The following is a 56,054-nucleotide window of genomic DNA, read 5'->3' on the forward strand; positions in this document are numbered from 1 at the left end:
GCGTTCCGGCGCACGCCCCCAACCAATGGGGGGTGAGGTCTGACCCGGATCCGCGAAGTGTGGATCTGTGCAAGGGCCAGTAATAGGGGAGTTAGGCATGGCTCAGGGCACCGTCAAGTGGTTCAACGCGGAGAAGGGGTACGGCTTCATCGCGGTCGACGGTGGTGCGGATGTTTTCGTCCACTACAGCGCGATCCAGATGGACGGGTACCGCACCCTGGAAGAGGGTCAGCGAGTCGATTTCGAGATCTCGCAGGGCCAGAAGGGGCCGCAGGCGGACATGGTCCGCTTGGCGACCGGCTGAAGCACGCGCCGACTGACAGCGACGTTCTTCTGTACTTCTTCGAAGGGCTCGTGCCTCCCGGGGCACGAGCCCTTCGGCATGCCCGGGGGCGGCCCCCGACGGGCCGTGGGCCGCGCCCTGGACGGGCCTGACTCCCGGTGGCCGATCCCCGGGAGGCGCTTGCACTCGGCATGGGCGAGTGCTAATCATTGGCGTTAGCACTCTGAAGGTGAGAGTGACAAAGAAGGACCGGGTCGGTGAGGCCCGCAGGCCGGGTGGGGCAAGGAACCCACGGGTCGGCGAGCCGTCCGTCGCGGGCGCGGGCGCGGTCCTCGAAGACTCACCCCCAGTCCTGGAGGGACCACTTCACATGGCCAAGATCATCGCGTTCGACGAGGAGGCGCGGCGCGGCCTCGAGCGCGGCATGAACCAGCTCGCGGACGCCGTCAAGGTGACGCTCGGCCCCAAGGGCCGCAACGTCGTCCTCGAGAAGAAGTGGGGCGCCCCCACGATCACCAACGATGGTGTCTCCATCGCCAAGGAGATCGAGCTCGAGGACCCGTACGAGAAGATCGGCGCCGAGCTGGTCAAGGAAGTCGCCAAGAAGACGGACGACGTCGCCGGTGACGGTACGACCACCGCGACCGTGCTCGCCCAGGCCCTGGTCAAGGAAGGCCTGCGCAACGTAGCCGCCGGCGCCAACCCGATGGCCCTCAAGCGCGGTATCGAGAAGGCCGTCGAGGCCGTCTCCGGTGCCCTGCTCGAGCAGGCCAAGGATGTCGAGACCAAGGAGCAGATCGCCTCCACGGCCTCCATCTCCGCCGCCGACACCCAGATCGGCGAGCTCATCGCCGAGGCCATGGACAAGGTCGGCAAGGAAGGCGTCATCACCGTCGAGGAGTCCCAGACCTTCGGTCTGGAGCTGGAGCTCACCGAGGGTATGCGCTTCGACAAGGGCTACATCTCGGCGTACTTCGCCACCGACATGGAGCGTATGGAGGCGTCCCTCGACGACCCGTACATCCTGATCGCCAACTCGAAGATCGGCTCCGTCAAGGACCTGCTCCCGCTCCTTGAGAAGGTCATGCAGTCGGGCAAGCCGCTGCTGATCATCGCCGAGGACGTCGAGGGCGAGGCCCTGTCGACCCTGGTCGTCAACAAGATCCGCGGCACCTTCAAGTCCGTCGCCGTCAAGGCCCCGGGCTTCGGCGACCGCCGCAAGGCGATGCTGAACGACATCGCCATCCTCACCGGCGGCGAGGTCATCTCCGAGGAGGTCGGTCTCAAGCTCGAGAACACGACCCTCGACCTGCTGGGCCGCGCCCGCAAGGTCGTCATCACCAAGGACGAGACCACCATCGTCGACGGTGCCGGCTCCACCGAGCAGGTCCAGGGCCGGGTCAACCAGATCCGCGCCGAGATCGAGCAGTCCGACTCGGACTACGACCGCGAGAAGCTCCAGGAGCGCCTGGCCAAGCTCGCCGGTGGCGTCGCCGTCATCAAGGCCGGTGCCGCGACCGAGGTCGAGCTCAAGGAGCGCAAGCACCGCATCGAGGACGCCGTGCGCAACGCCAAGGCGGCCGTCGAGGAGGGCATCGTCGCCGGTGGTGGCGTGGCCCTGCTCCAGGCCTCCCAGGTCTTCGAGAAGCTGGAGCTGGAGGGTGACGAGGCGACCGGCGCGCAGGCCGTGAAGCTCGCGCTCGAGGCCCCGCTGAAGCAGATCGCCGTCAACGCCGGCCTCGAGGGCGGTGTCGTGGTGGAGAAGGTCCGCAACCTCACCCCGGGTCACGGCCTGAACGCCGCGACCGGCGAGTACGTCGACCTGGTCGCCGAGGGCATCATCGACCCGGCGAAGGTGACGCGTTCCGCCCTGCAGAACGCCGCCTCCATCGCCGCGCTGTTCCTCACCACCGAGGCCGTCATCGCCGACAAGCCGGAGAAGGCCGCCGCGGCCGCTCCGGGCGGCATGCCGGGCGGTGACATGGACTTCTGAGCCTGACGGCTCGGCGGTTCCCCAGCGGTACCGAGGGCGGCACTCCCTGTTCGACAGGGAGTGCCGCCCTTCGCCGTACCCGGGCGCGGTGCTCTCAGCGGGCCAGGAACGGCTCCAGTGCCGTGACGAGTTCGGTGGGGGCGTCCAGGGCTATGAGGTGCGCGGCGGCGGGGAACTCGACCAGGGTGGCGCCCGGGATCCCGGTGGCGTACCGGCGGGCGATGTCCTGGAAGTCGGCGACGTCGAGCCTGCCGACCCCCACCAGGGTGGGGACGGAGACGGCGGCGATGTCACCGGACGCGGGGCCCTGGGAGTGCCCGCCCACCACGTCCTGGTTCACCAGCGAGGTCCGCAACGGGCCGCGGAGTCCGTCGGCCAGTCCGGCGGCGACGTCGAGCCAGGCGCGGGCCGGTCCGCGCAGCCACATGTCCAGGTTCACCTGTACGGCGGTGTCCAGGTCACCGGCGGCCAGGGCCGCCGTCTCGGCCTCGTCGTAGGCGATCATCTCCGCGGACCAGTCGTATCCCGGCCAGGGCGGGGCGAACAGCGCCAGGGAGTGCACCCGGTCCGGGTGGGAGAGGGTGAAGTCCACGGCCACCCGGCCGCCCCAGGACGCGCCCACCAGCCGGACCCGCCCGAGATCGAGGTGGTCCAGGAGGCGGCGCAGGTCGTCGGTCTCGCTGAACGGCCCGCTCGGGGGTGCGGACTCGCCGAAGCCGCGCAGGTCGTACCGGACGACCGTGTGCCGTGCCGCGAGGGCCGGCGCGACCGCGTCCCACATGCGGTGGTCCGCCACGCCGGCGTGCACGAGCACGACGGGCGGCCCGTCACCGGTGACGTCGTAGGAGAGATGGCCGAGATCATCGGCGAGTGTCAGCATCCGCAGATGCTCGCAGGGCGGCGGCGCGACGGCCACCCGATAAGGGCGGCTGCCGCGCTCGGGCGGCGCTCCGTGGCGGGGGTCACACGGCTCGGACGCGGGAGCGGGAATGTGCGCGTCCGGGCAGACCGTTGTGCACAGACGTGCACTCGATGCGTGTGCACATACCGTCCGGTCTATGGACTCGGGTGCCACCCCCGGTGCCCGACCTACTCACGAGGAGCCCCCCACGTGACCGTCACCACGCCTCCCGCCTCCCGCGCGGCCGAGATCCTCTCCCGTCCCATCGCCCTGAACGGGCTGACGGTCCCCAACCGGATCGTGATGGCGCCGATGACCCGCCAGTTCAGCCCTGGCGGCGTCCCCGGCGAGGACGTGGTCTCGTACTACTCCCGCCGGGCCGCCGCCGGTGTCGGTCTGATCGTCACCGAGGGGACGTACGTCGGCCACGACTCGGCCGGAAACAGCAGCCGTGTCCCGCGGTTCCACGGCGAGGAGCAGCTGGCGGGCTGGGCGAAGGTCGCCGAGGGTGTGCACGCGGCCGGCGGCACGATCGTCCCGCAGCTGTGGCACATCGGCATGGTCCGCAAGCAGGGCCAGTCGCCGATCGCGGACGCCCCCGCCGTCGGTCCCTCCGGCATCCGCCTGGACGGCACCGAGGGCGAGGGCAAGGAGATGACCCGGCAGGACCTGGACGACGTGATCGCCGCGTTCGCCGCGGCCGCGGCCGACGCCGAGCGCATCGGCTTCGACGGGGTCGAGCTGCACGGCGCCCACGGCTACCTGCTCGACCAGTTCCTGTGGGCGGGCACCAACCGCCGTTCCGACGCGTACGGCGGCGACCCGGTCGCCCGTACGAAGTTCGCCGCCGAGATCGTCGCCGCGGTCCGCGCGTCGGTCTCCGCCGAGTTCCCGGTCATCTTCCGCTTCTCGCAGTGGAAGTCCGACAACTACGACGCCCGCCTCGCCGAGACCCCCGAGGAGCTGGAGGCGATCCTCACGCCGCTGGCCGCCGCCGGCGTCGACGCCTTCCACGCCTCCACCCGCCGCTACTGGCTCCCCGAGTTCGACGGTTCCGACCTGAACCTGGCCGGCTGGACCAAGAAGCTCACCGGAAAGCCCACCATCACCGTCGGCTCGGTCGGCCTCGACGGCGACTTCATCAAGGGCTTCCAGGGCGAGGGTTCCCCGGTCAAGGGCATCGACGACCTCCTCGACAGCCTGGAGCGCGAGGAGTACGACATGGTCGCCGTCGGCCGCGCCCTCCTCCAGGACCCCGAGTGGGCGTCGAAGGTGCTGGCCGGCGACACGGCCGCCCTGAAGCCGTACGACGCGGCCGCGCTCAAGACCCTGAGCTGAGCAACTGCCCTCACACGAACGGCCGGGACGTCCTGCGTCCCGGCCGTCAGGTCTGCCGGCCGACGCCCGCCGCGGTCAGGCGACCGCCAGGAAAACCAGGGACACCACCGCTTGGAGCGGCAAGGACACGATCCCGAAGAGCAGGGCCCGGTTCCATGCGATGGACGGCTCCGGCCGGCGTGTTCTCGCCCGGGCCCATGACGCGAGCGCGGTGAGCGCCGGAATCAGGGCGAGCAGAGCGCACGCCAGCCGGAACGGCGTCCGGGAGGCGTCATCGACCGCCCTCGTCCACAGCGGCCAGGCGTAGAGCGCGTCGATCGCGAGCATGATCAGCAGCCCGGCCCCCGCCCGGCGTACTTCCCTCCCTTCCGGCCGTCCGACGTGCGCGGCGGTGTAGATCACGGTTTGCACCACGGCCACGAAGGCGCACAGGACGGCCGTCACCCCGGCCCAGTCCCGCAGGGCGATCAGGAGGGCGCCCGATCCCTGGCTGTCCAGGAGGGCCTGGACCAGGCCGAAGGCCGTCACTCCGAGGGTGATCAGAAGCGAGACGCGCAACTGCCCGGTCAGCCCACGACGCCGGTCGACGGCCGCCCGGCCTTCGGGCGCTTCCATCGGTGCCAGGGCCCTTCGCCGCACGACGAGGTGCACGGCGCCGTAGATCGCGGAGTGCACCACGACCGCCAGGACGCAGAGGACGACCGAGGTCAGGACCCAGTCGCCCAGGGTCGCCCGGAGGTTCCGCGCGGGCAGGTTCTCGACGATGCTCAACGCGATTCCGATGACCCTGGTTCCGAGTACGAGCAGGATCGTGATGCGCAGCTGCTTGATCAGGCGGTTCATCGTGACGACGGCGTCGTTCTGCGAGCCCGGCGCGGGGTGGGGCGCCTGGCCGGTCCGGTCGGCACGGTCCGCGTTGCAGTGGTCGTAGGAGTTCGCACCCCCGCTGTCTACCTGGTCAACCTGAGGGAAGAGCGGCCGGTGGCGGCGCTGTGCGGCGGGTGCGAGCGGGAGCGTCCCGAGCCCTCGTCGTTACCGTCTGGCCGACCGCCCCAACAGGCTTCTAGTCTCTCGGAGATGAGGATCCTGCATCTCTCCGACACCCACCTGGACCGCACCGACGCCCCCAACAAGCGCGGCGTCAACGCCACCGCGTCCCTGCGTCTGATGCTCGACGAACTCCGCCACCTCCAGGGCCTCGACGCGGTCGTCGTCACCGGCGACCTCGCGGACGACGGCGCGGTGGAGGCGTACACGACCCTGCGCACGCTGATCGGCGCGTATGCGCAGGCCCGTGGCATCCCCGCCATCTACACCACCGGCAACCACGACGAGCGTGAGGCCTTCGCCAAGGTGCTGGGCAGCGGGCATCTGGACGCCGACGGCACCGACCGCGCCGAGCTGGTGTTCGGGCCGGAGGAGCGGGCCGCCGTCAGTACTGTCGGCGGCCGGCGCTTCGTCACCCTGGACTCGCTGGTGCCCGGTAAGGTCTACGGCCGTCTGGGCGCGCGCCAGTTGGAGTGGTTGCGCGAGGTGTTGCGTACCCCGGCCGAGCACGGCACGGTCCTCGCCTTCCACCACCCGCCGTTCGCCCTCGGCCTCTCGGCGACCCAGCCGGTCTTCGGACTCCGGGACCCCGGTGACCTGGCGGCCGTGATCCGGGGGAGCGACGTACGGGTGATCCTCACCGGGCACTACCACCTGCAGCTCTTCGGCCTGCTGGAGTCGGTGCCGGTGTGGGTGACACCGGGGGCGGTCAACCGGATCGACCTGACCGTGGCGCCCGGCGGCGAGCGGGCGGTGCGCGGGGCCTCGGCGTCGCTGGTGGAGCTGGACGGCCCGGCGAGCCCGATGTTCCACACCTTCCACGCGCGGGACCCACGGGCGCACGAGACGGTCTACGAGATCGACGAGGAGCAGGCGAGGGCGTTCGTCGCGGAGCACGGCTGACCGGGTTTCACTCCAAGGGGTGAGGGATGTTCGGCACTTGTGCGAAGTGCCGGGCGTTCCATGAGTGACCACCAGTCGGCGATGCGAAGGTGAGTGACCATGACCACGAGCGAGCCCTCCCAGTCGGTCTCCGGAGCCGAAGGCCCCGTCGTGCGTACGGCCGCCGGTGCCGTGCGCGGACTCCGGGAGGACGGCCTGGCGGTCTTCCGGGGCATCCCGTTCGCCGAGCCCCCGGTGGGCGAGGCCAGGTTCGCGGCGCCCCGGCCGGCCCGCTCGTGGGACGGGACCCGGGAAGCGTACGCCTTCGGCCCGCCGCCCCCGCAGGACCTGGGCATCCAGGGACGCACCGGCGTACTGGACGCCCCCGAGGGTGACGACTGGCTGACGGTGAACGTGTGGACGCCCGCCCCGGACCCGGCCGCCCGGCGCCCCGTGATGGTGTGGATCTACGGCGGCGCCTACAAGCTGGGCCACTCCGGCAGCCCCGGCTACGACGCGCGGCGCATCGCCCGTGAGGGGGACGTCGTCGTGGTCACCCTCAACTACCGCGTCGGCATGGAGGGTTTCGCCCACGTCGAGGGCGCGCCCGCGAACCGCGGCCTGCTGGACCAGGTGGCGGCGCTGGAGTGGGTGCGGGAGAACATCACGGCGTTCGGCGGCGACCCCGGCCAGGTCACGGTCTTCGGCGAGTCCGCGGGCGCCGGGTCGGTGGCCTCCCTCCTCGCGATGCCGAGGGCACGCGGCCTGTTCCGGCGGGCGATCGCGCAGAGCGTCCCGGGCACCTTCTTCTCCGCCGAACTGGCCGAGGACATCGGCCGGGCGCTGGCGGCCGAGGCCGGGCTGCGCCCCACGGTGGCCGACCTGGCGACGACCGATCCGCGGCGGCTGACCGAGGCCGGGCAGACGCTGGGCGCCAAGATGGCCCAGTACGTGGACCGTTGGGGCCGGATCGCGCCGACCGTCACCCCGTTCTCCCCGGTGGTCGACGGTGACGTGCTGCCCGCCACTCCCTGGCAGGCCCTCGCCTCCGGCGCCGCCCGGGACGTGGACCTCCTCGTCGGCCACAACCGCGACGAGTTCCGCCTCTTCCTGGTCATGGGTGGCATGTACGGCAAGATCACGGACGAGCAGGCGACGGGCGCGCTGCGGCTGTTCGCGCCCGGCGGCGAGGCGGGCGAGCGGGCCTACCGCGCGGCCCACCCCGAGGCGTCACCGACCGCTCTGTACGAACAGGTCCAGACGGACTGGCTGTTCGCCATGCCCTCGCTGCGCCTGGCGGAGGCCCAGACCGCGGGCGGCGGCCGCGCCCACCTCTACGAACTGACCTGGGCCGCCCCCGGCAGCGGCGGCCTGCTCGGCGCCTGCCACGGCCTGGACATCCCGCTGCTCTTCGGCACGTTCGAGGCGGACCTCGCCAACCTCCTCTGGGCCGGGGCCGGCGTCACCCCCGAGGCCGAGACCCTCTCCACCCGTTTCCGCACCGCGTGGACGGCGTTCGCGAGGACGGGAGACCCGGGCTGGCCGGCGTACGACCCCGAGCACCGCAGCACCCAGGTCCTGGACACGAACCCGACGGTCACGCCGTACCCGGAGGAGACGACGAGGCGGCTGTGGGAGGGGTACGACTTCACCCCGTCGCCGCTGCTCGGCTGACCCGGCCTCACCCGGCCTGACCCGGCCTGACCCGGCCGACGGCCGCCCTAGGCTGCTCGGGGCTGCTCAGGGCAGGATCGCGTCGACGTATCCGCCGTCCACGCGCAGGGCGCCCCCGGTGGTGGCCGAGGCCTGGTCGGAGCTGAGATAGACGACCATGTGGGCGATCTCCTCCGGTTCGATCAGGCGCTGGAGCAGCGACTGCGGGCGGTGCTCGCGCATGAAGGCCCGCTGGGCCTCGTCCCAGGGCAGGTCGCGGTCGACGAGTTCGTAGACGAAGTCCTCGACGCCGCCGGTGTGGGTGGGACCGGCGATCACGGAGTTCACCGTGACGCCGGTACCCGCGGCCTGCTTGGCGAAGCCGCGGCCGACCGCGAGCAGCGCGGTCTTCGACATGCCGTAGTGGATCATCTCGGCGGGGATGACGACCGCCGAGTCACTGGCGATGTACTGGACGCGCCCCCACCCGCGTTCGGTCATCCCCGGCAGGTACATCCGGGTCAGCCGGACGGCGGCCAGGACGTTCACCTCGAAGTAGCGCCGCCACTCGTCGTCGCTGATCTTCAGGGGGTCCTCGGAGCCGAAGATCCCCAGGTTGTTGACGAGGATGTCGACGTCCGGCAGGAGCTCGGCCGCCCGCCGGGCCCCCTCCTCGCCGCTCACGTCCGCCGCGACCGGGACGAGATCGGCGCCGGGCGCCTGCTCCGCCAGCCGGGCGACGCTGTCCCGGACGCGTTTCTCGTCCCGGCCGTTGACGCCCACCCGGGCCCCGGCGCGGGCCAGCCCGACGGCGATCGCCGCGCCGATGCCCTGTGTGGAGCCGGTGACCAGTGCCGTGCGGCCCGTCAGATCGATCCTCATTGCGCCGAACCCCTTCCGCGTACGTGTCTCCGCTCAGGTACCCGGGACGGCGCCGTGACACATGGGGTCCGGGCGTTCACTGCCTGGATGGCGGCACCGGTTCCGCCGGCGGTGCCGGGGTGATCCGCTTCTCGAACCAGTGGTGGGCGTAGGGCTCGTCGTTGAAGGCGGGGACCTCCCGGAAGCCGAAGGAGTGGTAGAGGCTGATCGCGGCGTCGAGCGTCTTGTTGGTGTCGAGGCGCAGGGTGTCGTAGCCGTGCCCGGCCGCCCGCGCCTCCAGTTCGGTGAGGAACCGGCGGGCGAGGCCGAGCCGGCGGGCCCGCGGGGCCACCCACATGCGCTTGATCTCCGCCGGGGCCCCGGCCGGCAGCTTCACCCCGGCGCAGCCGACGGCCTCGCCGTGCAGCCGGGCGACGAGGAACAGGCCGCGCGGGGGCCGCAGTTCACCGGCGTCCGGCAGCAGGCTGCGCGCGGGATCGAAGCCGGTGTCGAAGCGCTCCTGCAACTCGGCGAAGTAGGAGCGCAGGCAGTGCCGGGCGTCGGGGTGGTCGGGGTCGACGACGTCCAGGGTGACCGTCCCGGCGGTCAGCAGCCGGTCGACCTCGGCCATGGCCGCGACCAGCCGGGCGCGCTGCTCGGTGTTCAGCGGCCCGAGCAGGGAACCGGCCAGTTCGTCGCTGCGGTCGTCGAGCAGGGCGCGCTCCGCCCGCCCCTTCTCCGTCAGCCGCACGGTACGCACCCGCCTGTCCTCGGGCTGCGGCTCCACCGTCACCAGGCCGCCGGTCTCCAGGGACCGCAGCAGCCGGCTGACGTACCCGGAGTCGAGGCCGAGGCGTTCCCGCAGGACGCGCACGTCCTGGCCCCGCTCGCCGATCTCCCAGAGCAGCCGTGCCTCGCCGATCGGCCGGTCGCGGCCGAGGTAGCGGTCGTGGAGCACGCCCACGCGTTCGGTGACGGTCCGGTTGAACCGCCGTACCTGGTCGATCTGCGTCGCATCCATTCTCTGACCTTAGTCAGAGAACGAGCGGCGTGCCACTGGCCGCCGCTACAGATTGCCGAGCGGCTCGATGTCGACGTGCACGGGAGTGCCCCACACCCGGAGCACCTCGTAGTCGGTGAACTCGTGCACCAGCCGGTAGGCCATCGCGGGCCGGGACCCGCGCCGCTGGGCGGCCAGGTACAGCTCGGCCTCCCGCCGGTCACGCCGCGGGGTGCCGCACAGCTCCCACTCCCGCCCGTTCCACGCCTCCGGCAGCCACCGCTGCTGCGCCTGCGGCCGGTCGGCGCGCACCCCGTACCGGGACATGGAGGGCCCCGCGGCCTCGCCCTGCGCGGGTGGCCGGGGCCCGCCCCCGAACTCCGACCGCCGCGCCGCCCGCCGCCGTGTCTCGCACAGCAGGCACAGGTCGGGTGCGCTCTCGTCCACGGGGCCCTGCGGGTGCTCGGCGCACCGGGTGGTGGGCGCGGCGGCGCTGACGCTCTCCTCCAGCAGGTCGAGAGCGCGCCGCAGATCGTCCTTGACCTCGTGCAACTTCGCGTCGGGCGTGTCCCCGGTCAGCGCCTCCCCATGCTCCCCGAGCAGACGAAGCGCCCGTCCGAGGGCGGTGAGCTGGGCATGATTCATACAAACCAGCCTGGCACACCCCACCGACAGCACCCCCTGGACCGCGGTCGGCCCCACCGACAGCACCCCACCGGACCGCGGTCGGCTCGGCAGCCGGGTGCGTAACTCGTTGGCTCTGTGGGGTGGGTGGTGGGCAGACTGCTGGGGTGGGGCTTCATGAGGGGGAGATCGCGGTCGGTGAGGGGCTGGTGCGGGGGCTGCTGGCGGCTCAGTGCCCGGAGTGGGCGGGGCTGCCGCTGGCGCGGGTCGGGGCCGGGACGGAGAACACCATGTACCGGCTCGGCGAGGACCTGCTGGTGCGTCTTCCCCGGACCGTGGAGAAGGGGCTGGCGCTGCGCAAGGAGCAGGAGTGGCTGCCGCGTCTGGCGCCCGCCCTCTCGTGCCCGGTGCCCGAGCCCGTGCACGCCGGGACGCCCACCGGTGCCTACCCGGCCCGCTGGTCGGTCTACCGCTGGATCGAGGGCGCCGAGGCCGGTCCGGACAGCGTCCGGGACTGGGCCGCCTTCGGCGCCGACCTGGCCTCGGTCGTAAGGGAGTTGCACGGCATCGACCTCATGGGGGCGGTGCGCGCGGGTGACCTGAGCTGGTACCGCGGAGGCGGCCTGCGGGAGTGCGACGGCTGGGTCGGCGAGTACTTCGACGAGTGCCGCGCGGTCGCGGGCGCGGAACTCGACGTCGACACCCTGGAGCGGCTGTGGCGGGCGGCCCTCGCGCTGCCCGGCCCCCGGGGGCCGCACGTGTGGCTGCACGGCGACCTCAAGCCCACCAACCTCCTGGTCCGGGAGGGCCGCCTGCACGCGGTCATCGACTTCGGGTCCCTCTCGGTCGGTCACCCGGACGCCGAGCACTCCGTGCTCTGGGATCTGCCGGCGGCCGCCCGGCACGCCTACCGGGACGCGTTGGGCCTGGACGACGAGACCTGGGCCCGGGCCCGGGGCTGGGCGATCGCCGTCGGTGTCAGCGGGGTCGCCTACTACTGGCGGACCTTCCCCGCCTTCGTCGCCGAGTGCCTGGCGCGGCTCCGGGCGATCCTCGCGGACGCCACCGGACGTGGCTGAGAACAGCCTGAGTTTCCAGCGATATTGCTGACAATTTTGTGAACCAGTGCTGCACTGGGCCCCGTTGTCACGAGCCGCCTACTCAGGAGACGGAAGTGAAGCGAGTGAAGCGCAGAACTGTGGTCATGGGGCTCACCGCGGCCGCCGCGGTCCCCGCCGCCGGGCCCGCGACGGCCGCGCAGGCCGCGAACCCGGTGCGGAAGGACCAGGCGGAGACGGCCCTGGTGTTCGACCCGGGCGCGTACACGGAGCTGACCACCGGCATCACCGACACCGCCGGCGTCACCCACGACGTGACGTACCGCTTCTACAAGGTCGCCGGCTACGTGGCGAACCCCGTGGACACCACGTACCAGGGACTCAACGTCAGCGTCCCGGTGTCCGTCGACGGGACCGCCGTCGACGCCACCCACGCGCCCATCCTCCTGGCCAACAACGTCGGCGGCTACATGCCGTCGTCCGTGGCGGGCGCCACCGGGATCGGCGGCGGGGGCGCCGGCGGGCCCGGCGGTCCGGGTGGCCCCGGCGGCGGGAGCGGCGGCCCGAACCGGACGCTGCTCGCGTTGCTCGCCGGGTACGTCGTCGTCGAGCCCGGGGCCCGCGGCCGTACCCTCGTGGACTCGGCCGGCGTGTACTACGGGTGTGCGCCCGCCGCCATCGTGGACCTCAAGGCGGCCGTGCGGTACGTGAAGTCCAACCGGGGGCGCGTCCCGGGGAACGTGGACCGGATCGTCACCGCCGGGACCAGCGCCGGGGGCGCGCTCTCCGCACTGCTCGGCACCTCCGGCGACAGCCCCCTGTACGCGGCGGAACTGGCGGCGCTGGGCGCGGCCGACGCCAGCGACGCGGTGTTCGCCAGCGGCGACTGGTGCCCGATCACCGACCTCGAACACTCCGACATGTCCTACGAGTGGTGCTGGGGCGGCAACCCCCTGCCCGACGGTACGACGGTCGACGCGACCGTGTCCGGTGAGCTGAAGGCCCAGTTCACCGAGTACCTGGCCCAACTCCGGCTCACGGCACCCGGGATCGGGCGGCTCACCGACCGCAACCTCGACGAGTACCTGCTCAGGACTCATCTGGAGCCCTCCGCGACCGCCTACCTGGCCGCCCTCTCCGACACCGACCGAGCCGCCTACCTCGCCGCGAACCCCTTCATCGGCTGGGACGGCACGAACGCCACCTTCACCTGGGCGGACTTCCTCACCCACGTCGGCGCCCGGAAGAAGAACGCCCCCGCCTTCGACGCCTTCGACCTGTCCACCCCGGAGTGCAACGAGTTCGGCACCGGCACCACCGCCGTCCGCCACTTCACCCTCTACAGCCTGCGCCACGCGGAGGGCGACAGCGCCCGCCTCGACAGCGACCTGCCCAGGAAGCTCGACCAGATGAACGCCATGTACCACGTGGCCGAGCGGGTCAACCCGAACCGGGCCAGGCACTGGTGGATCCGGCTCGGCACGAAGGACAGCGACACCTCGCTCACCGTCGCCGCCAACCTCGCCGCGAGGCTGCGGAACCTCGGCGACGACGTGAACATCAAGTACTACTGGGACGCCGGTCACGGCGCCGACCAGGACCCGGGGGACTTCGTCAGCTGGATCGCGGAGGTGACGGGTCACCCGGCGCACTCGACGCACTCCGCGCGGCGCCCCTGAACCCGACGTACGTGGCCAGGAAGCCGACCGCGTAACCGGTCAGCAGACCGCCCGCGTAGACCGCCGCCGCCACGGCCGGGCCCCTGTTCCCCGTGACCAGCGGGAACAGGGCCCAGCCCGACGGGCCGATCGCGGTCGCGCCCACCCGGTCGCCGAGCATCGCGAAGAACCCGACGAACGCCCCGCCGGCCGCCCCGCCCGCACAGGCGGTCAGGAACGGACGGCCGAGGGGGAGCGAGACGCCGTAGATCAGGGGTTCACCGACGCCCAGCAGACCCGCCGGGAGGGCCGACCTGATCGTCGTACGCAGCGAGGTGTCGTGGCGGAGCCGGACGTAGACGGCGAGGGCCGCGCCCACCTGGCCGGCGCCCGCCATGGCGAGCAGGGGGAGCAGCACGGTGTAGCCCTGCTGCTGGATCAGGGTGGTGTGGATGGGGATCAGGGCCTGGTGCAGGCCGAGCATGACGAGGGGGAGGAAGAGGCCGCCGAGGACCAGTCCGGCGAGCGGACCGGTGGTGGCGAGGAGCCAGTTCGCGGCGGTGCCGATGGCGGTGGAGACGAGTCCGGCGACGTACATGAGGCCGTAGAGCGTGGCCAGTCCGGCGACGAGCACGGTGACGGTCGGGGTGAGGAGCACGTCGAGGGCGTCCGGGACCCGGCCCCGGCACCACCTCTCGACGTACGTCGCGAGCAGCGCGGCGGCCAGGGCTCCGAGGACCCCGCCCTGACCGGGGGAGAGGGCGACCCCGAACGCGGTCACCTTCGCCACGCCCGGACAGACCACGATCGCCGCGACCGCACCACCGAGCACCGGCGTCCCGCCGAACACCTTCGCCGTGTTGTAGCCGACGAAGACGCTGATCAGGGCCATGAAGCCGGAGGCGATCGCGGCGAGGGCGGGGGTCAGCCCGGTCAGCAGGCCGGCGTTCACGAGCAGCCCGTCGAGGCCGGCGAGCACCCCGCAGCCGATCAGAGCGGGGATGAGCGGCACGAAGACGTCGGCGACGCGACGCAGGGCGCGCTTGAAGGGGGTCGCGTTCCGCCGGTCCCGTTCCGCCTTCAGTCCGGCCCCCCGCGCGGCAAGCTCCCCGGCGGCCCCGGGACCACCCGGCCGGGGAGCACCCGGAGCCGAGGCGTCCGCACGGCCGCCGCACGGCTCGTGACCGGTCAGGCCGGCGCTCGGCTGGTGTCCGGTCAGATTGCCGCTCGGCTGGTGGCCGGTCAGGCCCGCCTTTGCGGTGAGCAGTGCTTCGAAGGCCGTGGTCACCGGTACCACCGCGCCCGGGCCGATCACCACCTGGAGGGTGGCCCCGTCGGCCACCACGCCCAGCACCCCGGGTACCGCCCGTACCGCCTCCCCGTCGACCCGCTCCGGGTCGGCGAGGCCCAGCCGCAGCCGGGTCAAGCAGTGGGCGACGGAGGTGACGTTCGCGGGGCCGCCCACGAGGGGGAGCAGCGCGGTGGCGGTGTCGTACGGCGATCTCTGCACCCTCCGAGCGTGCGGGTCAGCCGGCCGCCGCGGTGAGCGCCGCGCGCAGGTGGCCGTCGGACTCCTCCAGAAGGCGGGCGGCGGCCGGCCCGTCCACGCCGGCCAGGATCACCAGCACGGCGTTCTTCACCTCCCCGCCGGTCGCGGTGAGGGCGTCCTCGATCTCGGCGTCCGACGCGCCCGTGGCGAGGGCGACGATCCGCCGGGACCGGGCGCGCAGCTTGTCGTTCGAGGCGCGGACGTCGACCATCAGGTTCCCGTAGGTCTTGCCGAGCCGGATCATCGTGATCGTCGACAGCATGTTGAGGACGAGCTTCTGGGCGGTGCCCGCCTTGAGCCGGGTGGACCCGGTCAGCAGCTCGGGGCCGACGACCACCTCGATGCCGTGCTCGGCGGCGGCCGCGAGCGCGCTGGCCGCGTTGCAGGAGAGACCGACGGTCAGGGCACCGAGGGCGCGCGCGTGCTCGACGGCGCCGACGGCGTAGGGGGTGCGGCCGGACGCCGAGATCCCGACGACCGTGTCCGCGGCGCCGATCCCGAGCGCGTCCAGGTCCTGCCGGGCCAGCTCCGCCGAGTCCTCGGCCCCCTCCACCGACGTCACCAGGGCCCGCGGGCCGCCCGCGATGACCCCGACCACCTGGCCGGGGCGGGTGTTGAAGGTGGGCGGACACTCGGAGGCGTCGAGGATCCCCAGCCGCCCGGCGGTGCCGGCCCCCGCGTACACCAGCCGGCCGCCGTCCGCCATCCGGGCGGCGACGGCGTCGATGGCGGCCGAGACCGCCGGCAGGCACCGCGCCACGGCGGCCGCGACCTGGGCGTCCTCGCCGTTCATCAGGCGGGCGATGTCGAGGGTGGGAAGGGTGTCGATCTCGGCGAGGTCCGGTCTGAAGGCCTCGGTGGTGAGCGAGTCGAGTTCGGCACGGAGGCCGTGGTGTTCGGTGGTCATGGGCAGACGGCTCTTCTCGATGGGCGCCAGGTCAACCTACTCAGGGGCGCGAGGAACCGCGCGACAGGCCACGACGGACCAGCACGTTCCCACGACGATCAGGTCCCACGGTCTAGCGCGGCAGACTCCGGTGCCGATGCGCGAGCGCCTCGTAGGACGCCGCGAGCGCCGGTGCCGCCGCTTCGTAGGTCCGCTGCGCCACGCCCACGAACAGACAATCCACCACCAGCAGCTGACTCGTCCGCGAGGACATCGCCGCGGGCCGAAGTTCACTCTCCCGCGACGTCGATGTGGTGAGCACATGGTCGGCGTACTGCGTCACCGGCGCGTCCGGCCGCCCGGTGACGGCGACGGTCGTGGCCCCGCGCTCGAACGCGACCCGCAGCGGCTCGATGACGTCCCCGGTGGACCCGGAGTGCGTGATGGCGATCGCCACGTCACCCGCCCGCAGCTGCACCGCGTTGGTGACGGCGAGGTGCGGATCACCGGGGGCATGCGCCATCAGCCCTATCCGCAGCAGCTTCTGCGTGAGGTCCTGGGCGACCAGACCGGACGCCCCGATGCCGTACACGTCGGTCCGCCGCGCCCCCGCGAGCGCGCTGACGGCCGCCCCCAGCTGCCCGGTGTCGAGACCGGCGGCCGTGTCCGCGAGGGTCTGCTGCTCCTCGTACGCGAGTTTCGCGACGACGTCGGCGAGCGGGTCGTCCACGGCGATGTCGGTGGTGATCGTGGGCGCCCGCCCCGACTGCTGCTGCGCGGCGAGCCCGGCGAGGGCGAGCCGCAGGTCGCGGTAGCCGGGGTAGCCGAGCAGCCGGGCCGTGCGCACGACGGTCGCCTCGCTGGTGCCGGTGAGTTCCGCGAGGCCGGTGACGGTGAGGGCGGCGCAGCCCGCGGGGTCCCCGGCGACCGCCTCCGCGACGCGCTGCATGGAGCGGGTCATGGAGGGGGCGAGGGTACGCACCTTGGCCGCGAGGGCGGCGGGGGCCGGCGGTTTCGCGCCCGGCGGGCCGCTTCCGTGCGGAGTGAAAATTTCCTTCACCTCCTCGGTCACCCTTGAAAGATATTTTCGTATCGGGCTCCGGGTCAAGACCGCGCACAATGGGACCATGGACCCCGTAAGCCCCCTGGAACAGTCGTTGCACGCCGCCCGCGCGCTGGTGCTCGCGGATCTCGTCGCGGGCGAGGTCGCCGAGGCGGACGTGGTCTCCCTGGTCGAGGACTCCGTCGTACAGCGGCGCTGGTGGGTCGAGCAATGGCCCGAGGGCGCGGGGTACGTGGCGGGGCTGGTCGCCCAGGACGTGCAGGACGCGCTCCTGGAGCGGTACGGCCGCTGGCCGTTGTGCCCGGTGTGCGGCTCGGGCGACCCGCACGCCCTGGAGGTCGAACCGGAACTCGGCCCCGATCCGCACTGGGTGTGCCACAAGGCGGGCGTGAAGGTCGCCTCCGTCGGCTCGCTCGGCCGGGCCACCGGCGGCGGGACGCCGTCCTCGTGACCGTGTACATCGACCCGCCGAACTGGCCGGGCCACGGCCGGATGTGGTCCCACCTGGTCAGCGACGTCTCCTACGCCGAACTGCACGGCTTCGCCGAGCAACTGGCCGTCCCGCGCCGCGCCTTCGAACGCGACCACTACGACATCCCCTCCCACCGCTACGCCGACGCGGTACGGGCCGGCGCCGTGGAGGTCAGCAGCCGCGAGGTGGTACGACTGCTGCACGGGGCGGGGCTGCGCAGGCGCAAGAGCGACGCTGCCCGGTAACGGCCGCTACCCGGCGCGCAGTTCGAAGGCCGGCCCCTCGCCGTCCGCGCTCACCCGGGTGAAGCCGGCGCGGGAGAGCACGGCCTGGGAGGGGGCGTTGGCGGGTTCGGTCGTCGCGAACAGGGAGCGTACGTCGTCGCGGGCCAGCGCCCAGTCGGCCAGGGTGCGGAGCGCCTCCGTCGCGTAGCCGTGGCCGCGGGCGGCCTCGGTCAGGTCGTAGCCGATCTCGACGCGGCCCTCCTCGTCCGGCGCGGAGTGGAAGCCGATACCGCCGACCGCCAGGCCGTCGTCGCGGCGGACCAGCGCGAAGACCCCGAACTCCGGCCGGTGCACGCCCCCTTCGTACGCCTTCAGCAGGAAGCCGGCCGCGTCCCGGGTGCCCTCGTACGGGCCGCCCTCGATCCACTCGAAGCCGCCGTCGCCGCCGAGGCGCAGGTCACGGGCCTCCGCGGGACGGATGCCGACCAGGTCGAGGCGTTCGGCGGGGATGACGAGGTTGTTGTTCCAGCGCCAGCCGGTGACGCGGGCACGGCCGGGCAGCTCGCCGCGGCCGGTCGCCCACAGCAGGGTCTCCCAGGGCGCCGGGCCGGGCTGGACGTGCGGGAACAGGTAGGCGAGGACGGACTCGGCGAGCTCCTCGGCGGGACGGTAGGGGATCCCCAGGCCCTGTGCCATGTCGTGCGTGTGCAGCAGCACCTCGGCCACGCCCATCGCGGCGAAGCCCGCCCGGTCGGCGCTGCGGAAGGGGTACGGGTGGAAGCCGCGGACCTGGCGGGAGGCGGTGCGGACGGTGGCGGCGAGCAGGGCGCCGGTCGTCTCGATCACGTGCAGCAGACCGGAGTTGTCGGTGCCGTCGTCGAGCCTGAGCTCGAAGGGCACGTACGCGTCCCGGGCGCGGCCGGCCAGGTTGGCGGCGTACGCGACGAGGTCGTCGGCGACATGCGTCGCCGTCTCATGGCAGTTCCAGTCCAGCCCGCCGGCCGTCACCTCGGTCCAGTTCCGGCCCACTGCCGTCCCCAGGGCCGCCACACAGCCCGCGACGGCCGCTGTCACCTGATCCCCGCCCATTTCATGCATGGGCCGCACCCTAGGATGCCGGGTCCTCGGCGGTCGACAGCATTTCCAGCTCGGCGGTGAGGTTGTAGCGGGCGGTCGGCTCCCACTCGGCGCGGCCGTACGGCGTTCTGAACAGCGCCGGGAGATCCAGGAGTTGCCGCAGGACCGCCGAACGGCCCGCCCGGAAGGCGTCGTTGGGCACGAAGTGGTACTCCTCGCGCACCTCGGCGGTGTAGGCGGCGTACGCGGCGGGCGGGGCGGCGAGGATCGCCAGGTCGGCGTCGCACAGCACTTCGCCGTTGCGGTCGCCGGGGGCCGGGTCGTGGGTGACGGTGAGCCGGACCAGGCGGGCCACCTCGGCGGTGCCGGCCCCGGACACCCCGGCCTCGGGCAGGGCGCGCTCGGCGAGCCGGGCCGAGCGCTCCTCGTTCTCCGAGCGGTCCGGCGCGTACACCGCGTCGTGGAACCAGGCGGCGAGCCGGACCAGGTCCGGCTCGTCCGCGTACTCCGCCAGCACGTCGACACGGTCCAGGACCGCGGTGAGGTGGGCGAGCGTGTGATACCGCCGCTGGGGCTCCTGCCAGCGCTCCAGCAGCGCGTCGGCGTACCGGACGGGGTCCGGTTGACCTGCGGGGTCGGGGTGACTTGCGGGGTCGGAGTGGCGGCTGTCGTCCGTCGTGCCGCGGAGGGCGCGCAGCCACCGGGAGCGCAGGTCGTCGAGATCGGCCATGCGCCCATTCTCGCGCGCGCCGCCCACCCCGTCCTAGCGTGGCAGGCATGACTCTTGACGACGTACGCGACCCCCAGCTGCCCGGACGTCTCCTCACCGTCGAACGCGACACCCTGCTCCCGCTGCTGCGCGCCCGGCCGGACGCGGACTTCGCGCTGCCGACCGCAGCGTGTCCCGGGTGGACGGTGCGCGACGTGCTCGCGCACTGCTCGTCCGTGCTGGACCGGGTGGTGGAACACCGTTTCGAGAAGGGCGTGTTCTCGCCCGCGTCGAACGACCGGGACATCGCGGAGCGCGCCGAGTGGACGAACGCGCGCGTACTGGACGAACTGGAGCGCGGGATGACCGAGGCCGGGGCGGTGATCGCGGGCCGGGAGGACGGTGTGTACGACCCGATCGCGCTCGGTGAGTGGGTGCACGCCGGCGACGTCCGCGACGCCCTCGGGGAGTCCGGGGCGTACGCGGGCGAGGGACTGCCGCACGCCCTCGCGCTGCTGGCCCGGGTGACCCGCGGGCGGGGCCACCTGCGGCTTCAGGCCGACCTGGACGACGTGGACGAGCCCCTGCAACTGGGCGAGCCGAGCGGCACCAGGACCCCGGCCCGTTTCATCGGGGACGCGGCGACGCTCGTACGGCTGTACACCGGGCGTTCGGTGGACGGGGCGCCCTACGAGCTGACGGGGGCGGCGGCGGGAGAGCTGAACCTCTTCGCGTGACGCGTGCCCCCGGCCCTGGGCCCCGGGCCGGGTGACGGCGGAGGCGGTCTCGCGGGCGCCGGTGTTCGCCGCGTACCCTAGATTGGACTAGACCTCCTGTGGTCGGTCGCATGGGTACACGGGGAACACCACGGAAGGGGCCCTATGAGCACGCGTGCAGTCCTGGAGGTGATCGCCCTCGACGCCGAGGACGCGGTCACCGCCCAGGCCGGAGGCGCGGACCGCCTCGAACTGGTCACCGACATGGCGGCCGACGGGCTGACCCCGCCGACCAGGACCTTCACCGCGATCCGGGCCGCCGTCGACATCGACCTGCGCGTGATGCTGCGGCTGGCGGACGGGTTCGCGGCGGGGGACGCCGACCGCCTGGTGGACGTGGCCGGGGAACTGCGGGCGGCCGGCGCCGACCAGTTCGTGCTCGGGTTCCTCGACGCGGCGGGCGCGGTGGACCTGCGCGCGGTGGAGCGGGTGGTGGAGGTGCTGGCGGGCTGCCGGTGGACCTTCCACCGGGCCATCGACCGGGCCGCCGACCGGGACGCCCTGCGCAAGGAGCTCGCCGACCTGCCGGGCCTGGACACGTACCTCACGGCGGGCGCCGCGACGGGCGTGGACGAGGGGCTCCCCACGCTGCTCGCGGAGGCCCGGCGGGCCGGTGAGCCGGGGTACGAGCAGACGATCCTGGTGGGCGGAGGGCTCCGGCTCGACCATGTGACCGAGCTGCGAGCGGCGGGCCTCGACGCCTTCCACATCGGCGGCGCGGCCCGCCCGGACGGCTGGGCCGGACCGGTGTCGGCGGCGGCGGTACGGGAGTGGCGGAAAGCTCTGGACGAGGGCTGAGGGGCTCAGGTGCGACCACACGGGGGTTTGTACGTGTGATGGGGGACGTACTCGCTCCACAACTCCGGGGTGAGGACGTTGCCGGTGGAGCGGCAGACGTACGCGACGGCGGATCTCTTGGTCATGGGCAGGATCCGGACGGCGGACGAGCCGTCGCCGATGAAGAGGGTGCGACCGTCGGGGGAGAAGGTGGTCGTGTTGATGTGGTCGAAGATGACGACCGGCTTTCCGAAGGACCGCGCGTGTTCCGGGGCGCGGACGTCCCACAGCCGGAGCGTCTGGTCGGTACCGCCGCTGACCACCGAGCGGCCGTCCGGATTGAAGGCCAGGGCCGTGACACTGCCCCTGTGCCCCTTGAGGTCCTGGCTCGGCTGGTGCCTGGGACGGGTGGGGTCGCTCACGTCCCACAGGTGGAGTACGGCGTCGTCGCCTGAGATCGCTAGCAGACGGCCGTTCGGGCTGAAGACGACCGAGTTGACCGGATCCTCGCTGACGGTCAAGGGCCGCTGGATCAGGGGTCTGGGGTGCGCGGGGTCGGCGACGTCCCAGAGTCGCAGTCTGCCGTTGTCCGACGCGGCGGCGAGCGTGCGTCCGTCGCGGCTGATGGCCACATCGTTGATCTGATCGGCCGCCCCGAGGTACAGCGGCCGGCTCAGAAGCCGTGGACGGGACGGGTCGGAGACGTTCCAGAGAGTTACCGTTCCGCCGGAGTTGCCGGTGGCCATCGTGTTCCCGCCGGGCGTGAACGCGACACTGAGGAAGTTGTCGTCGGCATGCCCGGGCGGCCTCGCCAGGAGCCTGGGCCTGGCCGCGTCGGTGACGTCCCACAGCTGCACCTGCGGTCCGGCGGAGACGGCCAGAACCCTTCTCCCGGGCTGGAAGGCGAGCGCCTGGGGAGCGGACGGCGCGTGCAGCCGTATCGAATTGCTGAGCGGCCGGGGATCGGTCGCGCTGCTGACATCCCAGAGGCGTACGGTCCGGTCGGCCGAGCCCGAGGCCAGCAGACGACCGTCGCGGCTCAGGGCCGTCGCCTGTACGAAGTCCCTGTGCCCGGTGAGGATCGTGCGGGGGATCGTCCAGACCCTGACCTGGTGGTCGTTGCCGACGCTGGCGAGTTTGGTGCCTCTGGGGTCGAAAGCCAGGCCCCACACATGTCCGGTGTGGCCCACCAGCGATGCGAGACCCCGGACGTCCTTCGGGGACGCCATGTTGTACAGCCCGATGGCGTTGTCGTTACCGCCGAGGGCCATGAGGTTGCCGCTGCGGGAGAACGCCACCGCGTTGACGCTGGTGTCGGCGGTCGGGGAGTCGACCGCAGCCGGCTTGGCCGGGTCCGTGATGTCCCACAATTGGGTCGTCCCCGAGTCCTCGGCGGCGGCCAGAGTCCGGTTGTCGTGACTGAAGGCGACCGTCTCGACGGCGTCGTCGGGCGACCGGTCCGGGTTTGTCGGCCTGCCGGCGGCCAAGGGCCGCCGTGGGTCCGTCACATGCCACAGCCGTACGGTCGCATCGCTCCCGCCGGACGCCAGCAGCGTGCCGTCCGGGCTGAAGGCGACGTCGGACACCGAGCCGTCGGCCCCGGCCCCGGCGAGCGGCTTTCCGAGACGCTTCGGGTGGCGAGGGTCGGAGACGTCCCACAGGCGGACCCCGCCGTCCTCGCCCCCGGTCGCCAGGAGGTGTCCGTCAGGGCTCAGCGTGAGGGCGTTCTGCGCGCCGCCGCCCACCTCGACCGGGTCGCCCAGGGCGGTGGGGTGCCGGGGGTCGCGGACGTCCCACCGGCGGAAGGTGCCGTCCTCGTCGGCGGCGGCGAGGAAGTGCCCGACCCGGCTGAAGTGCACGCCCCACACCGGCTTGTGGAAGCCCCGCAGCGGATCGCCGAGCCTGCTCGGGGGGCCTTTGCCGGCGGTGTTCCACAGCCAGATCTCGCCCTTGTCGTCCCCGGTGGCCAGCACACGACCGTCGGGACTGAAGTCCACGCTGTTCACCTCGCCACGGGACCCGGTCAGCACGGTGGACAACGCTGTGTCCTGGTCGCCGACCAGGCTGACCTCGGTGTACTCGGTCGGCTGCATCTGTTGCGCCACCAGGTCCAGCTGAGCGGCGAGAGAAGCGTCCGTCGCACGTACCTGATCGGCCTCGGCCCTGATCTTTTCGACGATCGCCGTGTTCTGTTCCCGCAGCGTCTCTTCTCGCTGCAGCGCGGCGTAAATGACCGTTCCCAGGACGAGCAGGGCCAGCACGCTCAGGCAGGCGATGACGCGCTGCTTCGCCCGTTGGGCGCGCAACTGCCGTCCCACCGAGGCGGCCACGAACGCGCGCGCCACCGGAGGGAGCCCCCGCACGCCCGGGCCGGCATCCTCCTGACCGCGGGCCGCCAGCGTCCGGGCCTCCTCCAGCCGCCCGCCCCGGTACAGCATCCCCGGATCCCGCCCGGCCTCCTGCCAGGCCTCGGCCGCCTCCTCCAGGCGCTGCTGGGCCAGGTACTGGACGCGGTGGTCCCGGATCCAGTCCCGCAGGCGCGGCCAGGCACTGAGCAGGACCTCGTGGGTGATGGTGACCGTGTCCTGCTCCTTGGTCAGCAGGCGGCCCCTGGTGAACTTCTCGATGACCTGGGCCGCCTCCTCGGGGCGTGCGCAGTGGCTCACGAGCTCGTCGTACGGCACCGGGCGGCGCGTGTCCCTGGTGCCGCTGCCGCCGAACCTGACCAGGCACAGGAACACCGCCTGTGCGGTCTGCCGGGCAGCCGGTTCCAGCCGGTCGAACCAACTGTCCGCCTCGGCGGTCACGCTGTTCGCGATGCCGCCGGTCGCCTCGTAGCCCTCCACGGTGAGGACCTGGCCCGAGCGGCGCATCCAGGTGGCCCGCAGGGCGTGGGCGAGCAGCGGGAGGCGGCCGATCTCGTAGGCGCCGGACTCGTCCGGTCCGCCCTGCGTCGCGCCCAGGTCGCGCAGCAGGACCTGCACGAGTCCGGGTTCGACGTCCAGCCCGACCGCGCGGGCGGGATACAGGATCGCTTCCCGGACGCCGTTCCTGGACAGCGGTCCCACCATCACCTGGTTGCGTTCCACCGTGTCGAGGAGGCCGGCGTGCGCCGCGCACTGGGAGTAGAAGTCCGAGCGCAGACCGAAGACGACCAGAGCGGGCGGCGGTTCGCCGCCCGGGCCGAGCGCCGCGATGCCCAGGACCGCGTCGAGGAACTCCCGTCGCTCCAGTTTGTCGGGGCACAGCGTGAACAGTTCCTCCAACTGGTCCACGACCAGGATCATCCGGCGGTCCCCGGGGCCCTTCGCGAGGGCTCGGCGCAGTCTCTCCGGCCGCAGCACGGGCGAGTCGTCCGAACCGCTGCCCATGACCTCCCACAGATGGTCGCTGAGGGCGTCCATCGGCCGGGAGGTCGGGCTCAGCCACACCTGCGGCCAGTGCACCGAGCCCGGCAGCGCACCTTGCGCCAGCTCGGGCAGGAGCCCCGCTCTGAGCAGCGAGGACTTCCCGGCTCCCGAAGGAGCGACGACCACCAGCGCACCGCCCACCGCCAGACAGGTGTCCAGTCGCACCAGCAGCTTGGCCACCAGCGCGTCCCGGCCGAAGAACCACCGGGCCTGGTCGGCCCCGAACGCCGTCAGACCCGGATAGGGGCACTCGTCGGAGGTCTTCCTGGCGACCGTCCGGCGCCGCTCGCGCACACCGTCCTCGAAGTGCAGGTGCAGGTCCCGTTCGGCGACGTAGATGTCTCGTCGGGACTGGTAGATCCTGGACCAGCCGGAGGCGTACGCCTGCTGTCCGCCGTCCTCGCCCCGGCGGGCCTCCTCGCTCGGGGCGGGCGGTCCGCCGAGGCCGGGTGCGGGGTTTCTGCCGGTGGGAGTCATGACTCGTTGATGTTCAGGTTCCCCCCGGTCTGGTAGATCCGGGCGTGGCCTCTCGCGTCGGCCCGGAACTCCTGGTTCCCGGTGCGGCTGTCGGCTTCCTGGCGCACATGCGGGGCGATGTCCCGATCGACCAGCTCGCGCAACTCATCTTCCAGCGCCGGGTTCTCCCACAACAGCGCTTCCAGCCGCGCTCTCCAGGTCGCGACCAGGTCGTCAGTGTCCTCGTCCGGCCCGGCTGTCAGCGCGCGGTCGCGGGATTCCTCCAGTGCCGCGACCACGCTGTCAGCCTGTTGCGGACGAGCACGCCGCCACCAGCGGGCGACGGCATCCCGTACGTGCTGCCAGGCCTCGCTCGTCATCGCCCCCACCAAGGCCGTGGCCGCCGATAGCGCGATCGGTTCCATTGCCATCAACCTCTTGAATTCCCCTATATGACAATAATGTACCCACTTTGGGGTGTCGTGTCGCGTCAACGCGGTGACGGCCAGGGCGCTTTGGTTGAACGGTGAAGGACGGGCTCAGGCCAACTGCGGCGGCAGCGGCGCCGCGTGGGTCACGATCAGGCCGGACACGGCTCGGGTGAGGGCCACGTACAGGCGCCGCAGGCCGGTGCGTTCGTCCGGTTCGCCGTCGACCACCGCCTGCGGTTCGTCGAGGACCACGTAGTCGTACTCCAGGCCCTTGGCGAGCGAGGCCGGGACCAGGGTGAGGCGGGTCTCGGCGGTGGTCTCCTCACCGGGGGCGAGGCAGCCGATGCCCGCCGCCGCCAACGCCTCCGCGAGGTCCGGCACCCGCGCGTCCGCCGCGATCAGACCCGTCGAGCCCTCGTTGCGCAGCAACTCCTCGCACGCCGCCACCACGTCGGCGACCCCGGTGACGGGACGCAGGTCGAAGAACCCGGGGTTCTCACGGACCGAGGCGACCGGGGTCAGGCCGGGGGCGATGTGCGGGAGGAGCCGCGAGGCGTAGGTGATCACGTCGGTGGGGACGCGGAAACCCGCCGTCAGCTCCTCGATCACGCCGTCCGCCTTGCCGAGGTGGGCCAGCGCCTCGTCCCAGCTCCGGGTGGCCCAGGGCGTCGTGCCCTGTGCCAGGTCGCCGAGGACGGTCGCCGAGCCGGTGGTGCAGCGGCGGCCCACCGCGCGGTACTGCATGGGGGAGAGGTCCTGCGCCTCGTCCAGGACGACGTGGCCGAGCGAGTGCGTCCGCTCCACCAGATCCGTCGCCTCGTCGATCAGCACGGCGTCCGCGGGCGACCACCTGGCCGCCTTCACCGACCGCACCGGCTTCGCCCAGACGATGGTCTTCTGCTCGTCCTCGGTGAGGATCCCGTCGGCGTGCTCCGCCAGGAAGTCCGCGTCCGTGAGCAGGCGCAGCACCAGTTTCGCCGGGTCGACCGGCGGCCAGAGCTGCTTCACGGCCGCCTTCACCGCCGCGTTGCGCGCCACCGAGTCCTGCACGCGGTCGTCGGGCGCCTCCCCCGACCGCTCCATCTGGACCAGCACCGCGTGCGCGATGCGCTGCGGCAGGGCCTCGCGCGCGGCGCCGTACCGGATGCCCCGCTCCAGCAACTCGCGGACGATGTCCTCCAGTTCGTACGCCGGGACCCGCCAGCGCCGGGAGCCGCGGACCACCACGACCGGCTCGGCGGGCATCGTGACGTGCGCGTACACGGCCCGGCGCAGGACCTCCGCCATCCTGGCGTCGCCCTTGACGACCGCGGCGGCCGCGTCGTCGGCACCCGTCAGCTCGACGTGCCGGCCCACCAGGTCGTCCACCGTCGCCTGCTGGACCGTCAGCTCGCCCAGCGCGGGCAGCACCTGCTCGATGTAGTGCAGGAAGGACTTGTTCGGGCCGATGACGAGGGTGCCGGTGCGGGCCAGCCGCTCCCGGTGCGCGTAGAGGAGGTAGGCCACCCGGTGCAGGCCGACGGCCGTCTTCCCGGTCCCCGGCCCGCCCTGCACGCACACCGTGCCGCCCAGCCCGCTGCGCACGATCTCGTCCTGCTCCGGCTGGATGGTCGCGACGATGTCACGCATCGGGCCGACACGCGGCCGCTCGATCTCCTGCTGGAGCAGCTTGCTGGTGCGTGCCGCCTCCGCGGGATCCGACAGGTGCTCGTCCTCGTACGCCGTGATCTCGCCGCGCGTGTACCCGAACCGGCGGCGCAGCGCGATGTCCATCGGGTCCTTCTTGGACGCCCGGTAGAACGGCTGCGAGACCGGCGCCCGCCAGTCGATGACCATCGGGTCGCCGTCGTGGTCGTGCACGTGCCGGCGGCCGATGTAGAAGCGCTCCCCGTCCGCGCCCTCGGCCTGGTCGGCGCCGGGGGCGTGCAGGTAGTCGAGGCGGCCGAAGAAGAGCGGGGTGTCGCTGAGGTCGGCCAGCGCCTTGATGCGCTCGTCGATCTGGCGGGCCAGGACCTCGGCGTTGACCCAGTTCGCGGTGACGTTGCTGATGTCCAGCGACTCCACGTCCTCACGCATGGCGCGCAGGGCGGCCCGGGACTCGCTGAGGTGGGAACGCTCGCGGGAGAGGAGATCGCCGGCGGTGGCACTGGCAGTGGCGGTGGCGGTGGCGGTGGCGCTGGCGGTGGCGCTGGCGCCGGTGGTGGTGGCTGCGGCTGCGGTGGCGGGGGCCGTGGGTCGGTCCGGGAGCGGGTCGTGGGCGGGCGTGGACAAGGGAGTGCCTCCGAAAGGCCTGCGGTGGACGGCGCGTGCGGGTTGTCGCGCGGATGGCGATCAGCCGACCGGTTTCCGTCCGGGCGGCGGCACTCCGGGGTGGGAGGCGGGCAAGAGCGGAGATTGTAGTGAGGCGGGGGCGGGGGAGGCCAATGGATTTTCCCGGCGCTCCGACCCCTAGGGGGACGCTCACCCGGAAGGCCGGTCGGAGGTAGGGGTGGAGGTCCGCCCGGGGGTGGACGGACGGGTGCCGGAAATTGGACCTGTGGACCGATGCCGTCCATATGTCCGAAGTTCCATCATTGAGGCATGAGCGCAGCAACCATCAACCCAGCCCCCAGCCGTCCGCCGGGCGCCACAGCCGTGGACGGCGTCCCCCACCACCGCCTGGGCGACGCCCTGCGAGCCGTCAAGGTCTTCGTCAGCGCGGCGTTCAGCGTCGCCATACTCGGCGAGTACGGCGAGGAGGCGGGCATACGCCGCAAGTGACGGCATAGGGTCACCACCGTGCCGAACCGCACGGTGACGTCGCCCCGCGCCCGCCTGCCCGACCCCCGCCCGCCCCGCTCCCGACCGCCCCGCCTCCTCCTGTCCGTCTCCCTCCTCGCGGTCTCCTTCTCCTCCCTGGCCGCCCTCTGCCTCCTGCTCCACGCCCCGATGGCCGACCTGCTGGTCTACCGGGCCGAGGGCGAGGCCGTGGTGCACGGCGGTGAGCTGTACGGCTTCACGGTCACCCGGTGGCGGCTGCCGGCGACGTATCCGCCCTTCGCGGCGGTCCTCTTCGTCCCGACGACCTGGATCCCCGTCCCGGCCCTGAAGGTGGCGTTCCTCGCGGGCAACGCGCTCCTGCTCGCCCTGCTCGTCACCATCTCCGCCCGGCTGGCCGGCCGCACCGCGTCCCTGCCCCTGCTGTGCGCGGCCACCGCGGGCGCCCTCTGGCTGGAGCCGGTCTTCCAGACCCTCCTCTTCGGCCAGATCAACCTCGCGATCGCCTGCCTGGTCCTGTGGGACCTCACCCGTCCGCCGGGCGCCCGCGCCACGGGCCTGGCCCTGGGCATCGCGACCGGCATCAAGCTCACCCCGGCGGTCTTCATCGCCTATCTGTTCCTCACCGCACGCAGAAAGGAGGCGGCTGTTGCGACGGCGTCCTTCGCGGGCACGGCACTGCTCGGTGCCGTGCTCCTCCCCTCGGCCAGCGTGGACTTCTGGACGCGGCGCCTGTTCGAGACCGGCCGGGTCGGCAAGGCCTGGATCGTCGACAACCAGTCGCTCCAGGGGCTGACCGCCAGGGCCCTGCACACGGCTGCACCCGGCCTGACCTGGGCGGTCCCGACGGCCGCGGTGGCGGCGACGGGCCTGTGGCTGGCGTCCCGCACCCACCGCGTCGACCGTGACCCACGGGACCCGCGGGACCCACGGGACCCGCGGGACTCACGGGACCGCTGGGGCATCCTCGTCACCGCGTTCACGGCGCTGCTGATCAGCCCGATCAGCTGGTCCCACCACTGGGTGTGGTGCGTCCCGCTCCTGACGGTGCTGCTCGCGGCGGGGCGCCGGCGACTGGCCCTGACGGCCGTGGCCCTGTTCACCGCCCGCACGATGTGGCTGCTGCCCCACGAGGGCGATCTGGACCTGCGCCTCCCGTGGTGGCAACAGCCGTTCGCGGCGCCGTACCCGCTGTTCGGGCTGGCGCTGCTGACGGGCGCGGCCGTGGCCCTGCGGCGGCCCGGCCGGGCTCAGCCCTCCGTGAGCAGTTCGTCCGCGTCCACGATCCGGTAGGCGTACCCCTGCTCCGCCAGGAAGCGCTGCCGGTGGGCGGCGAAGTCCTGGTCGATCGTGTCGCGGGCGACGACGGAGTAGAAGTGGGCCTGGTGGCCGTCGGCCTTGGGGCGCAGCACCCGGCCGAGACGCTGGGCCTCCTCCTGGCGGGAGCCGAAGGTGCCCGACACCTGGATGGCGACCGTCGCCTCCGGCAGGTCGATGGAGAAGTTGGCGACCTTGGAGACGACCAGCACGCTGATCTCGCCCTCACGGAAGGCGTCGAAGAGCTTCTCGCGCTGGGCGTTGGAGGTCTCGCCCTTGATGACGGGCGCGTTCAGGTGCTCGCCCAGTTCGTCGAGCTGGTCGATGTACTGGCCGATGACCAGGATCTGCTGACCCGCGAAACGCTTCACGATCGCCTCCGTGACCTTCCGCTTGGTCGCGGTGGTCGCACAGAAGCGGTACTTCTCCTCGGTCTCGGCGGTGGCGTAGGCGAGCCGCTCGGAGTCGGTGAGGTTGACCCGCACCTCGACGCAGTCGGCGGGCGCGATGTAGCCCTGCGCCTCGATCTCCTTCCAGGGAGCGTCGAAACGCTTGGGCCCGATGAGGGAGAACACGTCCGATTCCCGGCCGTCCTCGCGCACGAGGGTGGCCGTCAGCCCCAGCCGCCGGCGCGCCTGAAGGTCGGCGGTGAACTTGAAGACAGGAGCCGGCAGCAGATGGACCTCGTCGTAGACGATCAGACCCCAGTCGCGGGAGTCGAAGAGTTCGAGGTGCGGGTAGACACCCTTCCGCTTCGTCGTGAGCACCTGGTACGTGGCGATGGTGACCGGCCGGATCTCCTTGCGGGTGCCGCTGTACTCGCCGATCTCGTCCTCGGTGAGGCTGGTCCGCTTCACCAGCTCGTGCTTCCACTGCCGCGCGGAGACGGTGTTGGTGACGAGGATCAGGGTCGTCGACTTGGCCTGTGCCATGGACCCGGCACCGACCAGCGTCTTTCCCGCGCCACAGGGCAGTACGACGACACCGGACCCGCCGTGCCAGAAGTTCTCCACGGCCTGCTTCTGGTAGGGCCGCAGCGCCCAGCCGTCCTCGGCGAGCTCGATCGGGTGCGCCTCGCCGTCCACGTACCCGGCGAGGTCCTCGGCGGGCCAGCCCAGCTTCAGCAGGGTCTGCTTGATCTGCCCGCGTTCGGAGGGATGCACGGCGACGGTGTCCGGGTCGATCCGGGCGCCGACCAGCGGGATGATCCGCTTGGAGCGCAGGATCTCCTCCAGGACCGGCCGGTCGGTGGTCGTCAGGACCAGCCCGTGCGCCGGGTGCTTGGAGAGCGTCAGCCGCCCGTAGCGGTCCATCGTCTCGGCGATGTCGACCAGCAGCGCGTGCGGCACGGGGTAGCGGCTGTACTCCACCAGCGCGTCCACGACCTGCTCGGCGTCGTGCCCGGCCGCCCGCGCGTTCCACAGGCCCAGCGGGGTCACGCGGTAGGTGTGGATGTGCTCCGGTGCCCGCTCCAGCTCGGCGAAGGGCGCGATGGCCCGACGGCAGTCGTCCGCCCGCTCGTGGTCCACTTCGAGGAGCAGGGTCTTGTCGGACTGGACGATCAACGGACCATTCACGCGCGGCACCCTTTCCCTTCGGTCCACGCGGCCATCGCCATGGCGGCCATCGTCATGGACCAAACTCCCAGTGTGCCTGATGCGCGAACGATCACCTTCGCCGTCGGACGGAAGCTGCGCACTTCGTGCCCGGCTGTCGTGGGTGTCCGATCGTCCTGTGCAACCTCGCGACCGTTTCGGGTGTCATGTCCGGGGGGAGCCGCGCGGCGCGTGCGGCTCGGGGAGGAGGGGCGGGGTGATGTCCGTACGTATCTGGGGGACCGGCGCCGGGGCCCTGGTGGTGCTGGTGGCGGCCGGGGCGTGGGCGCGCGGGTCGAGTGCGGTGGACCCCGGTCTGTGGGCCGGGGTGCGGCCCGCGGTCGAGGCCCGGCTCGTGGCGCAGTCCGCGGGGACCGGCGCGGGGGAGAGCGAGCCCGCTCTGAGGTCACGGTGGTTCTGCCGGGCCGAGGCCCTGGACCTGGAGCAGGACGGGAACCGGGTGCGGGCCGGCGTCGACAGCCTGTGCGAGGAGTACGGGGTGCACGCGGGCGCCCTGGTGTTCTGCGGCGGCGCGGAGATACCGCAGGTGATCCGGCTGGAGCGGGACGGGGCGGACGGCGGCTACCGCGTCGTCTCCCAGGAGGAGCAGCCGGAGGACGCGGACGCCGAGTGGAACGCGAGCCACTTCAGCCCCTACGCGGTGTCCCGCCTCGACCGGGGCATGGACTCCGGGGCGCTGCGGGCGGCGGCCCGGACCCACTTCGGCCTGCCGGCGGACGCGCCGGTCCGGGACTGCTGAGCCGGCGGTTCGGCAGCGCCCCGAAGGGCCGCGAGAACTGCGCGACCAGCCACGACGGGCCGGCGGACGGTCGACGGCTACTCCTCCGCCAGTTCTGCCACCCCGGTCACCCGGTGCAGGGGGTAGGTGCGGACCTCGTCGGCGGTGTGGTCGTACGCCGTGACGAAGCCGCCCTCCACCCGGATCGGGGCGACGACGCGCTGGCTGGCGGTGCCCTCGGCGTTGACGTAGCCGATCCAGAGCGTGCCGCCGGTGAGGACGGCCGCCTGCATGGTGGCGAGGGTCTCGGCGGCGGTGGTGCGCGGGAGTTCGCCGCCCTGCACGCTCGTGCCGGTGCTCTTGCGCGGGGTGGTGGCGGCCAGGTCGCCGGCCCGGATCGCGCGGATCGCGGCGGCGAGGAGGGTGGAGTCCGGCGGCGGCGGACCGTCCGGCACCGGCTCCGGGGCGGTGCGCGGCGGGGTGCGGTGGGCGTCGGCACGGGTGATCAGGACGTCGCCCTCCGCGGACTCGGCGGCGGGCGCGTAGCCCATGGCGCGCAGGCCCTCCAGGAGGGTCGCGGGATCGGCCTGGGTGGCGAGGACGGTCGGCGCCAGGCGGCGCAGCCGGAGGGCGGCGGACCGCTTGTCGGCCAGGATCTCGCCCAGCACCGTGTCGTCGTCACAGCGGACGTACGCCGAGGCCGCCCCGACCCGCAGGTGGCCGTGCCTGCGGGCCACGTCGTCGATCAGGTACGCGAGCGGCTGCGGGACCGGGGTCCGGGAGTGAGTGGCCAGGAAGGCGTGCAGGTCGGTGGCGGTGCGGCCGGCGTCGAGGGCGCGGCGGACGGAGGCCGGCGTGAACCGGTAGACCGTGGCGCCGCCCTTCGACTCGACGTCGGCGAGGACGCCCAGCGCGTCGGCGAGCGGGCGGCGCAGCGGGCCCGGGGCGACCGCCGTCAGGTCGGCCTGGAGCAGCACGTGGTCGAGGGGTTCGGGAAGGAGCGGGGTGAGCAGCTGGCCCGCGTTCGCGGTGGCCACGGCCTGCTCGGGCGGGGAGAGCGGTTCGAGCGTCGCGAGGGCGGTGCGGGAGGGGACGGCGCGGTGGTGGTGCACGGGAAGCTTGTCGCCGGGGCCCTCGGCCGCCGGTTCGGCCGTCTTCGGGACGGGCGGCGCGCCGAGCAGCGCGCGGCCGTGCGCCGACAGCGCCCCGCGCCCGGTCACCCCGAGCATCTCGGCCTCGGACAGGGTCCAGCGGGCCAGCCGGGTCCGCAGGTCCTCGCCCTCCTGCTGCGGGCCGCGCAGCGGGCGTTCCCAGCGCAGCCGGGCCAGTACCGACTCGGCGGCCGGGGCGGCGCCCTCCGGGAGGCCGGCCAGCAGGGCCAGCACCCGGTGCCGTACCTCCGGCGCGGCGGACCGGTCCAGGCCCGGCCCGAGTGCCGACAAGGCGCGGTCCTTGGCGTCCCGGCCGCCGACCAGACCGGAGCTGCGGGTCGCGGTGAGCCAGGCCTCGGCCAGCTGAGACCAGCGTTCGGCGGGCGGGCGGTCCAGCCACTCGTCGTAGGCGGGGGTGGCCGCGTAGCGTTCGTCGGCCTCGCCGTCGGACGCGAGCAGTCCGGCCGCGTAGGCCAGCTCGACCCAGAACGCGGCGACCGGCTCGGGCACGTCCAGGGCCACCGCCGTCCGCTTCAGGTCACGGACGCTGAGGCCGCCGGCCCGCAGTACGGCGGGTCCGCCCTCGTCCCAGTCCTTCAGCAGCTCCTCGACGGTGGCGAGCGCGGTGTACGCCTGCCCGGCCGCGGCGGCGTCCACCACCGGTGGACGGTGCGTGGCGGCCGGCTCCACGGCGGGCGGCACCGGCTCCGGCTCGCGGTGCGCGCGGCCCTCGCGCAGATGCAGGGCGACCTCGCGGGGCAGCACCACCGTGCCCGGCGCGGTCGGCAGCAGCAGGCCGCGGTCCAGGAGCCAGCGCAGATGGGCCGCCGGTTCGGGGGTGACCTGGCCGTACGGCGGCCCCCAGACCAGCCGGCCCAGCACCTCAAGGGACTCGGCGGGCCCGGCCGCGAGCAGCCCGGCCATCTTCTTGCGGTGGCCGAAGAGAGCGGTGAGCTTGTCCACGGCGGACACCGGGTCGTGCGTGGAGGGCAGCCCGGCGGCGGTGAGGATCTCCTGGATCCGGCCCGGCGACATGCCCGTGGTGGCCTCCCGCACGGTCGGGCCGAGACCGGTCGGGGAGGGGTGCTGCGGGGACGGCGCCAGCACCTCCCGCGCGGTCCGCACCAGCCGCAGCCGCTCGTCGTCCCCCCACACCAGTGCCTGGTCCCGGAGCGCCCCGAGGGCGTGCGGCAGGGCGGCGGCCACGGCCGGGTCCCCGGCGTCGCCGGCCATCAGCCGTTGCAGCTCCCCGTACGACGCGGGGTCGCCGGCCACCGCCAGCGCCTCCGCGGTCTGCAGGGCGAAGCGGTCCAGCCGTTCCAGGGCGCGCAGCACCGAGGCCCGGGTGCCGGCCCGGGTGGCCAGCTGCGTGAGGTCGGTGGGGACGGGGGTGATGAGATCGGGGCGGGCGCGCAGCAGCAGCGCCAGGGAGGCGTCGTCCCTGGCGCGAAGCGCCTCCGCGAGGGAGCGCGGCGGTGTGGCCGGGTTGCTCATCCGACCCACGGTAGCGGGTGCGGGGTCGGGACCGGGATCACCCGTGCGCGACCGGCGCCCGTGCTGCTCGCGGACGCGCTGCCCGCCGGTGTGCCGGCCGACATGAGCCGTGGCCTGCGCTACCGTCGTCGCGGGTCATTCAACGCATAGGCCCCGGAGGGGACTTCGTGGGTATCGAGAGCGATCAGGTCGTCTACGAGTATCTGAGCCGCGTCGGGGACATCGCGCACCAGCGCCAGTTGTCGTCGGCCGAACGCATGCGGCTGGTGTCCGGGCTGCGCAACGAGATCGACCGGCACCGGTCGAAGGCGACCGTGGACAGCCCGGCCGCCGTCCGGCGCATCCTGGACCGGCTGGGCACCCCCGACGAGGTGGTCGAGGCGGCGGGCGGTACGGCGGACAGCGCGCCGCGGTCCCCGTCTGCCGCGGTCCCCGTCCAGCGGGACACCGGCCCGTCGGCGCCGACACGGACGTCCAAGGCGTCGGGGGCGCCTGGGTCTTCGGCTGAGCGGCCGCGCCGGATCGTGCCCCGGCCCCGGCCGGACGAGCCGGACGAGGCGGACGATCCGGGCGGGCTCGGCGGGCCGGGCGGGCCCGGGTACGGTGCCGGGCGGACCGACTGGTGGCGGGTGGACAGCAGTCCGTTCGGGGACGCCGACGGGGTGCCCGGGTTCGTGGGCGGTGTGGAGATCCCGGAGATGCTCCGCAGGCCGGACTTCCGGAAGGAGGAGCCCGGGGACGGGCCCGCCGAGGCCGCGCCGAAGGAGCAGGTACCCGAGGTCGAGATCGCGCCGGCACCGCGGCGCGGCATCCGGATGGTCCCGCGCCCCGCCGCGGGCTGGTCCAACCCGCTGCTCCTGCTCGCCGCCGCCGCGCTCGTGGCGGGCGCGCTGCTCGGCAACTGGTTCGCGCTGATCCTCGGCTGGCTCATCGCCTACGGCTCCCGGCGCCTCACCCCGGCGGAGACGAAACTGGCGGTGATGTGGGTACCGGGACTCGCGGTGACGGCGGGCCTGGTCTGGCTGTGGGGCCGCAGCGCGGGGCGCTGGGGCGAACCGATAGCCCAGGGGCACATGAGCGGGGCGGTCGCGGAGACCTGGCCGTGGGTGGTGCGGGGGGCGGCGGTGGCGTCGGCGCTCTATCTGGTGTGGCGGTCGCAGAGGACGCGGTAGGGGGAGCCGGTGCCTGTCGTACGGCGTCTGCGGGCACGTCGTGGCCGTTCGCGCAGTTCCCCGCGCCCCTGACGGGGCGCTGCACACACGCCCCTGAAAGGAGCGCGGCGAACTGCGCGCTCAACCCCCACCGGCCCGCAACCGACCGGCAACCGGCACCGACCCCTGAAAGGAGCGCGGCGAACTGCGCGCTCAACCCCCACCGGCCCGCAACCGGCCGGCAACCGGCACCGACCCCTGAAAGGAGCGCGGCGAACTGCGCGCTCAACCCCCACCGGCCCGCGGCCGGCCGGCGACCGGCACCGGCCCCTGAAGGGGGCGCGGGGAACTGCGCGAACGGCCCCCACCGGCCTGCGGTCGGCCGGCAATCGGTCCCGGCCCCGCAGGGACCTGCACAATGACCCATATGACTTCTCGCGCCCTGACCGTCGGATTTGATCTCGACATGACGCTCATCGACTCCCGGCCCGGCATCCACGCCACCTATGTGGCGCTCGCCGAGCGGACCGGGACATACATCGACGCCGATCTGGCGGTCACCCGGCTGGGGCCGCCGCTCGCCGAGGAGCTGATCCACTGGTTCCCGGCCGAGCGGATAGCGGAGATGAGCGAGCTGTACCGGGCCATGTACCCGGAGATCGCGATCACCTCGACGCCCGCCATGCCGGGCGCGCGGGAGGCGATCGCCGCGGTGCGCGACGCCGGCGGGAAGAGCGTGGTGGTCACCGCGAAGTACGAGCCCAACGCGAAACTGCACCTCGGCCACCTCGGCATAGTCCCGGACGCCGTCGTCGGCGACCTGTGGGCCGAGCAGAAGGCGGTGGCGCTGCGCGAGCACGCCGCAGGCGCGTACGTCGGCGACCACGTCGGGGACGTACGCGGGGCACGCAAGGCGGGAGCCCTGTCGGTGGCCGTGGCCACCGGGCCCTGCGACGCCGAGGAACTGCGCGCGGCCGGCGCCGACGTGGTGCTCGCCGACCTCACCGAACTGCCCGCCTGGCTGGCCGGCTACCGCGAGGGCGGCTACCGCGAGGACGCCTCCCGCGCCTGACGGCGGCCGGCCGCGACCGACTGGAGCACTCCGGCGCCCGCGACCAGGAAGCCGACGCCCATGAGCATGCTCAGCAGGTACATGTACGTCGGAAAAGGCTTCGCACCGAGGAACAGCGGTATCACGGTGACGAGTGTGGCCACCGTACCGATGAAGAAGACCACGGCACCGGCGCGGATCAGTCGGTCACCGGGCCCGGCGGAATTCGCTTGGGTTTTGTCACGCACTCGACCAGGGTAGTTCCCTGCCCGAAGGAACAACCGGGCGACGTCTTGTCACGCGCCCGAAGACCATTAGCCTTGGTACCGGCGGGTCGTGGTCGACCCGCCCGAGTGCTATCAAGGCCCGTTCCAGAGCTGTTGCATTCAGAAGTTTTCCGAGCAGTTTCCGACGAGATACGAGGACGAGGACAGACGTGCCTACCGGCAAGGTCAAGTGGTTCAACAGCGAGAAGGGCTTCGGCTTTCTCTCCCGCGACGACGGCGGTGACGTCTTCGTCCATTCCTCGGTTCTCCCCGACGGGGTCGACGCTCTCAAGCCCGGTCAGCGCGTGGAGTTCGGCGTCGTCGCCGGTCAACGCGGTGACCAGGCACTGTCGGTGGTCATTCTCGACCCCACCCCGTCGGTCGCCGCCGCCCAGCGCAAGAAGCCGGACGAACTGGCCTCGATCGTGCAGGACCTGACGACCCTGCTCGAAAACATCACGCCGATGCTGGAGCGCGGCCGCTACCCGGAGAAGACCGCCGGCAAGAAGATTGCGGGTCTTCTGCGCGCGGTCGCGGACCAGCTGGACGTCTGAACCATTTACGGGAAATCGAGTGCGTGCGGACCGAGGGGCGGTACGAGTCCCTCGGCCGCCGCGCGGGTGAGCAGCCCGCGGACCGCCGCGTAGCCGTCCTCACCGAGTTCCGAGGTGAACTCGTTGACGTAGAGCCCGATGTGCTGGTCGGCGACGGCCGGGTCCATCTCCTGGGCGTGGGCCATGACATAGGGCCGGGAGACCTCGGGATCGTCCCAGGCCGCGTGGACGGACGTACGGATCGACGCGGCGAGCCGCGTGAGCCGTTCCGCGCCCAGCGAGCGCTTCGCGATGATCGCGCCGAGCGGGATCGGCAGGCCCGTGGTGTCCTCCCAGTGCTCGCCCATGTCGGCGAGCTTGTGCAGCCCGTAGTTCTGGTACGTGAAGCGCGCCTCGTGGATCACGAGCCCCGCGTCGACCTTCCCGTCCCGGACCGCCGGCATGATCTCGTGGAACGGCATCACCACGATCTCGCCGACCCCGCCGTCCGTCAGGGTGTCGGCCGCCCACAGCCGGAACAGCAGGTACGCCGTCGACCGCTCGCTCGGCACGGCGACGGTACGGCCGGTGAGGTCCACCCCGGCCTCCCGGGTCAGCACCAGCGGCCCGCAGCCCCGCCCCAGCGCACCCCCGCAGGGCAGCAGCGCGTACTCGTCGAGGACGTACGGCAGCACGGCGTACGACACCTTCAGCGCGTCCCACTCGCCGCGCTCGGCCATGCCGTTGGTGATGTCGATGTCCGCGAAGGTCACGTCCAGGGCGGGCGCGCCCGGCACCCGGCCGTGGGCGAGGGCGTCGAAGACGAAGGTGTCGTTCGGGCAGGGCGAGTAAGCGATCCTCAGCAGGTCACCGGTGGTCATGTGGGTTCCAACTCTCCAGGGCGGGCGCGAGCTTCCCGAAGGCCGCCGTCAGGGCGGCCAGCGCGTCGCCGATGCGCCAGGCGGCGCGGTCGCGGGGGCCGACGGCGTTGGAGACCGCGCGTATCTCCAGGACGGGCACCCCGTGCGCGGCGGCCGCCTCGGCGACCCCGAAGCCCTCCATGGCCTCCGCGAGGGCCTGCGGGTGCCGGACGCGCAGGGCGGCGGCACGGGGGGCGGTTCCGGTCACGGTGGACACGGTGAGCACCGTGCCGGGACGTGCCCCGGTCGCCGCGACGATAACTCGTACGAGTGAATTCGGTGGACGGTGGCTGACGGTGCCGAAACCCAGCCCGGTGACCGGCACGAATCCCTCGGCGGTCTCGGCGCCCAGGTCGGCCGCGGTGATCTCGTCGGCGACGACCAGCGAACCCAGGGGGGCCTCCGGCTGGAAACCGCCGGCGATCCCGGCGGAGACGACCAGCGCGTAGGGGCGGCCTTCGAGGGCGGCGGCGGTGAGGGCGGTCGCGGTGCCCGCGGCGGCCAGGGCCGGGCCGACCCCGGCGGCCAGCAGGTCGTACCCGCCCGCGGTGCGCAGCAGCGTCCCGGCCGGCAGCCGCACCTCGGTCGTACCGTCGGGGAACGCCCCCGCCACCGCGTCCCGCTCGGCGGGGACCGCGGTGGTCACGAGGACGCGTACGGCGGACGTGGTCAGGCGTCCTTCTTGAGCTTGAAGGACCACAGACCCAGCACCGACTTGTCGCCCTCCTTGATGGAGACCAGCGTCGAGTTGCCGGAGGCGCCGTACTGGGCGTTGAAGAACACGCTGCCCGGGATGGTGCGGTACGTCTTGCTGCTGGAGTCGGTGAGCGCCTGACCGTTCATCAGGATGGTCCAGCCGTTGTCCGCGATCTTCGGGTCGACGCCGAAGCGGACGGTGTCGTCCGGGTCCACCTTGATGGACGTGATCCCGGTGTCCTTCAGGCACTTCGTGAGGGCGGCCGTGTCCAGGGCCTTGCCGTCGTTGTAGCAGGTCGCCTCGGAGTTGACCGAGTTCGTGCCGACGGTGATCGTGGCGACCGGGGTCGGCTTGTCACAGGCAGACAGGACGAGCAGTCCGGCGGAAACGGCGCCGGCGGCGGCGACGACGCGGCGGCGTCGCGAGCGGGAGTGCAGCGTGGTCATGGCCGAAGGCTATCGGGCGCTTCCGGCCCGCTCCCCACGTGGGGTGCGGCGTGCCCGGTTCGTTACGCCACTCGCGGGCGCGCGCGGGTGCCGTGCCGGGCGGAGGCCAGCAGACCGCGCAGGGTGGTCAGCCAGCCGACGGCCACGATCGCGGCGGCCACCAGCAGCCCCAGGGTGCCGTTGAGCGGCATCACGATGCCCACCGCGCCACCGAACACCCACCCCATCTGCAACAGCGTCTCCGAGCGCGCGAACGCCGAGCTGCGCACCTGCTCGGGTACGTCCCGCTGGATCAGCGCGTCCAGGCACAGCTTGGCCAGCGCCTGCGCGAACCCGGCCACCGCGGCGAGGACGGCCACCAGGAAGGCGCCGAAGAACAGGGCCGCCACGACCGCCGTACCCAGCACCACGGCCACCACCGTCACGATGATGATCTCCGGCGCCCGGGAGCGCAGCCAGGACCCCACCGCCGTACCGAGCGCGTTGCCCGTGCCCGCCGCGACGCCCACGATCCCCAGCGACACCGCCGCGCTCTCGCCGGTCAGCGGGTGCTCGCGGAGCAGGAAGGCCAGGAAGAAGATCAGGAAGCCGGAGAGGCAGCGCAGGGCCGCGTTGGCGCCGAGCGCGTGTGTGACGGCCGGCCCGACGGTCCGCAGCCCCGGCCGCTTCGGCTCCCTGGCGTTCTTCGCGTCCTTGGCCGCCCCGGCCTCTCTGGCTGCCCCGGCCTCTCTGGCCTCCCTGGCCTCCCTGCGCAGCGGGCCGTGCAGGTGCTCCTCGTCGGCGGCGAGCAGCGCCACGTCCTCGCCCTTGGCCGAGTCGACCTTCGGGGGGAGGGTGAAGGAGAGGAACGTCCCGGCGACGAAGATCACGAAGGCCCCGTACAGCGGCCAGGGGTCACCGACGGCGTGCAGCCCCGCACCGACCGGGGCGGCCACCCCGGTGGCGAGCAGCCCCGCCAGGGTGACCCGGGAGTTGGCCTTCACCAGCGAGAACCGGGGCGGCAGCAGCCGTGGCACGACCGCACTGCGCACCACGCCGTACGCCTTCGACGCGACCAGCACCCCGAGCGCCGCCGGATACAGCTCGAGACCGCCGCTCGCCACCGCCCCGGAGATGATCAGCGCGAGCAGCGCGCGGGCCAGCATCGCGGCGGCCATCGCGGCCCGGCGGCCGTGCGGCAGCCGGTCGAGCAGGGGGCCGATGACGGGGGCGAGGACCGTGAAGGGCGCCATGGTGATGGCGAGGTAGAGCGCGACCCGCCCACGGGCCTCGTCCGTCGGCACCGAGAAGAACACGGTCGAGGCGAGCGCGACGGTGATCATCACGTCACCCGCGCCGTTCACCGCGTGCAGTTCGATCAGTTTCCCGAGGCCGGACTCGCCGGCGCCGTGCGCGTGGGTGGCCTTGCGGATGCCCCGGGCGGTACCGGTCACCGGGAGGTGCAGGGCACGGCCGACCGAGCGGACGGTACCGCGCACCCGGCCCGCACCGCTGCCGACCCCGAGGGACCGTTGGGGGGACTTCGCGGTTGCCACGTGCTTCATAGTGCCCTGAGACCGCTGTTCCTAGTGCACTTTGTCGCCAAGCGACGTGGACGGGCAGCGGCCGCGGAGCGCCCCGCGGGGGCGCGGGGAACCGCGCGACCGGCCCGCACCGGCCCGCACCCGCCCGACGGCCGGTGCGCGCCCCCGCCGCCGTCGGCCCCGCCGGACTGTCCCCCACCACCGGCGACGGGGTAGCGTGCGTATCTCAGCCATAACGCAGAATGGATGGCATAGGTGCGCCCGAGCGCGATCGGACGCGTACGTCGATGCGGCCCGCAGGTCCGCTCCGTCCGCCCCACCGCCGGAGGCGACCGCACTCGTGAGACGGCGTAGGAGAGAAGCGATACCTGTGAGCGCAGCGACAACGCGAAGCCGCACCCCCGACCGTCTGTGCGCCGAGGCCGTCGACCTCGCCCGTGCCGCCGCCGAGGAGGCCGCGGCACCCGGAGTGGTGGGAGAGCACGCCGGAGCGGTGGCGGAGGGCGATCGCGTCGTCACGCACTTCTTCGAGTGCAAGGAACTCGGGTACCGCGGCTGGCGCTGGGCGGTGACCGTCGCCCGTGCCTCCCGAGCCAAGCTCGTCACCCTGGACGAGGTGGTCCTGCTCCCCGGCCCCGACGCCCTGCTGGCCCCGGAGTGGGTGCCGTGGAGCGAGCGGCTGCGCCCCGGTGACATGGGGCCGGGCGACCTGCTGCCCACCGAGGCCGAGGATCTCCGTCTGGAACCCGGCTACACCGGCGAGGACGAGCCGGAGCCGAACTCCCCGGTCTCCGAGGAGATGGAGGAGCTGGCGGAGGCGGAGGACGCCGACGTCACCGCGGGCACCCCCGCGAACCTCCCCACGGTCCCCGCCCGGGGCACGATCGCCTCGGTCGCCGAGGAACTGGGCATGCGCCGGGCCCGGGTGCTCTCCCGTTACGGCCTGCACGTCGCCGCCGACCGCTGGGAGGAGGCGTTCGGCGCCAAGACCCCGATGGCCCAGGCGGCCCCCGCGACCTGCGTCAGCTGCGGCTTCCTCAGCCCCATCGGCGGCTCCCTCGGGCAGGCCTTCGGTGTCTGCGCCAACGAGTTCTCCCCGGCCGACGGCCGCGTGGTCTCTTTCGCCTACGGCTGCGGCGGCCACTCGGAGGCCGCGGTCATGCCGAAGACCCCGCAGCCGGCCCCGCCGGTGATCGACGAGACGAGGGTCGACCCCTTCCCCCTCCGCCCGTCCGCCGACTCCGGCTCGGTGCCGGCGACGGAGGACGAGAGCACGGCGGAACTGGGCCACTCGTGACCCCGCACGAGCCGCCCGCTCCGGCGACCGTGCCGGCGTCGTCCTGAGCATGCGCTCGGACAGCCCCACGCGTTCCCGTCCAGGGGCGAGAACGCGTGGGTGCGTGCGGCCCTCTGCACGTGACCGTCGACAGGTCGTCCCGTGACGGCGGCCCACGGCGGCCCTCCGGCGGCCGCGGAGCGCCCCTGAGCCGTCGGGCCGGCAGCGGTCCGGGGGTGCGATCGCGATGCTCCGGACGCTCCCCGGCGAGGTCGGCGGTCTCCAGGCGAAGAGCCCCGGCCGAGGCGGTACCTTCGTGCTCACGCCGATGAGGAGAGTGAACGTGAGCAAGTTCGTGCGGCCCGCAGCCGAGGGTGCCGACCCGTTCGGGACCGCCCGTCTCCGGCGAGGCGTCCTCGACGCCTGGGCCACCAGCCCCGCCCGTTTCCGTGAGGACGCCAACGCCGAGGAGGACCTGGTCCTCGGCGGCTACCGGGACCGGCTCGTCGTGGAGCTCGCGCAGAACGCGGCCGACGCGGCGGCCCGCGCCGGCGTCCCCGGCCGCTTCCGGCTCACCCTCCGCGACGGCGTCCTGTTCGCCGCCAACACCGGCGCCCCGCTGGACGCGGCCGGCGCCGAGTCCCTCTCCACCCTGCGCGCCTCCGCGAAGCGGGAGGAGACCGAAGGGGCCGTCGGCCGGTTCGGCGTCGGCTTCGCCGCCGTGCTCGCGGTCACGGACGAGCCCGCGGTCGTCGGCCGGCACGGCGGGGTCCGCTGGTCCCTCGCCGAGGCCCGGGAACTGGCCGAGGAGACCGCCGCCCACACCTCCGGACTCGGCGACGAGATCCGCCGCCGCGACGGCCATGTGCCGCTGCTCCGGCTCCCGTTCGCCGCCGAGGGCACCGCCCCGGACCCGTACGACACGGTCGTGATCCTGCCGCTGCGGGACACCGCGGCCACCGATCTCGCCGAGCGCCTCCTCGACGCCGTCGACGACGCCCTGCTGCTCGCCCTGCCGGGGCTGGCGGAGGTCGTGATCGAGAACGGCGACCAGCCGTCCCGCACCCTGCGCCGCGACACCGACGGCGTCCACACGGTCGTGTCGGACTCGCGGCACGGCACGACCCGCTGGCGTACCGTCTCCGCGCACGGCACGCTCACCCCCGACCTGCTCGCCGACCGGCCGGTCGAGGAGCGGCTGCGGCCGCACTGGTCACTGACCTGGGCCGTGCCCACGGACGGGCAGGGCGCCCCGGACCGGCCGCGCACCGCCGCCGTCGTGCACGCGCCCACCCCCAGCGACGAGCCGCTCGGCGTGCCCGCCCTGCTCATCGCGTCCTTCCCGCTCGACACCACCCGCCGGCACACCGCCCCCGGCCCGCTCACCGACTTCCTGGTGCGGCGCGCGGCCGACGCGTACGCCGAACTCCTCGCCGGCTGGCGGCCGGTGGGCGAGGGGATCATCCACCTCGTCCCCGGCCCGCTCGGCAAGGGCGAGCTGGACGGCGCGCTGCGCCAGGAGATCCTGGACCGGCTGCCGCGCACCGCCTTCCTGCCACCCGCCGTCAAGGGCGGACAGGGCGGCGCGGACGGCGAGGACGGCGCGGACGGCGAGGACGGCGAAGACAGCGAGCTGCCCGAGGCGCTGCGGCCGCGGGACGCCGAGATCGTGGAGGGGGCGGGTGCGGAGACCGTCCGCGTCCTCGCCGAGGTGCTGCCCACCCTCCTGCCCGCCGGCCTGGAACGCCGCGTGGAACTGCGCACGTTGTCCGTCGCCCGGCTCCCGCTCGCCGACGCCGTCGACCGGCTGGCCGGCCTGGAGAAGGACCCGGACTGGTGGTGGCGGCTCTACGACAGCCTCGCGGGCGTCGACCCGGAACGGCTGTCGGGCCTGCCCGTGCCGCTGGCTGGGGGTACCTCCCACGCTTTCGGCTCTGGGGGAGGCCGAACGACGATCGGCCCCCGTCAGGTGCTGCTGCCCACTCCCGACGCGACCGCCGTCGACCCCGAGGTGCTCGCCCGGCTCGGACTCAAGGTCGCCCACCAGGACGCCGCCCACCCGCTGCTGGAGAAGCTCGGCGCGCTGCCCGCGACGCCGCGCGCGGTGCTCACCACCCCGCAGGTACGGGCCGCGGTCGCCGCCTCCCTGGACGACGAGGGCGGCGCGCTGTGGGAGGAGGACACCCTGGACGCCGAGGAGTTGGCGGACACGGTGCTGGCGCTGGTGCGGGACGCCGGTCTGGAACCCGGCGACGAGCCCTGGCTGGGCGCGCTCGCCCTGCCCGACGAGGACGGCGAGCCGGCCCCGGCCGGTGAACTGGTGCTGCCCGGCAGCCCGTTCGCGCGGATCATCCGCGAGGACGAACTGGCCGCCGTGGACGCCGAACTGGCCGAGAAGTGGGGCGAACAGCCGCTGGCCGCCTGTGGGGTCCTCGCCAACTTCGCACTCGTCCGCGCCACCGACGTGGTCCTGGACCCGGACGAACTTGAGCCCCGGGAAGGCGACTTCGCCGAGCCCGACGACGCGGGTCTGCTGGACGCCGTCGACGTCTGGAGCGAGGACGTCCTCGACCGCTTCCCCGACACCCCGGTGCCGCCGGTCGCCACCGAGCTGATCGCCGTCCGCGACCTGGACCTCGTCGACGAGGACCACTGGCCGGAGGCCCTGGCCCTGCTCGCCCAGCCGCCCCTGCGCGACGCCCTCACCCAGCCGGTCCGCGTCCTGCTGCCGGACGGCACCCACGAGGTCGTACGGCCGTACACGGCCTGGTGGCTGCGCGGCCACCCGGTGCTGGACGGCCGCCGCCCCGCCGGACTGCTGGCGGCCGGCGGCGACCCGCTGCTGCGCGGCCTCTACGAGGAGGCGGACGCCACCGGCTTCGAGGACGAGCAGGTGCTGCGGGCGCTGGGCGTACGGACGTCGGTGGCCGCGCTCCTGGACGAGCCCGGCGGCGCCGCCGAACTCCTGGACCGCCTGGCCGACCCCGACCGGCGGGTGACCTCCGGCCAACTGCACGCCCTGTACGGTGCGCTGGCGGACCTGGACCCCGAACAGGTGACCCTTCCCGACGAGTTGCGCGCGGTGATCGACGGCCGGGTGGAGGTGGTGGACGCGGCGGACGCGGTGGTCGTCGACTCCCCGGACCTGCTCCCGTTCACGGACGGCGTGCCCCTGCTGCCGGTACGCCCCGCGCGGGCCGCGGAGTTGGCGGAACTGTTCCAGGTACGGCGGCTGAGCGAGTCGGTGACGGGCTCGGTCGACTCGCAGGGCACGGAACACGACGTCCCCGAGTCCGTCCGCGTCCTGCTCGGCCCGAGTACCCCCGAGACCTACGTCGAGCACGAGGAACTGGTGGTCGACGGCGTCGAGATCGACTGGCGCCTCACCGGGGACGGCGTCCTGCACGCGGCGACCCTGGAGGGCGTCGCGGCCGGCCTCGCCTGGGCGGCGGGCCAGTGGCCGCGCCGCTTCGAGGTCGCGGCCCTCCTGGAGGACCCGTCCCGAACGGAGGAACTGGCCCGGGACCGCTGGTTCGACTGAGCCGGGACGGCGAGCACCCCCCGATCCGGACGAGCGGCTCCCGATCCGGACGAGCGGCTCCCGATCCGGACGAGCGGCTCCCGATCCGGACGAGTGCCACCCCTTTCACAGGTTGTCCTCAACTTTCAAATTCCGTACAACCTTTGTCGCCCCTGACGGATCTGATCGGGCGAGTCAACTGACTCCCCGATCACTTCCATGCAGGGGAACGCATGCGCATACGTGCCACTGTGGCCGCCGTCTCCGGCGCCCTGGCCCTCTCCGCTCTCGCCGTGCCCGCCGCACAGGCCTCCGGCGGTTCTTCCTACAGCCCCGCCGACCTGGCGAAGGTCGCGGCCGCGGCCCAGCAGGCCGCCTCCGGCCGGGCTGCGTACACCGCGTCGACCGCCGACGACACCGGTGAGCCGTACACCCTGGACCTGTCCTTCTCCAACGTGAAGGTCAACAAGGGCAAGCCGATCGTCGCGGGCACCACCACCCACGTGAAGGCGCCGGTCACCTACACCGTGACGCACGCCGCCGACGTCGACATCCACGCGGACGACTTCCTGATGGACGTCGAGATCTACCGCGGCTCCTACAGCGACCCGGTCAACATCCTCGCCGGTGACGACTGGCCGTCCTGCACGGACACCTCGGCGACCACCGCCAGCTGCAAGGGCACCATCGACGTCTACGCGAACGAGGACCTCTCGAACGCGGACGCCACCAGCTGGAAGGCGATCGGCTACGCCATCGCCCTTAACGGCCAGGACCCGCTCGCCGAGGACGTCGACTGGACCAAGATCGGCTACGTCGACCAGGACGCCCTGGCCACCACCAGGCTCCAGCGCCTGTCCAAGCTGACGGTCAACGCCGCCCCGGAGCCGGTGAAGAAGGGCAAGACCATCACGGTCACCGGCAAGCTCTCCCGGGCCAACTGGGACGACGGCAAGTACCACGGCTACGCCAACCAGTCGGTGCGGCTGCAGTTCCGCAAGAAGAACTCCAGCACCTACACGAACGTCAAGGGCATCAAGTCGTCCTCGACCGGCACGCTGAAGACCACCACCAAGGCGACGGTGGACGGCTACTACCGCTTCTCCTTCGTCGGCACGGCCACGACCCCGGCGGTCAACGCCACGGGTGACTACGTCGACGTGAAGTAGCGGCTCCCGCGGACAGCGGCAGTCCCAAGGAGACGTAATCCGGTCGCAAAGGAATCAAAATCTGACCGGATTACGTCTCACCTGTACAACCAGTCTCCGTGCTCATGGATCTGATCATCCGAGTCAACAGACTCCCTAGATCACTTGGGCCTCGCGCCCACTGTTCTCCACCTGGGGAATCCATGCGCATTCGTGCCACTGTGGCCGCCGTCTCCGGCGCCCTGGCCATCTCCGCGTTCGTCGCCCCGGCCGCCCACGCCGCCGGCACCGCGCCGAACGTCACCTTCTCCAACGTGAAGGTCAACAAGGGCAGCAGCATGGTCGTCGGTACGACCAAGGCGTCCTTCGCGGTCACCTACACCGTGACCCACCCGTCGACCCTGAAGGCGAGCGACTTCGCCACCGGTCCGGCCATCTACCGCGGCACCTCGGTGACCAAGCCGAGCGACCTGTTCGTCTCCGACGACCCGGGCACCTGCACCGCCGCCTCCAGCACCGTCCTGAACTGCAAGGCCTCCCTGGTCTTCACGGTCAACGGCGACTCGGACCTGACCAACTCCGAGGCGGGCTCCTGGAACGTCGGCGCCGTCGCCGTGAGCGCCGACGGTGAGAAGTGGGTCGGCGGCCTGGGCACCACCAAGGTCCTGCGCGCCACGAAGCTCACCGTCAACGCCACCCCCGAGCCGGTCAAGAAGGGCAAGACCGTCACGGTCACCGGTTCCCTGACCCGCGCCAACTGGGACACCCACAAGTACGGCGCCTTCGGCAGCCAGTCGGTGAAGCTCCAGTTCCGCAAGAAGAGCGCCACCACCTACACCACGCTGAAGACCATCAAGTCGTCCGCCACGGGCGCCCTGAAGACGACGACCACGGCGACGGTCGACGGCTACTACCGCTACTCCTTCGCCGCCACCTCGACGTCCGGAGCGGCCAACGCCACGGGCGACTACATCGACGTGCAGTAGTCGTGAACGCCCCGAGGGGCAGCGCCCCGTAAGGGGCGCGGGGAACTGCGCGACCAGCCCCCACCGGGCCCGCGCGGTTCCCCGACCGCGTCACACGGGATACTTCCGCTCCACCCACTTCCAGAGAAACTCCAGCACCGCCGACCCCACCACGGCCACGCCGACGGCGGTCCACGGCATCGCCACCCCCACCAGCTTCAACGCGAAGAAACTCTGCAACGCGGGCACGACCAGTACGAGGACGAAGGCCACGCCCATCGACGCGACCAGGGCGATCCGCCACCAGGTGTAGGGGCGGGCGATGATCGCCAGGATCCACATCGAGATCAGGAACAGGGTCAGGGTCGCGGCGCTGGTCTCCGCGTCCAGCGAACCGGTACCGGTGTAGTGGTGCCGGGCGACCAGGTACGTCACGAAGGTCGCGACCCCCGCCACCACCCCGCCCGGGATCGAGTAGCGCATCACCCTGCGGACGAAGTGCGGTCTGGCCCGCTCCTTGTTGGGGGCCAGGGCCAGGAAGAAGGCCGGGATGCCGATGGTCAGGGTGGACAGCAGGGTCAGGTGCCTGGGCAGGAAGGGGTACTCGACCTGCCAGCACACCACCAGCACCGCGAGCAGCACCGAGTAGACCGTCTTGACCAGGAAGAGGGTCGCCACCCGGGTGATGTTGCCGATCACCCGGCGCCCCTCGGCCACCACCGAGGGCAGCGTGGCGAAGCTGTTGTCCAGCAGGACGATCTGGGCGACCGCGCGGGTCGCCTCGGACCCCGAGCCCATCGCGACGCCGATGTCGGCGTCCTTGAGGGCGAGCACGTCGTTCACGCCGTCGCCGGTCATCGCGACCGTGTGCCCGCGGGACTGGAGTGCCCCCACCATGTCCCGCTTCTGCTGCGGGGTGACCCGCCCGAACACCGTGCCCTCGTCCAGCGCCTCGGCCATCGCGCCGGGCTCGGCGGGCAGCCGGCGCGCGTCCACCGTCGTACCGCTCAGGCCGAGCTTCGCGGCCACGGCGGCGACCGAGACCGCGTTGTCGCCGGAGATGACCTTCGCCCGGACGTCCTGGTCGGCGAAGTAGCGGAGGGTGTCGCCCGCGTCCGGGCGCAGCCGCTGCTCCAGGACCACCAGGGCGGTGGGGCGGGCGCCCTCGGCCACCCGCGCGTGGTCCAGGTCCCGGGTGGCGCGGGCCAGGAGCAGCACCCGCAGCCCTTCCTCGTTGAGGCGTACGGTTTCGGCCAGTGCCGGGTCGGCGGCGCCGAGCAGCACGTCCGGTGCCCCCAGCAGCCAGGTGCTGGTCTCCCCGTCGCCCTCGCTGAAGGTCGCGCCGCTGTACTTGCGGGCGGAGGAGAAGGGCAGCGACTCCACGCACCGCCAGTCCTCGCTGTCGGGATAGGCGTCGATGATCGCCTGGAGGGAGGCGTTGGGGCGCGGGTCGGACTCGCCGAGCGAGCCCAGCACGGTACGGACGTAGGTCTCGTCGGCCCCGTTCAGCGCCCGCAGCTCGGTGACGTCCATGCCGCCCTCGGTGAGGGTGCCGGTCTTGTCGAGGCAGACGGTGTCGATGCGGGCCAGGCCCTCGATCGCGGGGAGTTCCTGGACCAGGCACTGCTGCCGGCCCAGCCGGATCACCCCGATCGCGAAGGCGACGGAGGTCAGGAGCACGAGTCCCTCGGGGACCATCGGGACGATACCGCCGACCGTGCGGGCGACGGCGTCCTTGAAACCGTTGTTCTTCACGACCAGCTGGGTGGCGACCAGGCCGATCGCGGCCGGGACCATCATCCAGGTCACGTACTTGAGGATGGTCGAGATGCCGGTGCGCAGTTCGGAGTGGACGAGGGTGAAACGGGAGGCCTCCTCGGCGAGCTGGGCCGCGTAGGCCTCCCGGCCGACCTTCGTCGCCGTGAAGGCGCCGCCGCCCGCCACCACGAAGGAACCCGACATCACCGGGTCGCCGGGGCGTTTGACGACCGGGTCGGCCTCGCCGGTGAGCAGCGACTCGTCGATCTCCAGGCCGTCGGTCTCGGCGCACACCCCGTCCACGACGATCTTGTCTCCGGGCCCGATCTCGATCAGGTCGTCGAGCACGATCTCGCCGGTGCCCACTTCGACGGCGGCCCCGTCCCGGCGCACGGTGGGCCGCGCCTCGCCGATCACCGCGAGCGAGTCCAGGGTCTGCTTCGCCCGCCACTCCTGCACGATGCCGATCCCGGTGTTGGCGAGGATCACGAAGCCGAACAGGCTGTCCTGGATCGGTGCCACGAACAGCATGACCAGCCACAGCACGCCGATGATCGCGTTGAACCGGGTGAACACGTTGGCCCGCACGATCTCGCCGAGCGAGCGGCTGCTGCGCAGCGGTACGTCGTTCACCTCGCCGCGTGCGACGCGCTGCGCGACTTCGGCGGACGTCAGCCCGCTGGTCCTGGCCGGCGCCGGGAGGGGGACCGGATGCACAGGGTCGAGTTCCGCGCCCGCGTCGATGTGCTGCATGCATTCGACGGTACGTGCGGTTTTGCGCGTTCACATGCGGAGTGCGCCAAAGATCCGACCGGGGGAGGAGCGATGTCGTGCCCAGGTCGTAGCCGGCGCCGCGGAGGTCCTACAGGGAGCGTGCCGCTTCGGCCCGCTTGATGGCCGCGTCCCGCCTCTTCACGTACCAGATGCCGATCAGGCCCAGCCCGGCGCCGGCCAGGCAGGTCCACACCCACCAGGTGTGGCCGTGGTCGGAGTACCAGCCGTAGAAGGGGAGCTGGGCCAGGAAGAGGACGAACCAGACGATCGTGCCGCCGATGATCGTCGGGACGACGGGGCCCTCAAGGGGCTCGGGTGCCTCGTGCCGGGGGGTCCACTTCGCCATGACGCTCAGCTTACGCACCTCGCGGATCTATGCGCGGAGATAGCGATCTAGTAATCATACGTTCATACTGAAACCGTTTGTCTCTGGCCACTTCTGCTCGTAGGAACCTCCAATGTCAACCCCGGCTTCCACTCAGGCCCCCGCTCCCGAACAGCCGGGTGCGACTCCCGCGTACGGCGCACTCGACCGTTATTTCAAGATCTCCGAGCGGGGCAGCACCCTGGCCCGCGAGGTGCGCGGCGGCTTCGCCACGTTCTTCGCGATGGCCTACATCATCGTGCTGAACCCGATCATCCTCGGCAGCGCGAAGGACGTGTACGGCCACCAGCTCGACCACGGTCAGCTGGTCACCGCCACCGTGATCACCGCCGCCTTCACGACGCTGCTCATGGGCGTCATCGGCAACGTCCCGATCGCGCTCGCCGCCGGCCTCGGGGTGAACTCGGTCGTGGCGCTCCAGCTGGCGCCCCGGATGTCCTGGCCGGACGCCATGGGCATGGTCGTGCTGGCCGGCATCGTCGTGATGCTGCTGGTCGCCAGCGGGCTGCGCGAGCGGGTCATGAACGCCGTGCCGTACAGCCTGCGCAAGGCCATCTCGATCGGTATCGGCCTGTTCATCATGCTGATCGGTCTGGTGGACTCCGGCTTCGTCAGCCGCATCCCGGACGCCGCCCAGACCACCGTCCCGCTCCAGCTCGGCGGCGACGGTCACCTCAACGGCTGGCCGGTCCTGATCTTCGTCCTCGGCACGCTGCTCACCCTCGCGCTGATCGTCCGCAAGGTCTCCGGCGCCATCCTCATCTCGATCGTCGCGATGACCGTGCTCGCGCTGGTCATCAACGCCGTCGGGCACGTGACCACCTGGGGCCTGACCGTCCCGAAGTGGCCCGGCAACCCGGTCGCCACCCCGGACTTCGGTCTGCTCGGCAAGGTCAGCCTCTTCGGCGGCTTCGACAAGGTCGGCCTGCTGACCGGCATCCTCTTCGTCTTCACCGTGCTGCTGTCCTGCTTCTTCGACGCCATGGGCACGATCATGGGCATCAGCGACGAGGCCAAGCTGACCGACGCCCAGGGCTACATGCCGGGCATCAACAAGGTCCTGTTCATCGACGGTGTCGCGGTCGCCGCCGGCGGTGCCAGCTCCTCCTCGGCCACCACCTGCTTCGTCGAGTCGACGGCCGGCGTCGGCGAGGGCGCCCGTACCGGCTTCGCCAACGTCGTCACCGGCGGCCTCTTCGCCGTGGCGCTGTTCCTCACGCCCGTCGCCACCATGGTCCCGTCCCAGGCCGCCACTCCGGCGCTGCTCGCGGTGGGCTTCCTGATCCTGGCCGGCTCGATCAAGGAGATCGACTGGTCGGACTACACCCTCGCGATGCCGGCCTTCGTGACGATGGTGATGATGCCGTTCACCTACTCGATCACGAACGGCATCGGCATGGGCTTCATCACCTTCGTGGTGCTGCGGCTGGCCGCCGGCCGGGCCAGGGAGATCCCGGCCGCGATGTACGTGGTCTCGGCGGTCTTCGCCTTCTACTACCTGATGCCGGCCCTCGGCCTCACGTGAGCCCCGGGGGCCAGGTGACCCCGCAGGAGGTTCAGGTGACCCCGTAGAACCTCTCCGTCTCCTCGACGGCGGCCGAGAACCGCTCGTCGAAGTCGTCGCGAATGAGCGTCCGGACCACGTAGTCCTGGACGCTCATTCCCCTTTTGGCCGCGTGGTGCCGGAGCCGGTCGAGCAGCTCTTTGTCTATCCGCAGGCTGAGCACACTGGTCCCCATGCCTATGAGGGCGCCACATCCGTGCCTCCAGTGCGTCACTTTCCGGACTTGTCTCACTCGTACGGGTGACGATCGGGTTCAGTGGCCGAGGTCACGGGCATCCTGGCGTGTCCCGAGTGGTCTTTAGTTAGAGTAATGAGTTACTCTAAAGAACATGCCGGACCTTAGCCATGGCGACGACGCAGCCGCTGTGAACGACCTCCGCTCCGCCGTGATGCGACTCTCGCGACGGCTCAAGCACCAGCGGGTCGACGAGTCACTGAGCCCCACCGAGATGTCGGTGCTGGGCACCCTCTCCCGCTGCGGCCGGGCCACCCCCGGTGAGCTCGCCCGCAAGGAGCACGTCCAGCCGCCCTCGATGACCCGCATCGTGGCACTGCTGGAGGCCAAGGGACTGGTCCGGCTGGAGCCGCACCCCGAGGACCGGCGCCAGAAGGTCGTCACCAGGACCGAACAGGCCGAGGCGATGCTCGAGGAGAGCCGCCGCAAGCGCAACGCGTTCCTGGCCGGCCTGGTCGACGGTCTCGACGAGGACGAGTGGGCGAAACTCCGCGCCGCCGCGCCCGTACTGGAGAAGCTCGCACATCTGTAAGACGCTCTACGACCGTGAGTGAGCCGAAGGGGCGCGCCGGTGTCGGGAGGTCGAGCGCGCGGAGGCCCGAAGGGGTGAGCACGGTCGGCCTCCCGACACCGGCTGGAAGCGCCCCGTAGGCGAACGAGCCAAGAAAGAGGAGGCGAACCCACTTTGAGTACGGGATCCGGAGCACCTTCCGCCCCCGCACCGACCGCCCCTGCTACCCCCGCATCCCGCAAGTCGTCGATGTTCAGCTCGCTGAAGGTCAGGAACTACCGCCTGTTCTTCGCGGGCCAGGTCGTCTCGAACATCGGCACCTGGATGCAGCGCATCGCCCAGGACTGGCTGGTCCTCAGCCTCACCGGCTCCGCCACGGCCGTCGGCGTCACCACCGCCCTCCAGTTCCTGCCGATGCTGCTCTTCGGTCTCTACGGCGGGGTCCTGGTCGACCGGCTGAACAAGCGGCGCGCCCTCCTCTTCACCCAGACCGCCATGGGCCTCACCGGCGTCGCGCTCGCGCTGCTCACCCTCTCCGGCCACGTCCACGTCTGGCACGTCTACCTCGCGGCCTTCGCCGTCGGCCTCGCCACGGTCGTCGACAACCCGGCCCGCCAGTCCTTCGTCTCCGAGATGGTCGGCCCCGACCAGCTGCAGAACGCGGTCAGCCTGAACTCCGCGAACTTCCAGTCCGCCCGCCTGGTCGGACCCGCCGTCGCCGGTCTGATGATCACCGGTGTGGGCACCGGCTGGGCGTTCCTCTTCAACGGCCTGTCCTTCGTGGCGCCGATCGTCGGCCTGGTGCTGATGCGCGGGCGTGACCTGTACGCCGTGGAGCGGGCGCCGAGAGGCAAGGGACAGCTCCGGGAGGGCCTGCACTACGTCGCCGGCCGCCCCGACCTCATCTGGACCATCGTCCTGATCGGCTTCGTCGGCACCTTCGGCTTCAACTTCCCGGTCTACCTGTCCGCCTTCGCCGACGACGTCTTCCACGCCGGCGCCGGCTCCTACAGCCTCTTCAACACGCTGATGGCGGTCGGTTCCCTGGTCGGCGCCCTGCTCGCGGCCAGACGCGGCACGGCCAGGATGCGCGTGATGATCGCGGCCGCGGTCGCCTTCGGCACCCTGGAGGTGCTGGCCGCCACGGCACCGTCCCTGTGGCTGTTCGCGCTGCTCATGGTGCCGATCGGCATGTTCGGGATGACGGTCAACGTCACCGGCAACACCACCGTCCAGATGGGCACCGACCCGGCCATGCGCGGCCGGGTGATGTCCCTCTACATGATGGTCTTCATGGGCGGCTCGCCCATCGGCGCACCCATCGCCGGCTGGATCACGGACGCGTACGGCGTCCGCGCGGGCCTGGCCGTCGGCGGCGCGATCGCCGGTGCCGCGGCGCTCGTCATCGGCCTCGTCCTGGCCCGCGTCGGCAACCTCCGGCTGTCGGTCGGCTGGCACGGCGGCCACCCCCGCGTCCGCTTCGTCCCGAGAGGCGACCGGGAGCAGGAAGCACAGGAACAGCTCGCCCCGGTGGCCTGACACCCCCTGCCCGGGCCCGGTGCGAGGTTGCCTGTCGGCCCGGAGGACTACACCCTCCGGGCCAGCACCTGCCCGCGCCAGCCGTTCGCGAGCGTGTAGGCCTCGGTGCGGGTGAACCCGTTGCCCTCGTAGTACCGGACCAGCTTGCCGTCGGCGCCCGCGTAGCAGTCCACCCGCAGCAGCGAGATCCCGGCCCGCCCGGTCTCCTCGGCGGCGTGCGCCAGCAGGGCGCTGCCGACGCCGTTGCCCTTGAAGCGGCGGTCGGAGGCGAGCCAGTGGATGTACCGCTCGGGCTCCCCGGGCGGCGGCAGATGCGCCAGATAGGCCCCGGGGGCGCCGGTGACGGTCAGGGTGGCGGCCGGGACGCCGTCGGCCTCGGCGAGGTAGGTCACACCCTCGTCCATGTACCGGCCGACCGACTCCACCGTCTTCCGGTTCTCCGACAGCGGCGCCGTCCCCCACTGTCCGGTCCGCCCCTCGCCCACCAGCCACGCCACGGAGCTGTCGAGCATGGCGAGGATCGCGGGTATGTCGTCGGGGCCGCCTTCTCTGATGGTGATCCGCATCCGCCCATGATGGCAGGCTGGCCCGCATGAGACTCTTCGCCGCCGTGCTGCCCCCGGCCGACGTGGCCGCCGAACTCGCCGCCGAGGTCGACCGGTTGCGGCGGCTGCCGGACGCGGACGCGCTGCGCTGGACCGGACGGCCCGGCTGGCACTACACGCTCGCCTTCTACGGCGAGGTCGAGGACGGCGTCGTACCGGACCTGTCGGACCGGCTGGCCCGCGCGGCCCACCGCACCGCGCCCTTCGAGCTGGCCGTCGCGGGCGGCGGGCAGTTCGGGCATGGCAGGGCCCTGTGGGCCGGGGCGGACGGCGACCTGGCCACCCTGCGCCTGCTGGCCGACCGGGCGGAGGCGGCGGCGCGGAAGGCGGGCCTGCCCATGGGGGAGCACCGCCGCTACCGGGCCCACCTGACGGTGGCCAGGAGCCGGGAGGCGGTGGACGTGCGGCCGTACGTCGCCCTGCTCGCCGAGTTCGCGAGCCGGACCTGGACGGTGGGGGAGCTGGCGCTGGTGCGCAGCAGCCTGCCGACGTCGGGGGTGCCGGGGGAACAGCCGCGGTACGAGGTGGTCGACCGGTGGGTGCTCGGAGCGGGCGGTTAGGCTCGGAGGGTGGACCCGAAGACCCGGAACCGGATCATGGCCGGTGCGCTTGTGCTGTTGTTCGTGGTGGTAGCGGTGGCTTCCGCCATGCGGTGAGTGCTTCCGCCATGCGGTGAGTGAGGGGCGGCGGGGAACTGCGGCCGGCCGTTCGTCGTCGGCCGCGGGCCGTCCGTGGCCGGTCGCGCAGTTCCTCCCCCCAGCCTTCGGCCGGGGGTGCCCCCAGCGCCCCTACGGGGGCGCTCACCCCTGCCCGGGACTACCAGGCGAAGGCCTCCGGTGACGGGCCCGGGCCCGGGAAGATCTCGTCCAGGCCGGTCAGCAGTTCCTCGCTGAGTTCGAGCTCCACGGCCCGCAGCGCGGACGCGAGCTGTTCGGCGGTGCGCGGGCCGACGATCGGGCCGGTGACTCCCGGGCGGGTCAGCAGCCACGCCAGCGCGGCCTCGCCC

50 protein-coding genes (1 of these 50 running past the window's edge) are annotated in these 56,054 nt (G+C 72.5%); 25 read left to right on the plus strand and 25 right to left on the minus strand.

The window, feature by feature from the left end; translation table 11 throughout:
- The first annotated feature begins 97 nt into the window (after window positions 1–97).
- Window positions 98–304 carry a cold-shock protein gene (locus MB828_RS42830; protein ID WP_007493268.1) on the plus strand — a complete coding sequence of 69 codons (207 nt, stop codon included), beginning with the start codon at window positions 98–100 and terminating at the stop codon, window positions 302–304.
- A 349-nt stretch (window positions 305–653) separates the two neighbouring features.
- A complete protein-coding gene (gene groL / locus MB828_RS42835; RefSeq protein WP_046730948.1) occupies window positions 654–2,276 on the plus strand; it encodes a chaperonin GroEL in 1,623 nt (540 codons plus the stop codon).
- Between the two features lie 94 nt (window positions 2,277–2,370).
- On the opposite strand, the gene MB828_RS42840 is transcribed toward groL, so the two are convergent.
- Window positions 2,371–3,156 (minus strand): alpha/beta fold hydrolase, encoded by a 786-nt coding sequence (locus MB828_RS42840; RefSeq protein ID WP_301652874.1) that lies wholly within the window; start codon window positions 3,154–3,156, stop codon window positions 2,371–2,373.
- Window positions 3,157–3,387: 231 nt separating this feature from the next.
- Between MB828_RS42840 and MB828_RS42845 the strand changes: the two genes are divergently transcribed.
- Window positions 3,388–4,515 carry an NADH:flavin oxidoreductase gene (locus MB828_RS42845; protein WP_301652875.1) on the plus strand — a complete coding sequence of 376 codons (1,128 nt, stop codon included), beginning with the start codon at window positions 3,388–3,390 and terminating at the stop codon, window positions 4,513–4,515.
- Window positions 4,516–4,590: 75 nt separating this feature from the next.
- Here the strand turns inward: MB828_RS42845 and MB828_RS42850 are convergent, their stop codons facing one another.
- Entirely contained in the window at window positions 4,591–5,358 is a 768-nt protein-coding gene (locus tag MB828_RS42850; protein ID WP_301652876.1) for a hypothetical protein, read from the minus strand.
- 234 nt (window positions 5,359–5,592) lie between these two features.
- On the opposite strand from MB828_RS42850, the gene MB828_RS42855 reads away from it, so the two are divergent.
- Window positions 5,593–6,465 carry a metallophosphoesterase family protein gene (locus MB828_RS42855; protein ID WP_301652877.1) on the plus strand — a complete coding sequence of 291 codons (873 nt, stop codon included), beginning with the start codon at window positions 5,593–5,595 and terminating at the stop codon, window positions 6,463–6,465.
- 99 nt (window positions 6,466–6,564) lie between these two features.
- Window positions 6,565–8,118, plus strand: a complete 1,554-nt coding sequence (locus MB828_RS42860; protein ID WP_301652878.1) for a carboxylesterase/lipase family protein — start codon at window positions 6,565–6,567, stop codon at window positions 8,116–8,118.
- 66 nt (window positions 8,119–8,184) lie between these two features.
- Here the strand turns inward: MB828_RS42860 and MB828_RS42865 are convergent, their stop codons facing one another.
- The 3 genes from MB828_RS42865 to MB828_RS42875 all read right to left on the minus strand — a co-directional run bounded on the left by MB828_RS42865 (window position 8,185) and on the right by MB828_RS42875 (window position 10,603).
- A complete protein-coding gene (locus MB828_RS42865) occupies window positions 8,185–8,979 on the minus strand; it encodes an SDR family NAD(P)-dependent oxidoreductase (RefSeq protein WP_301652879.1) in 795 nt (264 codons plus the stop codon).
- Between the two features lie 76 nt (window positions 8,980–9,055).
- On the minus strand, window positions 9,056–9,979 hold the full coding sequence (locus MB828_RS42870) for a bifunctional helix-turn-helix transcriptional regulator/GNAT family N-acetyltransferase (protein ID WP_133026675.1): 924 nt from the start codon (window positions 9,977–9,979) through the stop codon (window positions 9,056–9,058).
- A gap of 45 nt (window positions 9,980–10,024) precedes the next feature.
- Complete coding sequence (locus tag MB828_RS42875; RefSeq protein WP_301652880.1) at window positions 10,025–10,603, minus strand: hypothetical protein; 579 nt, start codon at window positions 10,601–10,603, stop codon at window positions 10,025–10,027.
- A 146-nt stretch (window positions 10,604–10,749) separates the two neighbouring features.
- Here MB828_RS42875 and MB828_RS42880 point away from each other — a divergent pair, with 146 nt between their 5' ends.
- Together MB828_RS42880 and MB828_RS42885 are read left to right on the plus strand one after the other, a co-directional pair.
- Window positions 10,750–11,661 (plus strand): aminoglycoside phosphotransferase family protein, encoded by a 912-nt coding sequence (locus MB828_RS42880; protein WP_301652881.1) that lies wholly within the window; start codon window positions 10,750–10,752, stop codon window positions 11,659–11,661.
- 125 nt (window positions 11,662–11,786) lie between these two features.
- Entirely contained in the window at window positions 11,787–13,319 is a 1,533-nt protein-coding gene (locus MB828_RS42885; RefSeq protein WP_301653024.1) for a subtype B tannase, read from the plus strand.
- Here MB828_RS42885 and MB828_RS42890 read toward each other — a convergent pair.
- The 3 genes from MB828_RS42890 to MB828_RS42900 form a co-directional block, all read right to left on the minus strand.
- A complete protein-coding gene (locus MB828_RS42890; RefSeq protein WP_301652882.1) occupies window positions 13,255–14,808 on the minus strand; it encodes a PTS transporter subunit EIIC in 1,554 nt (517 codons plus the stop codon). The two genes, MB828_RS42885 and MB828_RS42890, sit on opposite strands and share 65 nt — an antisense overlap.
- A 16-nt stretch (window positions 14,809–14,824) precedes the next feature.
- A complete protein-coding gene (gene murQ, locus MB828_RS42895) occupies window positions 14,825–15,754 on the minus strand; it encodes an N-acetylmuramic acid 6-phosphate etherase (RefSeq protein ID WP_301652883.1) in 930 nt (309 codons plus the stop codon).
- Between the two features lie 112 nt (window positions 15,755–15,866).
- Entirely contained in the window at window positions 15,867–16,805 is a 939-nt protein-coding gene (locus MB828_RS42900) for a MurR/RpiR family transcriptional regulator (protein ID WP_133026670.1), read from the minus strand.
- Window positions 16,806–16,860: 55 nt separating this feature from the next.
- Here MB828_RS42900 and MB828_RS42905 point away from each other — a divergent pair, with 55 nt between their 5' ends.
- Complete coding sequence (locus tag MB828_RS42905; protein WP_301652884.1) at window positions 16,861–17,247, plus strand: hypothetical protein; 387 nt, start codon at window positions 16,861–16,863, stop codon at window positions 17,245–17,247.
- Window positions 17,244–17,513, plus strand: a complete 270-nt coding sequence (locus tag MB828_RS42910) for a DUF4031 domain-containing protein (protein WP_133026668.1) — start codon at window positions 17,244–17,246, stop codon at window positions 17,511–17,513. The genes MB828_RS42905 and MB828_RS42910 overlap by 4 nt, the downstream gene beginning before the upstream one ends.
- Window positions 17,514–17,519: 6 nt before the next feature.
- Here MB828_RS42910 and MB828_RS42915 read toward each other — a convergent pair whose 3' ends face one another.
- Together MB828_RS42915 and MB828_RS42920 are read right to left on the minus strand one after the other, a co-directional pair.
- Window positions 17,520–18,581: a GNAT family N-acetyltransferase gene (locus MB828_RS42915; protein WP_301653025.1), complete on the minus strand. Its 1,062-nt coding sequence runs from the start codon at window positions 18,579–18,581 to the stop codon at window positions 17,520–17,522.
- Between the two features lie 19 nt (window positions 18,582–18,600).
- The gene (locus MB828_RS42920) at window positions 18,601–19,299 is read right to left on the minus strand and encodes an HD domain-containing protein (protein WP_301652885.1); all 699 of its coding nucleotides are present in this window, start codon (window positions 19,297–19,299) and stop codon (window positions 18,601–18,603) included.
- A 47-nt stretch (window positions 19,300–19,346) separates the two neighbouring features.
- On the opposite strand from MB828_RS42920, the gene MB828_RS42925 reads away from it, so the two are divergent.
- Window positions 19,347–20,015 carry a maleylpyruvate isomerase family mycothiol-dependent enzyme gene (locus MB828_RS42925; protein ID WP_301652886.1) on the plus strand — a complete coding sequence of 223 codons (669 nt, stop codon included), beginning with the start codon at window positions 19,347–19,349 and terminating at the stop codon, window positions 20,013–20,015.
- Between the two features lie 144 nt (window positions 20,016–20,159).
- On the plus strand, window positions 20,160–20,852 hold the full coding sequence (locus MB828_RS42930; RefSeq protein ID WP_301652887.1) for a copper homeostasis protein CutC: 693 nt from the start codon (window positions 20,160–20,162) through the stop codon (window positions 20,850–20,852).
- A gap of 5 nt (window positions 20,853–20,857) precedes the next feature.
- Here MB828_RS42930 and MB828_RS42935 read toward each other — a convergent pair whose 3' ends face one another.
- The 3 genes from MB828_RS42935 to MB828_RS42945 form a co-directional block, all read right to left on the minus strand.
- The gene (locus MB828_RS42935; protein ID WP_301652888.1) at window positions 20,858–24,718 is read right to left on the minus strand and encodes a hypothetical protein; all 3,861 of its coding nucleotides are present in this window, start codon (window positions 24,716–24,718) and stop codon (window positions 20,858–20,860) included.
- On the minus strand, window positions 24,715–25,122 hold the full coding sequence (locus tag MB828_RS42940; RefSeq protein WP_301652889.1) for a hypothetical protein: 408 nt from the start codon (window positions 25,120–25,122) through the stop codon (window positions 24,715–24,717). Before MB828_RS42940 ends, MB828_RS42935 begins: the two co-directional genes overlap by 4 nt.
- A gap of 114 nt (window positions 25,123–25,236) precedes the next feature.
- Entirely contained in the window at window positions 25,237–27,204 is a 1,968-nt protein-coding gene (locus MB828_RS42945) for a HelD family protein (RefSeq protein ID WP_301653026.1), read from the minus strand.
- A 504-nt stretch (window positions 27,205–27,708) separates the two neighbouring features.
- Between MB828_RS42945 and MB828_RS42950 the strand changes: the two genes are divergently transcribed.
- Together MB828_RS42950 and MB828_RS42955 are read left to right on the plus strand one after the other, a co-directional pair.
- The gene (locus MB828_RS42950; RefSeq protein ID WP_133026661.1) at window positions 27,709–27,888 is read left to right on the plus strand and encodes a hypothetical protein; all 180 of its coding nucleotides are present in this window, start codon (window positions 27,709–27,711) and stop codon (window positions 27,886–27,888) included.
- A 168-nt stretch (window positions 27,889–28,056) separates the two neighbouring features.
- Window positions 28,057–29,178 (plus strand): glycosyltransferase 87 family protein, encoded by a 1,122-nt coding sequence (locus tag MB828_RS42955; RefSeq protein ID WP_343236251.1) that lies wholly within the window; start codon window positions 28,057–28,059, stop codon window positions 29,176–29,178.
- Here the strand turns inward: MB828_RS42955 and MB828_RS42960 are convergent.
- A complete protein-coding gene (locus MB828_RS42960; protein ID WP_133026660.1) occupies window positions 29,136–30,779 on the minus strand; it encodes a DNA repair helicase XPB in 1,644 nt (547 codons plus the stop codon). The two genes, MB828_RS42955 and MB828_RS42960, sit on opposite strands and share 43 nt — an antisense overlap.
- Window positions 30,780–31,017: 238 nt before the next feature.
- Here MB828_RS42960 and MB828_RS42965 point away from each other — a divergent pair, with 238 nt between their 5' ends.
- Window positions 31,018–31,557, plus strand: a complete 540-nt coding sequence (locus MB828_RS42965) for a hypothetical protein (RefSeq protein WP_301652890.1) — start codon at window positions 31,018–31,020, stop codon at window positions 31,555–31,557.
- Between the two features lie 77 nt (window positions 31,558–31,634).
- On the opposite strand, the gene MB828_RS42970 is transcribed toward MB828_RS42965, so the two are convergent.
- Window positions 31,635–34,181 carry a helicase-associated domain-containing protein gene (locus MB828_RS42970; RefSeq protein ID WP_301652891.1) on the minus strand — a complete coding sequence of 849 codons (2,547 nt, stop codon included), beginning with the start codon at window positions 34,179–34,181 and terminating at the stop codon, window positions 31,635–31,637.
- A gap of 167 nt (window positions 34,182–34,348) precedes the next feature.
- On the opposite strand from MB828_RS42970, the gene MB828_RS42975 reads away from it, so the two are divergent.
- Both MB828_RS42975 and MB828_RS42980 read left to right on the plus strand, forming a co-directional pair.
- A complete protein-coding gene (locus tag MB828_RS42975) occupies window positions 34,349–35,353 on the plus strand; it encodes a hypothetical protein (protein ID WP_301652892.1) in 1,005 nt (334 codons plus the stop codon).
- 397 nt (window positions 35,354–35,750) lie between these two features.
- Complete coding sequence (locus MB828_RS42980) at window positions 35,751–36,404, plus strand: HAD family hydrolase (protein WP_430381513.1); 654 nt, start codon at window positions 35,751–35,753, stop codon at window positions 36,402–36,404.
- Here the strand turns inward: MB828_RS42980 and MB828_RS42985 are convergent.
- Window positions 36,377–36,631 carry a hypothetical protein gene (locus tag MB828_RS42985; protein ID WP_133026655.1) on the minus strand — a complete coding sequence of 85 codons (255 nt, stop codon included), beginning with the start codon at window positions 36,629–36,631 and terminating at the stop codon, window positions 36,377–36,379. The genes MB828_RS42980 and MB828_RS42985 overlap by 28 nt on opposite strands.
- 188 nt (window positions 36,632–36,819) lie before the next feature.
- Between MB828_RS42985 and MB828_RS42990 the strand changes: the two genes are divergently transcribed.
- The gene (locus MB828_RS42990) at window positions 36,820–37,203 is read left to right on the plus strand and encodes a cold-shock protein (protein WP_132891678.1); all 384 of its coding nucleotides are present in this window, start codon (window positions 36,820–36,822) and stop codon (window positions 37,201–37,203) included.
- A gap of 5 nt (window positions 37,204–37,208) precedes the next feature.
- On the opposite strand, the gene MB828_RS42995 is transcribed toward MB828_RS42990, so the two are convergent.
- The 4 genes from MB828_RS42995 to MB828_RS43010 form a co-directional block, all read right to left on the minus strand.
- A complete protein-coding gene (locus tag MB828_RS42995; protein ID WP_301652893.1) occupies window positions 37,209–38,063 on the minus strand; it encodes a 1,4-dihydroxy-6-naphthoate synthase in 855 nt (284 codons plus the stop codon).
- Window positions 38,050–38,802: a futalosine hydrolase gene (locus MB828_RS43000; protein ID WP_301652894.1), complete on the minus strand. Its 753-nt coding sequence runs from the start codon at window positions 38,800–38,802 to the stop codon at window positions 38,050–38,052. Before MB828_RS43000 ends, MB828_RS42995 begins: the two co-directional genes overlap by 14 nt.
- Entirely contained in the window at window positions 38,772–39,245 is a 474-nt protein-coding gene (locus MB828_RS43005; protein ID WP_133026652.1) for a DUF2771 domain-containing protein, read from the minus strand. Before MB828_RS43005 ends, MB828_RS43000 begins: the two co-directional genes overlap by 31 nt.
- A 62-nt stretch (window positions 39,246–39,307) precedes the next feature.
- Window positions 39,308–40,780, minus strand: coding sequence for an MFS transporter (locus MB828_RS43010; protein WP_343236248.1), 1,473 nt, complete (start codon window positions 40,778–40,780; stop codon window positions 39,308–39,310).
- A 358-nt stretch (window positions 40,781–41,138) separates the two neighbouring features.
- Between MB828_RS43010 and MB828_RS43015 the strand changes: the two genes are divergently transcribed.
- The 4 genes from MB828_RS43015 (at window position 41,139) to MB828_RS43030 (ending at window position 47,698) form a co-directional block, all read left to right on the plus strand.
- Complete coding sequence (locus tag MB828_RS43015) at window positions 41,139–42,065, plus strand: DUF3027 domain-containing protein (RefSeq protein WP_301652896.1); 927 nt, start codon at window positions 41,139–41,141, stop codon at window positions 42,063–42,065.
- A 307-nt stretch (window positions 42,066–42,372) separates the two neighbouring features.
- On the plus strand, window positions 42,373–45,585 hold the full coding sequence (locus tag MB828_RS43020) for a sacsin N-terminal ATP-binding-like domain-containing protein (RefSeq protein WP_301653028.1): 3,213 nt from the start codon (window positions 42,373–42,375) through the stop codon (window positions 45,583–45,585).
- A 212-nt stretch (window positions 45,586–45,797) separates the two neighbouring features.
- Entirely contained in the window at window positions 45,798–46,733 is a 936-nt protein-coding gene (locus MB828_RS43025) for a hypothetical protein (RefSeq protein WP_133026649.1), read from the plus strand.
- A 182-nt stretch (window positions 46,734–46,915) separates the two neighbouring features.
- Window positions 46,916–47,698, plus strand: a complete 783-nt coding sequence (locus tag MB828_RS43030; RefSeq protein WP_301652897.1) for a hypothetical protein — start codon at window positions 46,916–46,918, stop codon at window positions 47,696–47,698.
- 90 nt (window positions 47,699–47,788) lie between these two features.
- Here the strand turns inward: MB828_RS43030 and MB828_RS43035 are convergent, their stop codons facing one another.
- A complete protein-coding gene (locus tag MB828_RS43035) occupies window positions 47,789–50,188 on the minus strand; it encodes an HAD-IC family P-type ATPase (RefSeq protein ID WP_301652898.1) in 2,400 nt (799 codons plus the stop codon).
- A 109-nt stretch (window positions 50,189–50,297) separates the two neighbouring features.
- The gene (locus tag MB828_RS43040) at window positions 50,298–50,555 is read right to left on the minus strand and encodes a DUF2530 domain-containing protein (RefSeq protein ID WP_301652899.1); all 258 of its coding nucleotides are present in this window, start codon (window positions 50,553–50,555) and stop codon (window positions 50,298–50,300) included.
- 112 nt (window positions 50,556–50,667) lie between these two features.
- Between MB828_RS43040 and MB828_RS43045 the strand changes: the two genes are divergently transcribed.
- A complete protein-coding gene (locus tag MB828_RS43045; protein WP_133026646.1) occupies window positions 50,668–52,119 on the plus strand; it encodes an NCS2 family permease in 1,452 nt (483 codons plus the stop codon).
- A gap of 31 nt (window positions 52,120–52,150) precedes the next feature.
- Here the strand turns inward: MB828_RS43045 and MB828_RS43050 are convergent, their stop codons facing one another.
- Window positions 52,151–52,333, minus strand: coding sequence for a ribbon-helix-helix protein, CopG family (locus MB828_RS43050; RefSeq protein ID WP_046734061.1), 183 nt, complete (start codon window positions 52,331–52,333; stop codon window positions 52,151–52,153).
- Window positions 52,334–52,487: 154 nt separating this feature from the next.
- Between MB828_RS43050 and MB828_RS43055 the strand changes: the two genes are divergently transcribed.
- Entirely contained in the window at window positions 52,488–52,925 is a 438-nt protein-coding gene (locus tag MB828_RS43055) for a MarR family winged helix-turn-helix transcriptional regulator (RefSeq protein ID WP_046734060.1), read from the plus strand.
- A 153-nt stretch (window positions 52,926–53,078) separates the two neighbouring features.
- Window positions 53,079–54,443, plus strand: a complete 1,365-nt coding sequence (locus MB828_RS43060) for an MFS transporter (RefSeq protein ID WP_301652900.1) — start codon at window positions 53,079–53,081, stop codon at window positions 54,441–54,443.
- Between the two features lie 47 nt (window positions 54,444–54,490).
- Here MB828_RS43060 and MB828_RS43065 read toward each other — a convergent pair whose 3' ends face one another.
- Window positions 54,491–55,009: a GNAT family N-acetyltransferase gene (locus MB828_RS43065; protein WP_133026644.1), complete on the minus strand. Its 519-nt coding sequence runs from the start codon at window positions 55,007–55,009 to the stop codon at window positions 54,491–54,493.
- A gap of 26 nt (window positions 55,010–55,035) precedes the next feature.
- Between MB828_RS43065 and thpR the strand changes: the two genes are divergently transcribed.
- Window positions 55,036–55,608 carry an RNA 2',3'-cyclic phosphodiesterase gene (gene thpR / locus MB828_RS43070; protein ID WP_301652901.1) on the plus strand — a complete coding sequence of 191 codons (573 nt, stop codon included), beginning with the start codon at window positions 55,036–55,038 and terminating at the stop codon, window positions 55,606–55,608.
- Between the two features lie 256 nt (window positions 55,609–55,864).
- On the opposite strand, the gene MB828_RS43075 is transcribed toward thpR, so the two are convergent.
- Window positions 55,865–56,054, minus strand: partial view of an aldo/keto reductase gene (locus MB828_RS43075; protein ID WP_301652902.1) — the 3' end only. The gene runs 803 nt beyond the window's last position; 190 of the gene's 993 nt are visible here — the last part of the coding sequence; the start codon falls outside the window, past its right edge; its stop codon occupies window positions 55,865–55,867.

It is taken from the genome of Streptomyces arenae (genome assembly GCF_022343545.1).
Lineage (GTDB): Bacteria > Actinomycetota > Actinomycetes > Streptomycetales > Streptomycetaceae > Streptomyces > Streptomyces humi.

What these genes read in the sequence shown, in the direction of transcription:
- MB828_RS42980 (WP_430381513.1), top strand. Translation starts at nt 35,751, where the DNA reads ATGACCCATATGACTTCTCGCGCCCTGACCGTCGGATTTGATCTCGAC.
- MB828_RS42885 (WP_301653024.1), top strand. Translation starts at nt 11,787, where the DNA reads ATGGGGCTCACCGCGGCCGCCGCGGTCCCCGCCGCCGGGCCCGCGACG.
- MB828_RS42840 (WP_301652874.1), bottom strand. Translation starts at nt 3,156, where the DNA reads ATGCTGACACTCGCCGATGATCTCGGCCATCTCTCCTACGACGTCACC.
- MB828_RS42950 (WP_133026661.1), top strand. Translation starts at nt 27,709, where the DNA reads ATGAGCGCAGCAACCATCAACCCAGCCCCCAGCCGTCCGCCGGGCGCC.
- MB828_RS42940 (WP_301652889.1), bottom strand. Translation starts at nt 25,122, where the DNA reads ATGGAACCGATCGCGCTATCGGCGGCCACGGCCTTGGTGGGGGCGATG.
- MB828_RS43030 (WP_301652897.1), top strand. Translation starts at nt 46,916, where the DNA reads ATGCGCATTCGTGCCACTGTGGCCGCCGTCTCCGGCGCCCTGGCCATC.
- MB828_RS42925 (WP_301652886.1), top strand. Translation starts at nt 19,347, where the DNA reads ATGACTCTTGACGACGTACGCGACCCCCAGCTGCCCGGACGTCTCCTC.
- MB828_RS43035 (WP_301652898.1), bottom strand. Translation starts at nt 50,188, where the DNA reads ATGCAGCACATCGACGCGGGCGCGGAACTCGACCCTGTGCATCCGGTC.
- MB828_RS43005 (WP_133026652.1), bottom strand. Translation starts at nt 39,245, where the DNA reads ATGACCACGCTGCACTCCCGCTCGCGACGCCGCCGCGTCGTCGCCGCC.
- groL (WP_046730948.1), top strand. Translation starts at nt 654, where the DNA reads ATGGCCAAGATCATCGCGTTCGACGAGGAGGCGCGGCGCGGCCTCGAG.
- MB828_RS42965 (WP_301652890.1), top strand. Translation starts at nt 31,018, where the DNA reads ATGTCCGTACGTATCTGGGGGACCGGCGCCGGGGCCCTGGTGGTGCTG.
- MB828_RS42905 (WP_301652884.1), top strand. Translation starts at nt 16,861, where the DNA reads ATGGACCCCGTAAGCCCCCTGGAACAGTCGTTGCACGCCGCCCGCGCG.
- MB828_RS42870 (WP_133026675.1), bottom strand. Translation starts at nt 9,979, where the DNA reads ATGGATGCGACGCAGATCGACCAGGTACGGCGGTTCAACCGGACCGTC.
- MB828_RS42995 (WP_301652893.1), bottom strand. Translation starts at nt 38,063, where the DNA reads ATGACCACCGGTGACCTGCTGAGGATCGCTTACTCGCCCTGCCCGAAC.
- MB828_RS43055 (WP_046734060.1), top strand. Translation starts at nt 52,488, where the DNA reads ATGCCGGACCTTAGCCATGGCGACGACGCAGCCGCTGTGAACGACCTC.
- MB828_RS42830 (WP_007493268.1), top strand. Translation starts at nt 98, where the DNA reads ATGGCTCAGGGCACCGTCAAGTGGTTCAACGCGGAGAAGGGGTACGGC.
- MB828_RS43040 (WP_301652899.1), bottom strand. Translation starts at nt 50,555, where the DNA reads ATGGCGAAGTGGACCCCCCGGCACGAGGCACCCGAGCCCCTTGAGGGC.
- MB828_RS43050 (WP_046734061.1), bottom strand. Translation starts at nt 52,333, where the DNA reads ATGGGGACCAGTGTGCTCAGCCTGCGGATAGACAAAGAGCTGCTCGAC.
- MB828_RS42875 (WP_301652880.1), bottom strand. Translation starts at nt 10,603, where the DNA reads ATGAATCATGCCCAGCTCACCGCCCTCGGACGGGCGCTTCGTCTGCTC.
- MB828_RS43025 (WP_133026649.1), top strand. Translation starts at nt 45,798, where the DNA reads ATGCGCATACGTGCCACTGTGGCCGCCGTCTCCGGCGCCCTGGCCCTC.
- MB828_RS42915 (WP_301653025.1), bottom strand. Translation starts at nt 18,581, where the DNA reads ATGGGCGGGGATCAGGTGACAGCGGCCGTCGCGGGCTGTGTGGCGGCC.
- MB828_RS42865 (WP_301652879.1), bottom strand. Translation starts at nt 8,979, where the DNA reads ATGAGGATCGATCTGACGGGCCGCACGGCACTGGTCACCGGCTCCACA.
- murQ (WP_301652883.1), bottom strand. Translation starts at nt 15,754, where the DNA reads ATGACCACCGAACACCACGGCCTCCGTGCCGAACTCGACTCGCTCACC.
- MB828_RS42945 (WP_301653026.1), bottom strand. Translation starts at nt 27,204, where the DNA reads ATGCGTGAGGACGTGGAGTCGCTGGACATCAGCAACGTCACCGCGAAC.
- MB828_RS42935 (WP_301652888.1), bottom strand. Translation starts at nt 24,718, where the DNA reads ATGACTCCCACCGGCAGAAACCCCGCACCCGGCCTCGGCGGACCGCCC.
- MB828_RS42970 (WP_301652891.1), bottom strand. Translation starts at nt 34,181, where the DNA reads ATGAGCAACCCGGCCACACCGCCGCGCTCCCTCGCGGAGGCGCTTCGC.
- MB828_RS43065 (WP_133026644.1), bottom strand. Translation starts at nt 55,009, where the DNA reads ATGCGGATCACCATCAGAGAAGGCGGCCCCGACGACATACCCGCGATC.
- thpR (WP_301652901.1), top strand. Translation starts at nt 55,036, where the DNA reads ATGAGACTCTTCGCCGCCGTGCTGCCCCCGGCCGACGTGGCCGCCGAA.
- MB828_RS43045 (WP_133026646.1), top strand. Translation starts at nt 50,668, where the DNA reads ATGTCAACCCCGGCTTCCACTCAGGCCCCCGCTCCCGAACAGCCGGGT.
- MB828_RS43020 (WP_301653028.1), top strand. Translation starts at nt 42,373, where the DNA reads ATGAGGAGAGTGAACGTGAGCAAGTTCGTGCGGCCCGCAGCCGAGGGT.
- MB828_RS42860 (WP_301652878.1), top strand. Translation starts at nt 6,565, where the DNA reads ATGACCACGAGCGAGCCCTCCCAGTCGGTCTCCGGAGCCGAAGGCCCC.
- MB828_RS42855 (WP_301652877.1), top strand. Translation starts at nt 5,593, where the DNA reads ATGAGGATCCTGCATCTCTCCGACACCCACCTGGACCGCACCGACGCC.
- MB828_RS42955 (WP_343236251.1), top strand. Translation starts at nt 28,057, where the DNA reads ATGGCCGACCTGCTGGTCTACCGGGCCGAGGGCGAGGCCGTGGTGCAC.
- MB828_RS42920 (WP_301652885.1), bottom strand. Translation starts at nt 19,299, where the DNA reads ATGGCCGATCTCGACGACCTGCGCTCCCGGTGGCTGCGCGCCCTCCGC.
- MB828_RS42930 (WP_301652887.1), top strand. Translation starts at nt 20,160, where the DNA reads ATGAGCACGCGTGCAGTCCTGGAGGTGATCGCCCTCGACGCCGAGGAC.
- MB828_RS42850 (WP_301652876.1), bottom strand. Translation starts at nt 5,358, where the DNA reads ATGAACCGCCTGATCAAGCAGCTGCGCATCACGATCCTGCTCGTACTC.